The following is a 53970-nucleotide window of genomic DNA, read 5'->3' as shown; positions in this document are numbered from 1 at the left end:
GAGGCTATCGTCCAGCCCTTCCAGCGTCTGCCCGGCCTGGGCCTCGATGAAGCCGCGCCAGAGGTCCATCGCGTGCTGCGCGTCATCGGGCAGGTCGCGCCCGGTGGCCATGTGCCGGATCATGTAGCCGGCGGCGGCAGAAAGCGGCACATCGGCGGCCTCGGTGACCTGGGCATAGCCCTTGCGGGCGGCCTCGGCGCCGATCATCGCGTCGATATTTCCGGCCGTGCCGGGCATGGTGCGCGCGCCGATCGCCTCGCACCGGGCGGTTTCCATCGCCTCGTAAAGATCGCGCGCCATCGGGCCCGATGGCATGTAGCGGCTATGGGTGGCGCCATCGTGATACTTGTGGCGCAGGGCATAGGCATCGGCGGTGCCGCGGGCGATCAGCACTTCTTCGCGGCTCATCCGGCGGCTGATCTGGGGCAGGCGCATCGCATCGCCGGTCAGCCCAGGCGGGTCGACCGAATAGGAGATGCCGATCTCGGGATCGTCGGCGATCACCCGCGTGGCTTCGGCGAGCGCCTTCTTGAACGGGTCGGCGGGGTTGTCGGCGGGTTTGCTCATCGTGCCTTGCGCTGCGGGGGTGACGTTTGCGCAATCTAGGGCCATTGCCGAGGCTTGGCCAGTAGCCGGCGTTGAAATCCCGCTGGCGCTATTGCCCCAGAAGCAGCGTTGTGCAATCGGCGATGCGCGTATCCAGCGCCGCTTCGGCCCGGGCCACCCGGGCGCGGTCGAAGCTGTATTCCATATCGGCCAGCAGCACCGCGGTATCTGTCCAGCCCGCCGAGCGCCAGCGCAGGTGCTCGCCGCCGGGTACCCCGTTGGCCTGGGCCGCGGGCAGCGTGGCGTCGAGCAGCATGTCGAACATGTCACGCTGGCGCAGCGTGTCGGTCCAGTCGGGGTTTTCCATCGCCTTCTGACGCACGGCCAGCGCGGCAAGGCGGCCAGAGCATGTGGCAAAGACCTCTGCCCGTTTCCAGGGTGTGCCGGGCAGGGCGAGCGTGGCGGAGGCTGTCAGGACCACGCAGACCGCGCCACGCAGGGCGGTGGTGAAGAGCGCTGTCATGTAACAAGTTTACGACACACCTGCGACGTGTCAATAATGTATATACGTTTAATGTAATAATGCTGTCACTTTGATGTCATCCGACGCGGAGTGCCCAATGCCTCGGCGGGATGCGCGTCAATGCGCGGGCAGCCCGTTTTCGACGGCAAAGCGGCGGCAGATCTCGGCCCGGCGCAGGAATTGCTCGCGGCTGTCGCGCCACCCGTCGATGATGTAGCTGCGCAGCAAAAGCATCAGGTCGGGACGCATCGCGTTTATGCGCCGGTCCACGTCTGCCGCGTCGCCGCCGGCCAGGCCGATGGCGGCGGCGCGGAACGCCTCGGCCATCTCCCGCGCCTCGTCCGGCGGGGCGGCGTCGATGGCATAGCGCGCGCGGAAATCCGCCATGGCCGACCAGAGCGCGGCGCATTCGGTGGCGGGATAGGTCGGATCGGGCTGGGCCCCGGCGGCGCCGGTGAACAACAGGATGGCCAGCGCGGCGCGGATCACCCCAGGCTCAGGCTTGCGGCGCTTTCGGGCAGTTCCTCGTCGAACAGCCGCTGGTAGAACTCGGCCACGGTCTGCCGCTCCAGCTCATCGCATTTGTTGAGGAAGGTCACACGGAACGCATAACCGATGTCGCCGCGGAAGATCTCGGCGTTTTGTGCCCAGGCGATCACCGTCCGGGGGCTCATCACCGTCGACAGGTCGCCATTCATGAAGGCGGTGCGCGTCAGGTCGGCCACGGTCACCATATGGCCCACGCTCTTGCGCCCCTTCTCGGTGTTGTAATGCGGGCACTTGGCCAGCACGATCGCGGTTTCCGCATCGTGGGACAGGTAGTTGAGCGTGGCCACCAGGCTCCAACGGTCCATCTGGCCCTGGTTGATCTGCTGGGTGCCGTGATAAAGGCCGGTCGTGTCGCCGAGGCCCACGGTGTTGGCCGTGGCGAACAGGCGAAAGGACGGGTGCGGTGTGATCACCTCGTTCTGGTCGAGCAGCGTCAGCTTGCCGTCGACCTCCAGTACCCGCTGGATCACGAACATCACGTCGGCGCGGCCCGCATCGTATTCGTCGAACACGATGGCGCAAGGATTCCTGAGCGCCCAGGGCAGGATACCCTCCTGGAACTCGGTGACCTGCTTGCCGTCCTTCAGCTTGATCGCGTCCTTGCCGATCAGGTCGATCCGGCTGATATGGCTGTCGAGGTTGACCCGCACGCAGGGCCAGTTGAGCCGTGCCGCCACCTGTTCGATATGGGTCGACTTGCCGGTGCCGTGATAGCCTTGGATCATCACCCGCCGGTTATGGGCGAAACCCGCCAGAATCGCGAGCGTGGTGTCGGGATCGAACTTGTAGGTGGTGTCGATATCGGGCACCCGGTCGGACCGCTCTTCGAAGCCCTTGACCGTCATGTCGGTGTCGATTCCGAAGACCTCCCGCACCGAGACGTCTTCGGTGGGTTTCGCTGCGCTTGCCATCGTGTTGTCCGTCTTTTCGTGCTTCGTGCCGCGCGGCGTGGCGCGGGCCTAGTCTCGCCGTTAGTGGAACATATCGCGGGGGCGTGCAAGGGGAAGGGCCGATCGGGCGAGGCATCGACGCTCGCGCCCTTGTGCGCAGCCTTTCGGGGATTGTGAATAGGTTGCAGCGCGCGGTGCCACTACATTGATAAGTGGAGGTGCAAGATGAAACGACGCCTATTCCTGCAAAGCGCTGCCGCGCTCGCCCTCGCCACGCCGGTGCGCGCCGGCGAACGCTTCGAGGTGACGCGGACCGATGCCGAGTGGCGCGCGATGCTGAGCGATCTCGAATACCGCGTGATGCGCCGCGAGGGCACCGAGCGCGCCTTTACCAGCCCGCTGAACGACGAAGAGCGCAAGGGCGTGTTCCACTGCAAGGGGTGCGACCTGGCGCTTTACGCGTCCGAAACCAAGTACGACAGCGGCACCGGCTGGCCCAGCTTCTACGAGGCGCTGCCGGATGCCGTGGCGACGAGGCCCGACCGCAAGCTCCTGTTCGTGCGCACCGAGGTCCATTGCCGCCGTTGCGGCAGCCACCTGGGCCACATATTCGATGACGGACCGCCCCCCACCGGCAAACGGCATTGCATCAACGGGGTGAGCCTGGTGTTCAAGCCCGCCAACAGCGCCTGACGGCGTGATAATGGGCCCCGGTCCTGACAGGGCGGGACTCGTGAAACGCTCCGGGCGGGCCGGCCGGCCGGCCATGTGAACGCGATCCGGATACCTGCGCCAGCGGTTCGGCCCAGCCCGACATAACCCCCTAGACGGCCTTCCAAAGCCGCCCCGCCAAGCGCGTGCGATGGGCGGGCCGGCGGCGTGCCCTGCCTGCAAGGCCGCGAGAAACATGGAACCTCGCGCTCTGCCGAACGTTGAACCACCAACGCAAAACAAGCGCGCGGCGCCGCGTCGCGCGCTTCGGCAAGCAATTCGGTGGAGCCGTATCATGACACGAGCGAACAAGTGGAAAGTTGGCCTGGGGTTGGTCGTTGTTGTCGTATTGGCCGGGGTCTGGGTGCGTTGGGGCCCTGACTCGTGGGAGGTTCAGATCACCGGCACGACCGGCGATGGGCGCGACGTCCAGTACCGGATCGAGACGGTTTACGCTGGCACGTCCGACACGCTGATCTTCAAGAACATGGATGCGGGGTTTGTGCCGCCCTATTTCAAGTTCGACTCGGCCGACCTTCAGTCGGTTGCGAGCCGGGTCACGCGGGAATGCCCCGAGGTTGCCGTCACGGTGAACGGCTACGGGCTGCGTATCCCCTTCCTCAGCATGTTCCCGAACGCGACGTCGATCGACGCGCCGGAGCGGTGCCGCAGGGCGCCTTCCGATCAGGGCGAGGGGGAAGTGACCGGCAGCAGCTGACTGGCACTGCCGTGTCACACCCCCGCCGGGGCGCATGCCCGCGCGTCCCCGGATCGGGCGGCAGGCATTGCCTGCCGCCCGGTTACTTGAAGCTGCGGCTGTCCTTGATCTGATCCCAGGCCCAGACGACCTCTTGCAGCCGGTCCTCGTCGGCGCGGTTGCCGCCGTTCATGTCCGGGTGCAAATCCTTGACCAGCGACTTGTACTGCTTGCGGATTTCCGCCTTGGTCCAGTGATCGCGCGCCTCGAGGATTTCCAGCGCGCGGCGCTCGGTCGGGGGCAGGCGGCGGGTGGTGCCGTTGGTGCTGCGGCCAGGGTTGCGGGTGGCGTTTTCGCCCAGCACCTGGTGGGGGTCGTCCACGCCGAGGCGCGCCCAGGCGCGCTGTTCCTCTTCGCTGGCGAAGGGGCGGGTGGCACGGCCCCAGACCCGGTCCTTCTCGATCTGCGCGTCGAGCTCGTCCTCGGTGGCGCCGTTGAAGAAGTTCCATTTCAGATTGTACTCGCGCACATGGTCCTTGCAGAACCAGTAATACTCGTCGAGGTGATCGGGTGATTTCGGTGCGCGGTACTGGCCCAGCTCTTCGCAGCCGGGATGCTCGCACTTGCGGTTCGAGGTTTCGAAGGCGCCCGACATGCCACGACGGCCGCGGGTACGCTTTTTCTTGTCCGCTGAGACGGAGATATCGAATCCGAAGGGATCGCTCTTGGCCATGACCTGCCACCTGTTCGACTCGGACTGGAGAGTTTAGACTTTTGTGCAGAGGAATGAAGAGGGCGCGGACGAAAAATGAACATGAGCGAGGAAATCCGGACCCGGCTGCAACAGGCCTTCGCGCCCGAGCGGCTGGTGGTAACCGACGAAAGCGAGCGGCACCGGGGCCATGCGGGCTATCGCGAAGGCGGCGAGAGCCATTTCCGCGTCGAGATTGCCGCCCCGGCATTGGCCGGGCAGGGCAGGCTGGCACGCCACCGGGCGGTGCACGCGGCGCTGGGCCCTGAAATCATGGGGCGCATCCACGCGCTGGCGCTAAAGATCGAGGCCTAGTGGCGGCGTCTTGCACCAAGAGGTCTCCGGGAACCGGTGGCGAGATCCATTGAAGGAATTTTGCGCCTCGTCTTATTCGGCGGCCACATCCCGAGACGGCCGGGCGGGCGGATCCTGCGCATCGGCCGGGCCCAGCGCCGGGGACGGGCCGGCATTCGGGCGCGCCGTGAGGCTGGCCGCCGCGGCCGCGGCAATCTGATCGGGCGTCTGCGGCTGAGGCGGCGTCACCGACGGGGCGGCCACGGGCGCGCCCTGCCGTTGCTCGGACCTGGCGGCGGGGGCAGCGTGCCGCGGCTCGGCCCGGGCAGGCTCATCCTGCAGAGCCCGGCGGAAGACCAGCATGTTCTTAAAACTCGATGTCTTGCCCGTCAGCCCCTGCCGCTCTTCGCAGGGCAGCGTATCGGCGCGCAGGTATTCCCAGCCCGTGCGGGCCATCTCGTTCATCAGCGCGGTCAGGGCATGGGCAAAGCGTGCCTCAGTCCCCTTCACGCCGCGCGCGCGCGCCGCCTTCGATGGCGCCGGAACGACCTTGTATTCATAATGCGACATTAAAAATCCCCCGCAATTACCGCTACACCCTAGCGATTCGCGCCGGCGAAGTCCAAGCGCACGACCAGATTTTCGACGCGCCGGGCGGGCGGGCACGCTCAGGTGCCGTAGGCGCGGGGCTGGTCCTTGACGTCCTCGGCGGCGGCGATCAGCGCATCGGCGATGAAATCCAGCTCGGGCCGGGTCAGTCGCGCGGGCAGGCGCACGTCGCAGGCGCGCATCAGCATCGCCCGCGTTTTCGGCAGCTCGGGCAGATCGTCCAGGAACTGCCAGTTCCAATAGGCACGCGCGTTGTCCTGGCTCAGCCCGAATACCTGGACCGACACGCCACGGGCCTTGGCCGCGGCCTGAAAGGCATGCGCCTCGGCGTCAGCGCGAAAGCCCACGAGGTTGAACTGGATCGAGTCCGGCGCGCGGGTTTCGGGCGCCAGGGGCGGCGGCACGTCGAGCCAGGACGAGCCATTCAGCCGTTCGGCCACGTAATCATGGTTGGCCCGCCCGTCGCGCACCCGTCGCGCGACCTCGGCCAGTTGCGGGCGGATCACGGCGGCCGAGAGGTTCTGCATCCGTGTGTTGTAAAGCGGCAGCTTGTTCTGCCAGCGGGCAAAGCTGTTTTGCAGCCCGTGATGCTTTTTCCAGTTATGCTCGTAGGCGCCCGACATGATGACGGCGCGGGCGGCGAGGTCGGCGTCGTCGGTCACCAGGATGCCGCCTTCGCCGGCGTTCACCATCTTGTAGGACTGAAACGAGAAACAGCCGATCTTGCCCAGCGTGCCGATCTTGCGCCCGTGCCAGAGGGTGCCGAGCGAATGCGCGGCGTCCTCGATCACGGGGATGTCGCGGGTCCGCGCCAGCGCCATGATCGCGTCCATGTCCGAGGTATGTCCGCGCATGTGGCTGATCAGGATCGCGTCGACGCCGTCGAGCCTGGCCTCGAAATCGGCCATGTCGAGGCGGAAATTCGCGCCCACCTCGGCCAGCACGGGCACGCAGTCGGCATGGACAACGGCCGAGGGCACGGCGGCGAAGGTGAAGGCCGGGATCAGCACCCGTGCGCCCCGCGGCAGGTCCAGCGCCTTGAGCGACAGGAACAGCGCGGCCGAGCACGAGGCGACGGCCACCGCGTATGTCACGCCCATGAACTCGGCGAACTCGCGCTCTAAAAGCGCCACCGGCGCATCCGCCGGGGCGGTGTAGCGGAACAGGTCGCCCGATTGCAGCAGGCGGTCGATCTCGGCGCGGGCGGCTTCGGGGATCGGCTCGGCGTCGTAGACGTTGGGCGCCAGGGACATGTCTTCACCTTCTCTGAAAGTCGTTTTCAGAAAAGCTGTAAGTTGGCGGGCGCGTCAAGGCAAAGTGCGATCTGCTGTGGCGGCAGCGTTAGATGCCCAGCGTGTCGCGCAGGCCATACCAGCCCATGGCCAGCGCCAGCAGCGGCCGGCGCAGGCCGCCGGCGCCGGGAAAGGGCGGGCAGGGCAGGCGCGCCATCAGGTCGAAATCCTCGGCCTGGCCGGCGGTCGCCTCGCCCATCAGCCGCCCTGCAAGGGTGGCCAGCGCGACGCCGTGGCCCGAATAGCCAGAGGCCGACAGCACGTTGGGCGCCACACGGGCGAAATGCGGCAGGCGCGAGCGGGTGATCGCCAGCGTGCCGCCCCAGGCATAGTCGATCTTGACATCGGCCAGTTGCGGAAAGACCTCCTGCATCGGCTTGCGCACCTTGGATGCGATATCCTCGGGGAAGCGGTAGCCATAGCTTTCGCCGCCGCCGAAGATCAGCCGCCCATCCTCGGACAGGCGGAAATAGTTGACCACGAAGCGGCTGTCGGCCACCGCCACGGGCTTGGCCAGCACGGTGGCGGCGCGCTTGCCCAAGGGCTCGGTCGCAACCATGAAATTGTTGATCGGCATCACCCGGGCGGCCACGCGGTCGTCGAGCCCGCCCAGATAGCCGTTGCAGGCGAGGATGACGTGATCCGCCTCGACATGGCCCTTGTCGGTGCGCACGACCGCCCGGTCGCCATGCTGGACCTGGTGCACCGCAGACCCTTCGCACAGCCGCGCGCCCGCGCGCTCGGCCGCTTGGGCGAGCCCCAGCGCAAAGGCCAGCGGGTTGAGGTGCCCCGCGCCCCAGTCGACGCTGCCGCCCTGGTAAACGGGCGAGCCCACCAGCGTGCGGATTTCTTGCCGGGTCAGGGGCTCGATCAGGTCGTATTCGTAATCGCGCAGCAGCTTTTCGGCATAGGCATGGACATGGGGCACATGGCGCGCCTGCCATTCGGCGTGGACCACACCGGGGCGAAAGCCGCAATCCATGCCGTGCGTGGCGATCAGCTCGGCCACCAGCGCCTTGGCGTCTTCGGCCAGATGCCATAGCCGCGCGGCATCGCCGTCGCCCAGCATCCGTTCCAGTTGCGTCTGGTCCGCGCGCTGGCCCGAGCCCACCTGCCCGCCGTTGCGTCCCGAGGCGCCGAAACCCAGCCTTTGCGCCTCGAGCAAGACGACGTCATAGCCCCGCTGCGCCAGGTGCAGCGCCGCCGACAGCCCCGTATAGCCGCCGCCGATCACGCAGACATCTGCGCGCGCCGCGCCCTTCAGCGGCGGATGCTCGGGCAATAGCGGTGTGTTCGCGGTGTAATAGCTGGCCGGGTAGGCGCCGCGCTTGTCGTTGGCAAAGAGCAGGTTCATACGTTCAACAACAGATGCTCGCGTTCCCAGGGGCTGATGACCTGGAGGAACTCCTTGTATTCCAGCCGTTTCACGGCTGCGTAGACACGGCAGAACTCGGGGCCCAGCACCTCGTGCAGCGCCGGTGCCGCCTCGAAAAGGTCCAGCGCCTCGGCCACGTTGCGCGGGATGCCCTCGGCGCTGGCATAGGCGTCGCCCTTGAACTCGTCCTTTGGGTAGATGCCGTCCATCAGCCCCAGATATCCGCAGGCCAGCGACGCGGCGATGCCCAGGTAGGGGTTGCAGTCCATCCCCGCCAGCCGGTTCTCGGCGCGCCGGCTCTCGGGCTCGGACACCGGCACGCGCAGCCCCGTGGTGCGGTTGTCGCGTGCCCATTCGAGGTTGATAGGCGCGGCGAAATCGGGGACGTAGCGCCGATAGCTGTTGACGTAAGGCGCCAGGATCGCGGTGACCGCGGGGATATGCGTCTGAAGCCCGGCGATGAAGTGCAGGAACGCGCGGCTTTCGCTGCCGTCTGGTTCGGAAAAGATGTTGTGGCCGGTTTTGGCGTCGACCACCGAGTGGTGGATATGCATCGCCGATCCGGGCTCGTCCTCGATCGGCTTGGCCATGAAGGTCGCGTAGCAGTCGTGCCTGAGGGCCGCCTCGCGGATCAGCCGCTTGAAATAGAAGATCTCGTCGGCCAGCTTGACCGGGTCGCCGTGGCGCAGGTTCAACTCGACCTGCCCGGCGCCGCCCTCTTGCAGGATGCCGTCGATCTCCAGCCCCTGGGCCTCGGCGAAATCGTAGATGTCGTCGATCACGGGGCCGTATTCGTCGACCGCGCTCATCGAGTAGGCCTGCCGCGCGGCGGCGCGGCGGCCCGAGCGGCCCATCGGCGGCTCGACCGGATGGGCCGGGTCCACGTTGCGGGCAACGAGGAAGAACTCCATCTCCGGGGCTACGATCGGCACCCAGCCGCGGGCGTTGTAAAGCTCGACCACCCGTTTGAGAACGTTGCGCGGCGCGATGGGCACCGGCGCGCCGGTCTGGTCGGCGATCTCGTGGATCACCTGAAGCGTGTAGTCGCCGGTCCAGGGCGCGGCGCTGGCGGTGGTGAAATCCGGCGTCAGGATCATGTCGGGCTCGGTAAAGGCCTGGCCCTCGATATCGGCCCAGTCGCCGGTGATGGTCTGCAGGAAGATCGAGTTGGGCAGGTAGAAATGCGTCTGCTTGGCGAATTTCGCTGCCGGCATCGCCTTGCCGCGGGCCACGCCGGCCAGATCGGCGACGATGCATTCCACCTCGTCCAGCTTGCGCCCGTATAGGTATTGGCGCGCGGCCTCGGGCAGTTGCTCTGTCCAGTCGTTCATGGTGCCGGCTCCTCGCGGCGCAGAAAGGCGGCCATGCGCGCGGCCATGCGGGCCGAGGACGGGGCGGTCGACCGGTCCAGCACGGCGCGCGCGGCGGCCAGGCGGTCGGGCGGCACGACGCCCGGCGCGCGCACCTGCATCAGCCCCTCGATGAAGGCGGGGCCGTATTCCGGGTGGGGCTGCACCGAATAGGCGCGGTCGCCGTAGATCAGCGCCGCATGGGCGCAGCCCGGCGCGGTGCCCACGGTTTCGGCGCCGTCCGGGGGCGTGATCACCTGGTCCTGGTGCCAGGCCTGCAAGCGGTAGCTCTGCCCCTCGATCTCGTACTCGGTGGGCCCGACCTCCCAGCCGCCGGCGAATTTCTCGACGCGCCCGCCCAGCGCGCGGGCGATGATCTGGTGGCCGAAACAGATGCCGACGATCGGCACGTTTTCGGCGATGGCGGCGCGGACGAACTCTTCCAGCGGGGGGATGAAGGGCAGATCGTCGTAGACGCCGTGGCGCGACCCGGTGATGAGCCATCCTTCGGCGGCGTGGACGCTGTCGGGAAACGCCATCGCCTCGACGTTCCACGCCCGGAAGGAAAAGCCCTCGCCGCCCAGCATCCGCGCGATCATTTCGCTGTAGTCGCCATGCGCGGCCCGAAGCGCGTCGGGCGCGTGGCCGGTTTCCAGAATGCCGATCTGCATGGGGTCTCGCCAAGTTGTGGGAGCGACCGTAATCCCGCCCGCGAGTCTCGGCAAGGGCCGGCGTTTGCTACAATGCCGTCGAGGGCGTCCAAGGCGGACAGGAAAAGGAAGCCTTGGGTTCGTTAACGTTTTGTGGTCTAATTTTCTTGTTTTTGTCTTGGAGGGGCTGGAATTGCGCTCCGCCCGAGTTCGTCGATGCATTTACGAGTAAACTCGATTGGATGAGAAATTGGACAAGCGGTTGGACAGTGTCGACGGGGTGCGCGCGGTGGCAATCCTGTGGGTCGCATTATTTCACTTCGCGTTTTTCTGGTCTGCGGCCGGCAAAGGGCTCGATCTTCTTCCCTACGACGACATGCTGGCGTGGATTCCCCTGGCCGACGTGGGACATCTGGGCGTCAGCCTTTTCTTCATCGTCTCCGGTCTGGTCATCGCGCTCAGCCTGACGCGGTCGAAATCGGCGTCCCAATTCGGGCTGCGGCGGATGGCGCGGCTCTGGCCGACCTTCGCGGTCTGCGCGACGTTGACCTTCCTGACGACGACAGTACTCGGGCCCGAGGTGCTGCGCCGGTCGGTGCCGGAATACCTGATCTCGCTGAGCTTCGTACCACCCGCCCATGTGGGCCGCGCATTCGGCGTGCCCGGCATGGAATGGCTGGACGGCGCCTATTGGTCGATATGGGTTGAGGTGCGGTTCTACGCGCTGGCTGCGTTTCTTTATTTCGCGTTGCCGTGGTCCTTTATCCGGTGCTGGGCCGTGGTCGCCGCGGGGTGCGCCGCCGTCCACCTGCTGGGAATCGCCGGCGTCGGGCCGGCCGATGCGCTGTCGCGGCTGCTCTTCGCAGAGCACCAGCCGTTTTTCACCGCCGGCATCGCGCTGGCCTTCCTGATGCATGGGCAGGAACGGTGGCTGGCCCGCGCGCTGCTTACGGTGTCGGTGGCGCTGGCCCTGTTCTACGGCTGGGCCAAACTCGACTGGGCGACGGCGGGGACCGCTGTCCCGCTGGGCGCGGTACTGGCCTGTTTCGTCATCGCCGCGGTCTCCGTCCTGCGCGCGGGGGCGATCCCGCTACTGCGCTGGGCACCGATGACGGCATTGGGCCGGGCGAGCTATGTCTACTACCTGCTGCACCAGAATCTCGGGCTCGCGCTGCTCGCGGCCGTCCCACTCGCGGGACTGGCCTCGGTGATGGTGATGCTGGCGATCCAGGCGGGGCTGATTGCGCTTGCGATCTTCCTGCATCTGAACGTGGAGAAACCGGTGCTGCGCTGGTTGCGCAGGCGCATCGACGGGCCGCGCGTGGCCGCACCGCAACCGCCGCAGCCGGTTCGGTCGGCGGCGGCCGCGGGCAATCCGCACCCCTGAGGGGGGCGCTAGACCGTGTCCAGATAAAGCGCCCTCTGCTGCGCCTCGGTCATCGTGTCCAGGCGGGCCATTTCCTGCCGCTTGGTGCGCACGAGGTTCTCGACCAGCCCGGGCGGGAAGATACGGGCAACCAGTTCCCCGGCCTCGAAGGCGGAAATTGCACTGGCCCAGTCGGCGGGAAGTTGCGGCAGGTCCTGCGCATAGGCGTTGCCGGTGACGGGCGCGGGCGGGGTCAGTTCGGCCTCGATCCCTTCCAGCGCGGCCCCCAGTGTCGCGGCGACCGTCAGGTAGGGGTTCACGTCGCCGCCCGCCGTGCGCTGTTCGATGCGCCGGGCCTTCGGGTTGCCGCCGGGGATGCGGATCGCGGCGGTCCGGTTCTCGTAGGCCCAAGAAATCGCGGTGGGGGCGTGGGCGCCGGGCACGAGGCGGGCATAGCTGTTGGCATGGGGGGCGAGGATCAGCGCCATCTCGGGCAGCGCCTTGAGACACCCGGCGACCGCGTGGTGCAGCGCAGGCGTGCCGCGGGCGCCGCCATCGTCGAAGATGTTGTCGCCCGCCCCGTCCAGCACCGAGAAATGGATATGCAGCCCGTTGCCCGGATGATCCGGGTAGGGCTTGGCCATGAAACTGGCGGCAAAACCGTGCTGCCGGGCCATCCCCTTGACCAGCAGCTTGAAAAGCCAGGTGTCGTCGGCGGCTTTCATCGCCTCGGTGTGGCAGAGGTTGATCTCGAACTGGCCCATGCCCCCCTCGCTGATCAGCGCGTCGGCGGGAATGTCCATCGCCTCGCAGGCGTCGTAGAGGTCGTTGAAAAAGGCGTCGAAGGCATCGATCGTGCGCAGGCCCAGAATCTCGGCCCCCGCACGGCGCTTGCCCGAGCGGGGCGAGCGCGGCGGGGCGAGCGTGTCCTTGCTGTCGTCGATCAGGTAGAATTCCAGCTCGGTCGCCACCTGCGGGTGCCAGCCATGCGCGGCATAGCGCTCCAGCACGCGGGCCAGCGCATGGCGCGGGTCGCCCTCGAAGGGGCGGCCGTCTTCACGATACATCCACAGCGGCAACAGCGCCGAGGGCGCATCGAGCCACGGCATCGGCACGAAACCGCGGCCCGTGGGGTAGAGCACGCCGTCGGCATCGCCGGTCTCGAAGACCAGCGGGCTTTCGTCGATATCCTCGCCCCAGATGTCGAGATTGAGTACCGAAAGCGGAAAGCGCACGCCTTCCTCCTCGGCCTTGCCGGCAAACCGCGCGGGCACCCGCTTGCCACGGGCTTGGCCGTTGAGATCGCACGCGGCAACGCGGATCGAGCGCACCTCGGGATGCGCGGCCAGCCATTCGCTCACCTCAGCACCTGCGGGCGGAACCGGATCGGACGGCGCCGTTCTTGCGGCAGGTGACGGTTGAGCCGGCGGTTGATCAGCCCGAAAATCGTGATGATGACCAGCGTCAGCAAGATGAAATAGCCCGCCACGATCGGGTAGGGGATGAACGGGTTGAACGTCTTGTCGGCGAAGTAACTGGCGTAATAAAGCGCGTCGCCCTTCTGCTGCCAGGCCGGAAAGCCCGAGAAATAGACCAGCGTCGTGGCGTGAAACAGGAAGATCGCCTCGTTGGTGTAGGCCGGCCAGGCAAGCCGCAGCATCGTGGGCCAGACCACCCGGCGGAACTTGGCCAAGCCCGACAGGCCATAGGCGTCGGCGGCCTCCAGGTCGCCCTTGGGCACCGAGCGCAGCGCGCCATAAAAGATCTCGCCCGAATAGGCGGCGGTGTTGAGAAACAGCACGATCAGCGCGCCCGCCCAGGCCCGCGTCAGCCAGCGGGTATCGGCGGTGATCTCGGTGAAGATCAGGTTGATCTCGATCCCCGATTTCGGCAGCAGCACGAAGGCCTCGTAGGCCAGGAAGAACTGGATGAAGAGCGGCGAGCCGCGGAACAGGAAGATGAACCATTCCGCGGGTTTGCGCACCGCCCACAGGCGGCTCGACCGCGCCACGGCCACCCCGGTTGCGAGGAAAAAGCCGAAGAGCAGCGCGAAGGCGCCGAAGTAGATGTTCCAGATCAGGCCCGACCCGATCAGCGTGATCTGCTCGCACAGCGTGAAATCCGACCGCGGCAACAACCGTTCGCCGATGCCGACCGAGCGCAGCGCGTAATCGGCGATGGTCTGGACGCAGCTCATCGGGCCGCCTTCCGCTGTGCTTCGCCGGCCAGCGTCGCCTGCCCGTGGGACAGGCGCACGGTCACCCGGCCCAGCACGATTTCCGAAACCTTGGTGAGGCCGAGATAGAAAACCAGCAGCCCGAGGAAGTAGTAAAGCCGCCAGTCCGGGTGCGGATAGGCGTAGATCGAGGTCTTGGACCCGCCCAGTTCGCGCGCCCAGTAAACGATATCCTCAACCCCGAGAAGGAACAGCAAGGGCGTGGCCTTGATCAGGATCATCCAGAGGTTCGAAAGCCCCGGCAGGGCATAAACCCACATTTGCGGCACCAGGATGCGCCAGAAGGCCTGGCGCTGGGTCATCCCGTAGGCCTCGGCGGTTTCGATCTGCGCGCGCGGAACCGCGCGCATCGCGCCGAAAAGCACATTCGCCGCGAAGGCGCCGAAGACGATGGCGAAGGCCAGCACGGCGAGAAAAAAGCCGTAGGTCTCGTGCATCCATTGGGGGCTGGTCGAGAGCGGCAGCTTGGCCTGGGCGCAGACCACGAAATCGCTGCCCTGGCGCACCGGTTCCGACCAGTCGGGGCATTTCGCCTTGTGCCGCAGCCATTCGAACGCCTGGTCCAGCGCGATGGGCACGAAGAGAAAGAAGATGATGTCCGGCACGCCCCGGACCATCGCCGTGTAGGCCCGCCCGATCAGACGCACCGGCCACAGCCGCGCCCGCGCCGCCATCGCACCGCCAAAGCCGAAGGCCAGTGCCGCCGGCGCGGTGATCAGCAGCAACAGCATCACCGTCCCGAACGAGGCGTAGAACGCCATGTGCTTGCCGCTGGTCAGATAGCAGGCCAGCCAGGCGAACCCGTCAAGCGTGGAAGGATCGGAGCAAGAGGCGAACATTTCAAGCGCGCGCGGCGCGTGGGGGCGCCGCGCGCATGGGGCTCAAATCAGTACCCGCCGTCCATGCCGTCGAACCACTTGGCGATCAGCGTGTTCAGCGTGCCGTCTTCCTTGACCGAGGCGATGGCCGCGTCGAACTTGGCCTTCAGCTCGGCATCGGATTCGCGCACGCCGACGCCGATGCCGTCGCCCAGCATCACGTCGCCGCCCACGATCACGAGCTCGCCGCCGGATTCGTTGACGATGGGCTCGAGAAAGCCCTTGTCGGCCAGCACCACGTCGGCTTCGCCGTTGCGGACGGCGGCGATGGTCTCGTCGGGGGTGGCGAATTCCACCAGCGTGGCGCCGGTCGAGGCGACGTGGCTGGCCTGGATCGTGCCGGTCTGGGCGGCGACGACGGCCGAGTTCACGTCGATATCGTCACTCAGCGCGACATAGACCGACGGGTCGGGCGGAAAGTAGCTTTGGGTGAAGTCGATCACCTCGTCGCGCTCGTCGGTGATCGACATGCCCGCGATGATGGTGTCGTAGTTGCCCGACACCAGGTTGGGGATGATCGAATCCCACTCGTTGGTGACCCATTCGCAGGTCAGTTCGGCGCGCTTGCAAAGCTCGTCGCCCAGCTCGCGCTCGAACCCGTCGACCTCGCCGTTGTCGTTGATGAAGTTGTACGGAGGGTAAGCGCCCTCGGTGCCCATGCGCACCGTCATGGAATGGCTCGCGGCCAGGGCGATCCCGGCGGTCAGCGCAAGGGCGGCGGTGCCAAGGATAATCGGTCTCATCGTCTGCGAACTCCCGTTTGTGGTTGGTTGCCCGGCCCTGGGGTCAGGCCGCGGCGGTTGCACTCAAGAATTGCCTCAGCCGCTCGGACTTGGGCGAGCCGAACAGGCGGTCTGGCGGGCCCTCTTCCTCGATCAGGCCCTGATGGAGGAAGACGACGTGGTCGGACACATCGGCGGCAAGCCGCATGTCGTGGGTGACCAGCATCATCGTGCGCCCCTCTTCCGCAAGCGCCTTGATGACGCGCACCACCTCCTGCTCGAGTTCCGGGTCCAGGGCAGAGGTCGGTTCGTCGAACAGCAGCGCCCGGGGCTGCATCGCCAGCGCCCGCGCGATGGCCGCGCGCTGCTGCTGGCCGCCCGACAGCTGGGCGGGAAAGACATCGGCCTTGTCGCCGATACCGACCTTTGCCAGCAATTCGCGCGCGCGGGTCTCGACCGCGTCGCGCTGCTCTTTCAGCACGGTGACGGGGGCCTCCATCACGTTTTGCAGGATCGTCATATGCGCCCAGAGGTTGAACTGCTGGAACACCATCGACAGGTTGGTGCGGATGCGGATCACCTGGGCGCGGTCGGCGGGCTGGCGGTGCGGGCCCTGGCCGCGCCATGTGACCGGCTCGTCCTCGAAGATGATGTCGCCCTGCTGGCTGTCCTCCAGCAGGTTGGCACAGCGCAAGAGGGTGGACTTGCCCGATCCCGACGACCCGATCAGCGAGACCACGTCGCCCCGCCGTGCCGTCAGGCTGACGCCCTTGAGCACTTCGAGGGCACCATAGCTCTTGTGAAGATCGCGGATCTCCAGGACGGGCGGGTTAGTGTCGGTCACGCAGGCAGCGGCATCTTTGTTATCCCCAAGGCCGAAGTAGGGCGCAAATCCTGGTCGATTGCAACGGGGTTTTTGCTGCCTGCCGTTGCGTCTGCCCAAGATTTGGGCAGGTTGCGGCGGGGATGCCCGGCGGCGGCCCGGCAATAGACGCGGCCCTTGGTCACGCGCCGCTGTTCGCAGGGGTTTCGGGGCTCAGCCCGCGCGGCGCGCCTCGACCCGCTGGCGCGCGAGCGCGCTGTCGCGGTCGTTCACGCCCAGCAGCTTGGCCACGAGGCGCAACAGCCCGTCTTCCTCTTCGTCGCGGATGCCATCGGCCAGCACCACGTCCCAGAGCGCCTCGACCACGCCTTCGCGCTCTTCATAGGCCACGGCATCCTTGATCGCGCGGGTAAAGCGCACGGTGTCGGGCGCCTCGCCTTCCAGCGCCTCGGAGCGTCTGCGCAGGTCGGTCGCCTCGAAGGGCGACAGCCCGTAGCGCGCGGCGAGGATGCGCTCGATCCGTTCGGCCTCCTCATGGGCATATTCGCCGTCGGAATGGGCGATGCGCACCAGAAGCGCGCCAAGCGCCAGCCGCGCATCGGGGTCGGGCAGGAGGGCGGGGTCGGGCGCGGTCAGGCGTGAGAGGAAATCTGCGAACATGGGCCGAGATATAGTCCCGCTTTGCGCCCGGTCCAAGCCCCGGCGCGGCTCAGCCGGTCAGCGGCAGGCAGCCGAACCGGATATCGTCGAGCGCGATGCCCCCCGGGTCGAGATTGGTCACCAAAAGCCCCGCGATGGCGGGGGCGCCCGTCTCGGTGCGGAACCCGAAGCCCGAGATGCCGCCACCGGGCCGTCGCGCGAGGCGGGCCATAAGCCGGCCGTCGCGCCCGTAGAAGGCAAAGCTTACGTCGCCGCGATGGGCGGTATTGGTGCCCAGCGCATCCACGTATTCGGTGTGCAGGCGCAATGTCACCGCGCAGGCATCGCGGGTAAACAGAACCGCCGCCGACCCCTCGCCCCGCCCGTCCTCGGCGGGCCAGCCGACGGGGCCCAGCGGGTAGAGCGCGTTGGAGCCGAAGGCGCGGTGGAACGAGACCGACAGCCCCCGGCCGGGTGCGCCGGTTTCCAGCGCCAGCGGGGCGTCGGGCCGGCCTTCGGGCGCGTCGTGGCGGCCGTCTTCGGGGCCGGGCGCCTCGGCCAGCCGCTGGCCGGCAAAACGTTCGCCCAGCCGGGCGCCGATCACCGCCAGCCCGTGGTTCAGGTTGTGCCCGGGCTCGGGCAGGGCGGGCAGCTCTTCGAAATCTATCCGGCCGTCCAGAAGCGGCGCCAGCGCATCGTGGGGCGCCGCCTCGATGCCTTGTCCGGCCGCCGGGCCGGCGACGAGGGCGGCCAGCAGCCAGGCGGCCCCGGCGCGCACCCCTAGACCAGCCGCGAGATGTCCCGCGCGGCGCGCACGAAATCGGCGAATAGCGGGTGCGGCGCGAAGGGTTTGGATTTCAGCTCGGGGTGGAACTGAACGCCGATGAACCACGGGTGATCGGTCCATTCCACGATTTCCGGCAGCCGCCCGTCGGGGGACATGGCTGAAAACACCAGCCCGGTATCCTCAAGCTTGTCGCGATACTTGATGTCCACCTCGTAGCGGTGGCGGTGACGTTCCTCGATCCTGGTCGTGCCGTAGATCTGCGCGACCTTCGAGCCCTCTTTCAGATGCGCCGCGTAGGCGCCCAGCCGCATCGTGCCGCCCTTGTCATCGTCGACCTTGCGCTCGACCTTGTGGCTGCCCTGGACCCATTCCTTGAGGTGGTAGACCACGGGGGTAAAGCGTTTCTTGCCGGCCTCGTGGTCGAATTCCTCCGACCCTGCGTCGGGCAGATGCGCGACATTGCGCGCCGCCTCGATCACCGCCATCTGCATGCCGAGGCAGATGCCGAGATAGGGCACCTTGCGGGTGCGGGCGAATTCGGCCGCGCGGATCTTGCCCTCGGTCCCGCGCTCGCCGAAGCCGCCGGGCACCAGGATCGCGTGGAAACCCTCAAGGTAGGGCGAGGGGTCCTCGCGCTCGAAGATCTCGGCGTCGATCCACTCGGCCTTGACCTTCACCCGGTTGGCCATACCGCCATGGGTCAGCGCCTCGGCGATGGATTTGTAGGCGTCCTCAAGCTGGGTGTACTTGCCCACGATGGCCACGCGCACCTCGCCCTCGGCGTTGAAAATGCGGTCGGAGACGTCCTCCCATTTCGCCAGGTGCGGCTTGGGCGCGGGGCTGATCGCGAACGCGTCCAGCACCGCCTGGTCCAGCCCCTCGCGGTGATAGGCCAGCGGTGCCTCGTAGATCGATTGCAGGTCTTGCGCGGCGATCACCGCGTCGGGGCGCACGTTGCAAAAGAGCGCCAGCTTGTCGCGCTCCTTCTGCGGTATCGGCCCTTCGGAGCGGCAGACCAGCACGTCCGGCGCGATGCCGATCGAGCGCAGCTCTTTCACCGAGTGCTGCGTGGGCTTGGTCTTCAACTCGCCGCTGGCGCGGATATAGGGCAAGAGAGTGAGGTGCATGAACATGCACTGGCCGCGGGGCTTTTCCTGGCTGAACTGGCGGATCGCCTCGAAAAACGGAAGGCCCTCGATATCGCCGACCGTGCCGCCGATCTCGCACAGCATGAAATCGACCTCGTCCTCGCCGATCCGGATGAAATCCTTGATCTCGTCGGTGACGTGGGGGATCACCTGGATGGTCTTGCCAAGGTAATCGCCCCGGCGTTCCTTCTCGAGCACGTTCGAATAGATGCGCCCCGACGAGACGGAGTCGGTGCGCCGTGCGGCCACGCCCGTGAAGCGTTCGTAATGGCCGAGGTCGAGATCGGTCTCGGCGCCGTCGTCGGTGACGAAGACCTCGCCATGCTCGAACGGGCTCATCGTGCCGGGATCGACGTTGAGATAGGGGTCGAGCTTTCGCAGCCGCACGGTGAACCCGCGGGCCTGCAACAGCGCCCCCAGAGCCGCCGAAGCCAGCCCCTTGCCGAGCGAGGACACAACCCCGCCGGTGATAAAGATGAAACGCGCCATGACGCTGAAAACCCCCGTGATCCTCGTTCCTGGTCTGCCCGATTCGGCCCTTCAGGACCGCAGCATCACGGGATTTAACCTATAAGGGATTCGCGGCGATGCCGCAACATGACCGCAAGATGCTGGGGCTGATTGCCAGCCCGAATCAACGTTTTGTGGTCTTGTCTCAGTCGGCCCGGGGCGGCGCAAGGGGCGCATCGACCGGCGCAGGCGGCAAAAGGTCGGTGCCCAGGGCCGACTCGGTCGTGTCGTCCGTCTCGGTCTCTGCGGCTGCCGGCGGCTCGGCCCCCAGACGGTCGACGACCGAGGTGCCCTCGGCATTCTGCGCCGCGATCACCGTCAACAGCAGCGATGTGCAGATGAAGGCGATGGCGAAAAACCAGGTCACCCGGCCCAGCGCGCTGGCCGCGCCGCGCCCGGTCATGGCGCCGCCACCACCGCCGCCCATGCCCAGACCGCCGCCCTCCGAGCGCTGCAACAGGACCACGCCGATCAGGCAGAGCGCGAGGATCAGGTGGACGATCAGGATGACGTTTTGCATAAGGGCGGCCCTAATAGTGACTTGGTCGGCTACCTAAGCCCAACGGGCCGCCCCCGCAACCCCTCAGGCTCTGGCCTCTTCGCCTGCCGGCGGCCGCACCTTGCTGCGCGACTTGATCTTGCTCGGCCCGCGCCAACTGGACGCGCCGCCAAGGATCAGCGACAGGATGGCGATGACGCCCCAGATGTTGTTCGTGCTGAGTTCCAGCGCGATCACGCCCTTGTCGACCAGGATATATCCCAGAAGCGCGACGATCACCAAAAGCAGGAAGATCCCAACCGACCCGAGTGTTCGGATCGTGCTGAGCAGGAAGTAGAGCAGCGCGATGCCCAGGATGATGCCGAGGCCGATCACCAGCGGCTTTTGCGTGGCGTAATTGTCCTGCGCCCAGGTCACGTAGTTGAACTTTGTCGGGTTGTAGGTTGCGGCCAGCAGGATGAAGGCAATCACCGTGCGCAGCAGAAATCCGGACATTCTTGGTCCTCCTTGTTTGTGTCGATCCGACTCGGGGCCGAGTGTAACGCGACACGAACCCTGTGCGGCGAAAATTGCTTTGCCGCATCGTCGCAGGGCCTTGCCGGCGCTAGTGGGCGCGCTAGGCGACGCACCCTAGTCTTCGACGTCGTCCACATCGGCCTGACCCGACAGGCGGCGGCGGATGATGCTCCAGGACAGCCCGACGCCCAGAACGAGGCTGAGCGTGGCGATGCCGATCCAGGTGTTCAGGCCCGGATCGTCCAGTCGGATCACCTGCCAGTCGACGAGCACCCAGATCAGCGCGGCGACGATGGCCATCACCAGGATCATGCCGAAGGCGCCGATCGAGCGCAGCGTGGCGCGCAGGTAGATGACGTATCCGGTCAGCAGCAACAGTCCGGCCAGCACGATCTGCGGGGTATTTTCCTGCCAGCCATCCATCACCCAGCGTGTGTAGTTGTACGATGTCGGATTATAGGTCGCAGCCAACAGCACGAAGGCAATCAGCCACCGAAAGAGGATTCCGGCCATTCCAGACACTCCCTGAATCTTCTCGCGCGTCCGAGTCGATGCCTACCATAGCTTCCGCACCCGCGCGTTGCGGCGAAAATGGCCTTGCCTCATCGTCGCAGGGCTTTATACCGGCGCGGGTTTGCACGTCAGCATCTTAAGGAACTGTGCCATGGCCAATGTCGTCGTCGTGGGCGCCCAGTGGGGCGACGAGGGAAAGGGCAAGATCGTCGATTGGCTGTCCGAACGCGCCGATGTGATCGCGCGGTTTCAGGGCGGGCACAATGCCGGCCACACGCTGGTGATCGGCGGCGAGGTGTACAAGCTGCACGCGCTGCCCTCGGGCGTGGTGCGCGGCGGAAAGCTCAGCGTCATCGGCAACGGCGTGGTGCTGGACCCGTGGCACCTGATCCAGGAGATCGAGACGATCCGCGCGCAGGGGGTCGAAATCACGCCCCAGACGCTGATGATCGCCGAAAACACCCCGCTCATCATGCCCTTCCACGGCGAGCTTGACCGCGCGCGCGAAGGCCAGAACTCGGTTGCCAAGATCGGCACCACCGGCCGCGGCATCGGCCCGGCCTACGAGGACAAGGTCGGCCGCCGGGTGATCCGGGTGGCCGACCTGGCCGATGACGCCACGCTGGAGCTGCGGGTCGACCGCGCGCTGGTGCATCACAACGCCCTGCGCGCCGGGCTGGGGCTGGAGGCGGTCAACCGCGACGCGCTGCTGGCCGAGCTGCGCCGCGTCGCGCCGGAAATCCTGGCCTATGCCGGGCCCGTCTGGAAGGTGCTGAACGAGCAGCGCAAGGCGGGCCGCCGCATTCTCTTCGAAGGGGCGCAAGGCGCGCTCTTGGACATCGACTTCGGCACCTACCCTTATGTCACCTCGTCGAACACAATCGCCGGGCAGGCGGCCACGGGCACCGGCATCGGACCGGGGTCGATCGATTTCGTGCTCGGCATCGTAAAGGCCTATACAACGCGGGTGGGCGAGGGTCCGTTCCCGACCGAACTGGACGACGCCGACGGCCAGCGGCTGGGCGAGCGGGGCCACGAATTCGGCACCACCACGGGGCGCAAGCGCCGCTGCGGGTGGTTCGACGCGGTACTGGTGCGCCAGACCTGCGCGGTCAGCGGCGTGTCGGGCATCGCGCTGACCAAGCTCGACGTGCTCGACGGGTTCGAAGAGCTGAAAATCTGTACCGGCTATGATCTGGATGGCGAGATGCTGGATTATCTGCCCACGGCCGCCGACCTGCAGGCCCGCGTCACGCCCGTCTACGAGACGCTGCCGGGCTGGCAGGCCAGCACCGCCGGCGCGCGCAGTTGGGCCGACCTGCCCGCCGAGGCGATCAAGTATGTCCGCCGCGTGGAAGAGTTGATCCAGTGCCCGGTGGCGCTACTCTCTACCTCACCCGAACGCGACGACACCATCCTCGTAACAGACCCCTTCGCAGACTGATGCCCCTGTCTTACAAAGCCCGCCGCCGCTGGTCCCTGATCATCCTGTTGATCGGACTGCCGGCCTATATCGTGCTGGCCGTCACGGTGATGAGCTGGCTCGACCGTCCGCCCTTCCTGGTCGAGCTGGGGGTCTATCTGGTACTCGGCTTGGTCTGGGCGCTGCCGTTCCGCTTTGTGTTTCGCGGCGTCGGCCGGGCCGACCCGGGTGCGGCCGAGGACGAAAACCAAAAGGCGGAATGACGTCTCCGTCATCCCGCCGACACTCTTTACGAACCTCTGCGACGCGTTAACCGGCGCGCCGTTGTGCCTTGGCATCCACCAGCAGATGCGATTTCGGGTTGAGCGCGAATTCGCCGCGCTTGACCTTTTGCAGCACGCCCTGCCGCAGCAGGCTGCCGAACGCGCGCAGCGTGTCCTCGCGGCTGAACGCGGTGTCGGGGAAGGGGGCGGTCGCCACCTGCATCAGTTGCGGGCGGCTGAAGGTCTCCTGCCCCCCGACCCCCACCAGGTAGGCGGCGGCGGCCTCCATCACCTCGGCCAGTTCGGTCGCGCCGCTGACGGCGAGGAACTTGGCGAAGCTCGGGCTGGCCTCGGCCGCCTCGTCGATTTCGTCGTCTTCGAGCAGTGCGAGGTTGCCCGAACTCATGCGGCGCGGGCGGATCAGCTCGGGCTCGTCGTCGAGCGCGCCCTCGGGGTCGTCGATGCGCTGTTCCGAAACCAGCACCAGCGGGGCAAGGCCCTCGGTGTCCTTGGGGGCCGGCGCCGGACCCTCGCGCACGGCGCGGGCCAGGTCTTCGCGGTAGGGGTGGGTGTCGGCCTCGGGGCGCGCTGCGGCCTTGCCGCCGCGCATGGCGCGGTCGGCCACGGTGGCGGCGACGGCGGCCTTCAGGTGGGCGATGGCCGAGCGGCGGCGGCGCTGCTCGGCGCCGTCAAGCTTGGTATTGGTCTCTTCCAGCAGGCGCGACACGGCGATTTCCTCTTCGTCGGCATCGGCGGGCTGCAGCCGCGGACCCTTCGGGGGCGCAGACGGCATGTCACCTTTGAGCTCGGCCAGTTCGGCCATCAGGTCGGCCTCTTCCTCGGGCGAGAGATCGGCACCGGCCGGCGATTTCCCGTCCTCGTCCTCGGTCTCTGCGGACACCTCCTCGGCGGGCGCCTCCTCTGCCGGTTCCTCAACCGCCTTGGCCACCGGTTCCTCGGTCTCGGCGGGGGCGGCATTGTCCGGCGACGGGGCCTCGGCCTCGTCGGTTTCCGGCGCGGTCTCGGCATCCGGCGTATCGGGCGCGGCCTCCAGCGGCGTATCGGGCGCGGCCTCCAGCGGCGTGACGCGCTCGTCCTCGCCCAGCCGGCGCAGGGTCGAGCGCCCGCCCTCCAGATCGCTGCGCTTCACCTTCAGAACCCGGGCGCGGGCACGTGCCGCCATTTCGCGCGCGGCTTCGGGGTCGCGCGAGGCAACGCGTTCTGCGGCGGCCTCGGCCTCCGGTTCGTCCTGTGCGGCCTCGGCGGACGGCGCCTCCCCGGTTTCCGGCGCGGGCTGTTCGCCGGGCTTGGCCCCGCGCCCCGGTGCGGTCAGCGCGGCGAGGCGCTTGAGCAGCGAGTTGTCGTCGCCTCGCGGCGCCTCGGCTTCGGCCTCAACCACGGCCTCGTCCGGCGTCTCGGCAGGCGCCTCGTCCTCGTGCGGCGCTTCGGCAACCGCGTCTTGCGCGGCGGGCTCGGGGGACGTCTCTGTCGCGGCCGGTTCCATCGTCTCGTCGGGGGTCTCGGCAGGCGCCTCCTCGACAGCGTCGGCGTCTGCCATCTCTGCCGTCTCTGCGGCGACATTTTCCGCCTCGGGGGTCGTCTCTTGCAGCTCGGGCTCTGCCGCCGCGGCCGGGTCCATCGCCTCCTCGGCGGTTTCGGCGGGCATTTCGGCAGCCGCTTCCGACGGCTCAGTGGGTTCGACGGTGGCTTCCTCTGCCTCGGCGGTGGCCTCTTCCACGTCAGGCTCGGCAGGCTCGGCCCGGTCATCCGCCTCGGCGGGCGCTTCTGCAACCGCATCGGGCTCGGTCGGCTCCACGGCCTCGTCCCCCTCGGCGGGGGGGGCGACGAAGGGCGCAGGCGTGTCCTCGACCGTCTCGGGGGCGAAGGTTTCGGCCGGCTTCGGGGCTTCGGCGGCGGCGGGAGCGGCCTGGCCTGCGCGGGCCGTGTCGACCACGGCGCGGATGCGCGCCAGCTTGGCGGCGACAGAGCCCGGGTCGGCGACCGGGGCCGGGGCAGCGGCGTAAGGCGCGGCGGAGGGCGCCGGGGTGGCATCGGGTGCGCGACGGGGCGCCGGGGCGGGCCGGGGTGCGGGTGCCGGACGTTCGGCGCGCGGGGCGGGCGCCGGGGCGGCATCTTCTTCCTCGGTCTCGGCGCGCAGCACGATGCCGGTCTGTTCGACCCGTGCCTCGACGCGCCGGCGGACCTCGCGCTCGGCGATGCGCTGCAGCATCTCGGTATCGGGCGTCGGCGGCTCCGCGCCGAAGTAGCGATCTTCCGAAGCGAGATCCCGGAAATACTCGGCGATGGCCTTCATCGTCTCGAAGGAATCGTCGAACCCTTCGAGCGTGCACGAGAACGTGCCATAGGACACCGTGAGAATTTTACTTGCACCAACCATCAAAAACTCGCTTTCTGCCCCGCTCGTTGGTCAGTGGTTTACCATAGACCGGTTCTCAAAATTGAACAAAACTGGGATTTTTGGAGGATTTAATCTTGTTCAGATTGTGGAAAACCGCCCGATGGCGCAGATAGGCGCCATGGACGGGGTCTTGCTGGAAACATCCGAAAACGTGACGCTTTTGGGCGGCGGAGACATCGTGGCGGCCGATCTGGACCTCGCGCTGGCCCGCGCTCCGGTGGTGGCCGCCGCCGACGGCGGCGCCGACTTCGCGTTGTCGCATGGCCATGTACCGCAGGCGGTGATCGGCGATTTCGATTCGATCAGCGACCGGGCGCGGGCCGCGATCCCGCCAGAGCGCCAGCACCCGATCGCCGAACAGGACAGCACCGATTTCGACAAGTGCCTGCGGTCGATCCGGGCGCCGCTGATCCTGGGGTTGGGCTTTCTCGGCCCGCGGCTGGACCATCAACTCGCCGCGCTCAACACGCTGGGGCGCCGGGCCGGGGTTCGCTGCGTGCTGGTCGGGCCGCACGACATCTGCTTTCTCTGCCCGGTGCGGCTGGGCCTCGACCTGCCGGTAGGGACGCGGTTGTCGCTGTTCCCGCTGGGCGCGGTGACGGGCGAAAGCCGGGGCCTGCGCTGGGCCATCGACGGCATCCACTTCGCGCCCGGCGGGCGCGTGGGTACATCGAACCGGGTCGTCGCCACGCGGGTCGAACTGTCATTTGCCATGCCGAGGATGCTGGCGTTCTTGCCGCGGGACGCGCTCGACGCGGTGCTTCGCGGGCTCAGGGCGGCGGAAGCGGCGGACGGCTGAGATGCCGCTCGCGCACGAAGACGTAAAGCCCGGCGGCAACGATCACCGCGATCCCGGCGAAGGTCTGTGTATCGGGCAGGTCGCCGAAGACGGCATAACCCAGCGCGGTTGCGGCGACGATTTCCAGGTATTGCAGCGGCGCGACGGTGGCCGTCGGCGCAAGGCGGACCGCGCCGCTGATGAAAATATGCGACACCGTCGCCGCCAGGCCCACGCCGGCCAGGTAGACCCAGACGCGCCCCTCGGGCCAGACGGTCTGCAAGGGCGCGATCTCGGTGCCGCGGGCCAGCACCAGCACCGGGCCGATCAGCAGGCAGGCCGCCAGCGCCGTCCAGGCCTGCAACGCCACCGGCGTCATCCGCCGCGCGATGCGCCGGGTCAGCACCATGTAGCTGGCAAAGCAAAAGGCGGTGCAGACCGGCAGCAAGGCGACCGGTCCGAAGGCGGCAAAGCTGGGGCGGATCACCATCATTGCCCCGGCAAAGCCCACCACGCAGGCCGCGATGCGCCGCCACCCCACGGATTCGCCCAGAAAGAGCGCGCCCAGCAGGGTCAGCACGAAGGGCTCGATGAAGAAAACCGCGATCGCGTCGGCCAGCGGCATGTGGCGCAGCGCGGCAAAGAAAGCGGTGGTGGCCAGCAGGATCAGCGCGGCGCGGGCCAGGTGCAAAAGCGCGTCGCCGGGCGTGGGCCGCACCAGAACGCGCATCAACCCCGCCAAGGGGAACAGGATCGCCACCTGAATGGCAAAGCGCGCGGCGACGATCTGGCCCACCGGCACGAAATCTCCGGCCAGCTTGGCGAAGGTGTCCATCACCGGGGCGGTGACGGTAAAGCCGACCATCAGCAGGATGCCGGCGACGATGCGGTCGGTCGGAACGCTCATACTGGCGATGTGCCCCGGCGGCGCGCGCCCGTCCAGCCGGATTCCGACACGGGCCGCCGCACGCCGGGATTTTTCGAGGTTTCATCGCAAGATCCCGTAGAAGGGTTTTGGCGCCCTGCGCACAATTTCGCTAGGCTGGCAGGATGGGAGAGCCATTCGACCCCGAGGCCGTGCTGGGCCGGCCCCTGATCGCGACCCTTGCCACCGTTTGCCCCGAGGGGCCGCGGGCCGCGCCGGTATGGTATTTGTGGGAGGACGGGGCGCTCTGGATGCTGGGCTCGGCGGCGGGCAGTTCGGTGCGGCGGCTGACGGCCGACCCGCGCTGCGCCGTCGAGATCGTGGATTTCGACAACGCGGCGGGCATTCTGCTGCATCTGGGGCTGCGGGGCGAGGCCACGGTCGGGCCGATGGTGCCGGCCCGGTTTCGCCGGCTGCTGGCGAAATATCTCGGGCCCGATCCGTCCGGGTGGAACCCCTGGTTCGTCGACCGAATCGCGCGGATCGACGACCCCTACGGACGCCTGATCTGCCTGCGGCCCGCAAGCGTGTTTACCAACAACGTGTCGTTCTTTCGCACCGGCCCGGATTTCGCCTGGCCCTGACGGGTCAGCAGTTGGGCACATTGACCGCGAGCCCGCCCAGCGCGGTTTCCTTGTATTTCTCGCTCATGTCACGGCCGGTCTGGCGCATGGTCTCGATACAGGCATCCAGCGGCACGAAATGCTTGCCGTCGCCCCGGAGCGAGAGCGATGCCGCCGAGACCGCCTTGATCGCGCCCAGCCCGTTGCGCTCGATACAAGGCACCTGCACCAGCCCCCTGACCGGGTCGCAGGTCATCCCGAGATGGTGTTCCAGCGCGATTTCGGCGGCGTTTTCAACCTGTTCAGGCGAGCCGCCCAGCACCGCCGCCAGCCCCGCCGCCGCCATTGCCGAGGCCGAGCCCACCTCGGCCTGGCAGCCGCATTCGGCGCCCGAGATCGAGGCGTTGCGCTTGATCATGCCGCCGATCGCCGCCGCGGTCAGCAGGAACTCCCCGATGCGCGAGGGCTGGGCCGTGGGCACATGGTCGAGCCAATATCGGATCGTCGCCGGGATCACGCCCGCCGCGCCCATGGTCGGTGCGGTCACCACCTGTCCGCCGGCGGCGTTTTCTTCGTTCACCGCCATGGCGTAGACCGACATCCAGTCGTTGATGGTGTGGGGCGGGGTCAGGTTCATGCCGTGCTCGGCCTTCAGCGCCTGGTGGATGGTGTGCGCCCGGCGGCGCAGGTTCAGCCCGCCGGGCAGGGTGCCCTCGGCGGCCAGGCCACGCTCGATGCTGTCGTTCATCACCTGCCAGATGCGGGCCATCCCGCGGTCAAGCCGGCCGTTGTCGGTGAATGTCAGCTCGTTTGCACGCTTCATCGCGGCCACCGACTTGCCGCTTTCGGCGGCCATCGCCAGCATCTCGGCGGCGTTGTGAAACGGGTAGGGCACGCGCATCAGCCTGGCCTCGGCGGCATCCTCGCCCGCCGCCAGCTCGGCCTCGGTGCGCACGAAGCCGCCGCCGATGGAATAGTAGGTTTCCTGCAAGACCACGTCGCCCTGCGCGTCGGTGGCCATCAGGACCATGCCGTTCGGGTGGCCGGGCAGGGCATGGTCGTAGTCGAAGACCAGATCGCGGTCGGGGTCGAAGACGAGCACGCCGAGACCCTTGGGCTCTACAGTCTTGCGGGTCTTGATCCGGTCCAGCGTGGCCTGCGCCGCGCGGGCGTCGTAATCGTCGGGCGTAAAGCCCGCCAGCCCGAGGATCGTCGCGCGGTCGGTGGCGTGCCCGACACCGGTGAACGCGAGCGATCCGTGCAGCGAGGCACGCAGCCCGTGGGCCTGAAACGGCGAGCCGCGCAAGAAGTCCAGAAACCGCGCGCCGGCCACCATCGGCCCCATCGTGTGGGACGAGGACGGGCCGACGCCGACCTTGAATATCTCGAAAACCGACAGAAACATGGGCGCCTCCCTGCCGCCCACTCTGCCGGATGCGCCGCCCGCGGCATAGCCGGAAGCGACGCACGGGGCCCCGTTTGCAGCATCAGCCCCCGGCGCCGACGGGGCGGCGCAAGGCCAGCCCGTCGCGCATGTTGCGGGCCAGCAGCGTGATATTGACCGCGCCCACGGCCAGTTCCAGCAGTTGCACGGCGTAGAAGGCCGCGTCGATCTGGCCCGCGGCGGCGCGCTGGTCGAGGAAGATCGCCGAGGGCACCAGGATCAACAGCCCGTTGCCGGCGATCAGCCGCATCCGTCGCGCCTTGCGCTCCACCGTCGGGCCGCGCCGGGTGCGGGCCAGCCGGAACCCGCCGGCCCCGGCCAGCGCCACGGCGGGCACCAGCAGGGCCAGCCCGAAAAGGATGTTGCGCTTGACGGGGGCGATGGCCGCCGCCCCGCCCAGGGTTTCGGCCCAGAGGGTTGCGAGCCAGAACAACGCGATCAGGCCCAGCGCCAGCCCGCCCGCGGCGGCGTGAAGTTTCGGGTGCATGTCGATCTCCTTCGAATCGGATAGCATGCTATCTAATATGCGCTTGCATAGCCTGCTATTCAACCCTAACGCTCAGGATCATGCCGTTTTCCAAGGACACCTCGGCAGGCTATCTGGCCAACCATATGGCCCGGCTTTTCGCCAACGGGCTGGCCCGGCGCATCGCGCCGCTGGGGCTGGCGCCGGCACAGTTCATGACGCTGTTGGAGCTTTGGGCCGAGGACGGGCTGACCCAAGCCGCGCTGGTCGAGCGGCTGGACGTGGAGCAGGCGACCATGGCCAACACGCTGGCGCGGATGCAGCGCGACGGGCTGATCGAGCGCCGGGCCCACGAGACCGACCGCCGGGCGCGCTGCATCTTCCTGACCGACAAGGCGCGCCGTATCGAGGCGCCCGCCATTGCGGCGGCCGAGGCGCAGAACGCCGCGGCGCTGGCCGGGCTGAGCGCGGAGGAACAGGCAGACTTGATCGGGCTGATGCGCCAAGTCGTGGCGACGATGCGGCGCGAGGGCTAGATCGGCGGCCGCAAACGGGCCTGCCAATGGCCCGTGAAACCCGCGCAATTGCCCCTCGCAGCCCCGGCGCAACTTGCCTATAAGGGCGGTGACGGAGAGAGGAGACCAGCCCATGAGCGGAGAGCTTTCCCCCATCGATAAGGCCAAGTTCGCCGCCGCCAAGCGCGCGGTGGATTACGTCGAGGACGGTATGCGCGTGGGCCTCGGCACCGGCTCGACCGCGGCCTGGATGGTGCGTTGCCTGGGCGAGATGGTGCGCGAGGACGGGCTGAAGATCCGCGGCGTCCCGACCTCGACCCGCACCGCCGAGCTGGCGCGCCAGGTGGGCATCGAGGTGATCTCGCTCGACGAAGCAAAGTGGCTGGACCTGACCATCGACGGCGCCGACGAGTTCGACGCCGATCTGAACCTCATCAAGGGCGGCGGCGGCGCGCTGTTGCAGGAAAAGATCGTGGCCACGGCTTCGGATCAGATGATCGTGATCGCCGACGCGGCCAAGGAAGTGACGCAACTCGGCGCCTTCCCGCTGCCGGTCGAGGTAATCCCGTTCGGCTGGCAGACCACCAAGGCGCTGGTCGAAGAGGCGCTGGTCGGGCTCGACGTGATGGGCCGCGACGGCAGCCTGCGCATGAACGGCGAGGCGCCCTTTGTCACCGACGAGAGTAACTATATCGTCGATCTGCACCTCAACCGCATCAAGAACCCCCGCCAACTGGCGCTGGTGCTGAACCAGATACCGGGCGTGGTGGAAAACGGCCTCTTTATCGACATCTGCGATATCGCCGTTGTCGGCCACGGCGATGGCAAGGTCGAGGTGCGCGACATCAACGCCGGCACCGTCGAGGAAGAGAAGATCGACTTTCTCGACAACGAAAACCTGTTCATCGACCTTTAAGGACGCCATGAGTTTCGACTACGACCTTTTCGTCATCGGCGGTGGCTCGGGCGGTGTCCGCGCGGCGCGGCTGGCGGCGGCCGAGGCGGGCGCCCGCGTGGGCCTGGCCGAAGAATACCGCATGGGCGGTACATGCGTGATCCGCGGCTGCGTGCCGAAAAAGCTGATGGTCTTTGCCTCGGGCTACCCCCGCGCCTTCGACGACGCCCGCGCCTACGGATGGGCGGTCGAGGCCGGCGGATTCGACTGGACGGCGTTCCGCGCCAGGCTCGATGCCGAGCTCGACCGGCTGGAAAGCGTCTACCGCAGCAACCTGTCCAGGGCGGGGGTCGAGGTCTTCGACACCCGCGCGGCGCTGGAGGATGCGCATAAGGTACGCCTTTCGACCGGCGAGGTGAAAACGGCGAAGCATATCCTGATCGCCACCGGCGGGGCCCCCTTCGTGCCCGAGTTCGACGGCGCCGAGCATGTCATCACCTCGAACGAGGTGTTCAAGCTGGACGCGCTGCCGAAAAAGATGCTGATCGTCGGCGGCGGCTATATCGCCTGCGAATTCGCCTGCATCCTTAACGGGTTGGGCGTGGAAATGACCCAGTATTACCGCGGCGCGCAGATCCTGCGCGGGTTCGACGAAGAGGCGCGCGGGCATATCGCCGGCGCCATGCGCGACGATGGTATCGACCTGCGTGTGGGCACCACGGTACAGCGGATCGACCGGGTCGAGGACGGGCTTTGGGTGAAATCCACCGACGGGCACGACGCGATCTACGACAAAGTGATGTACGCCACCGGGCGCAAACCCAACACCGCCGGGCTGGGGCTGGAAGAGGCCGGCGTGCGTCTGGCCAGGTCCGGCGCGGTCGAGGTCGATGCCTATTCGCAGACCTCGGTACCCTCGATCTACGCGGTGGGCGACGTGACCGACCGGGTGAACCTCACGCCGGTGGCGATCCGCGAGGGCGCGGCCTTCGTCGAGACGGTGTTCAAGGCCAACCCCACGCGGCCCGACCATCGCCAGGTGCCCGGCGCCGTCTTTACCCAGCCCGAGCTGGGCGCGGTGGGCCTGACCGAGGAAGAGGCCCGCGCCCAGGGCGCGATCGAGGTCTACGCCACGGCCTTTCGCCCGATGCAGTCGGGCTTTGCCGGGCGCGAGGACAGGGTGTTGATGAAGCTGATCGTTTGCGCCGACACGCGCAAGGTGCTGGGTTGCCATATCGTGGCCGACCATGCCGGCGAGATGATCCAGCTGGCCGGCGTGGCGATCAAGATGGGCGCCACCAAAGAGGATTTCGACCGCACCGTAGCGGTGCACCCGACCATGGCAGAGGAACTGGTCACGATGAAAGCCCCGGCGCGGACGGGTTGAATTCCCCGCACGGGCGACCAGTTAGAGAGCACGGATAGCGACTGTATAGAAGACGAAGCGAACCAAGAGGTAAGAACCCATATGGCTGGCAATAGTGGTGGACCCTGGGGCAGCGGAGGGTCCAATCAGGGCGGCGGCGGCGGAAACCGTGGCGGCGGCGGCGGGCGTGGCCCGGGAAACGAACCCCCGCAGATCCCCGAAATCGACGAATTGATGAAGCGCGGGCAAGAGCAATTGCGCGTCCTTATGGGCGGTCGCGGTGGTCGTGGCGGCTTTCCGGGCGGCGGCGGCGGTCCGGCCTTTACCAAGGGCACGCTGGCGATTGGCGGCCTTTTGGCGCTGGCGCTGTGGCTCTTCCTCTCGTTCTATACCGTCAAACCCGAAGAACAGTCGGTCGAGCTGTTCCTCGGCAAATATTCCCAGACCGGCAATCCGGGCCTGAACTTCGCGCCCTGGCCCGTCGTCACCGCCGAGGTGATCCCGGTCACGCGAGAGCAGACCGAAAACATCGGTGTGGCCGGTTCACGCGGCAACGACAGCGGGCTGATGCTGACCACCGACGAGAACATCGTCGATCTCGACTTTCAGGTGGTGTGGAACATCAACGACCCGGCGCTGTTCCTGTTCAACCTGCGCGATCCGCAGGCGACGATCCGCGCCGTGTCGGAATCGGCAATGCGCGAGATCATCGCCGCCTCGGAACTGGCGCCCATCCTTAACCGCGACCGGGCTGTCATCGCCGACAGCGCCCAGACGCTGATCCAGCAGACGCTCGACAGCTACAACGCGGGCTTGAACGTCCTGCGCGTCAACCTCGACAAGGCGGACCCGCCGACCGCGGTCATCGACGCCTTCCGCGAGGTGCAGGCCGCCGAGCAAGAGCGTGACCGTCTGGAACGCCAGGCCGACGCCTATGCAAACCGTGTGCTCGCCGGCGCCCGAGGCGAGGCGGCCCAGATCCTCGAAGAGGCCGAAGGCTACCGCGCCCAGGTCGTCAACGAGGCCGAGGGTGAGGCCAGCCGCTTTTCCGCCGTGCTGACCGAGTACCGCAACGCCCCCGAGGTCACCCGCAAGCGTCTTTACATCGAGACTCTGGAACGCGTGCTGGGCGACGTGGACAAGATCATCCTCGACGAACCCGGGGGTGGATCGAGACAGGGCGTGGTGCCCTACCTGCCGCTGAACGAACTGCGCCGCGGCCAAAGCCAGGGGAGCAACTGACATGCGCAAGCTAACCTATCTCCTGCCCATTCTCTTCGTGGCGTTGATCGCGCTGCTGTCATCGATTTTCATCGTGGACGAGCGCGAAAAGGCCCTGGTGCTGCAATTCGGCCAGATCAAGTCGGTCAAGGAGGATCCGGGCCTGGCCTTCAAGATCCCGCTGATCCAGGAGGTCGTGCGCTATGACGACCGCATCCTGTCGCTCGACACGCCGCCCACCGAGGTGACGCCGTCCGACGACCGGCGCCTCGTGGTCGACGCGTTCGCCCGTTACCGCATCGCCGACGTGGTGCAGTTCCGCCAGGCGGTCGGCGTGGGCGGCCTGCGCGCCGCCGAGGATCGGCTGGAGGGCATCCTCAACGCCCAGATCCGCGCCGTTCTGGGCTCCGAGGGCGTGACCTCGAACACCATCCTGTCGTCCGACCGGTCGACCTTGATGTCGCGCATCACCGATCAGGCGCGCGCCCGTTCGTTGCCCCTGGGGCTCGACGTGATCGATGTGCGGCTCAAGCAGACCAACCTGCCGGCGCAGAACCTCGACGCCACGTTCGCCCGGATGCGCGCCGAGCGCGAGCGCGAGGCCGCAGACGAGATCGCCCGCGGCGAAGAGGCCGCCCAGCGCGTGCGCGCTCAGGCCGACCGGACCGTGGTCGAGCTGGTCTCGGAGGCCCGGCGCGAAAGCGAGATCACCCGCGGTGAGGCCGACGCCCTGCGCAACGCGATCTTCGCCGAGGCGTTTGGCGCGGACCCGGACTTTTTCGAGTTCTACCGCTCGCTCGCGGCTTACGAAAAATCGCTCAAGGGCGAGAACTCGACCATGGTGATCACGCCTGACAGCGAATTCTTCGAATTCCTGAAGGGCGACGGGCTGGACTGATGAGCTATGCCATCCTGGCCATAGGGCTGGTGTTGGTGGTGGAGGGGCTGGTGTTCGCACTGGCCCCTTCGCGTCTGGACGACGTGGTCGAGATGATCCGCCAGATCCCGCCCGAGACACGGCGGATGATCGGCCTGGGGGCGGTGGCGGTGGGTACGGCGCTGGTTTGGCTTGCCCGTAGCCTCGGCGCCTGAGACACTGGGTTCACACCCATGTGACGGCCCGCGACGGGCTTTGGGTTGCGGCGCCGGCGGTCAGGATACCATATCGACGTCAGAACCCCGGGCGCATTGGTCCGGGCGGCATCGACAGAAAACCAGGAGGATGCATTCCGTGAAACCTCAGGCCATTGCGATTCCCGCGCAGCAAAACGTGGCGCTGCGCGCCATCTGGGCGCTGATGCTCGGGCTGGCGCTGATCGTCGCGCAGGCCAGCCTGGCCTATGCCCGCGGCGCCCCCGAAAGCTTTGCCGATCTGGCCGAGACGGTCAGCCCATCGGTGGTCAACATCACTACGTCCACCACCATCGCGGGCCATACCGGGGCCAACCCGGTGGTCCCCGAAGGCTCGCCCTTTGAGGATTTCTTCCGCGATTTCATGAATCCCGAGGGCAATGACGGCGCCCGCCCGCCGCGGCGCAGCCAGGCGCTGGGCTCGGGCTTCGTGATCTCCGAGGACGGCTACATCGTCACCAACAACCATGTCATCGAAAAGGCCGACGAGATCGAGGTCGAGTTCTTCTCCGGCCAGACGCTGGATGCCACGGTGGTGGGTACCGACCCCAACACCGACATCGCGCTGCTCAAGGTCGAAAGCGAAACGCCGCTGCCCTTCGTGCCGTTCGGTGACAGCGACATGATGCGGGTCGGCGATTGGGTGATGGCCATGGGCAACCCGCTGGGCCAGGGCTTTTCGGTTTCCGCCGGCATCGTTTCGGCGCGCGGCCGGGCGCTTTCGGGGAGCTATGACGACTACATCCAGACCGACGCCGCAATCAACCGCGGCAACTCGGGCGGGCCGCTGTTCAACATGGATGGACAGGTGGTCGGTGTGAACACCGCGATCCTGTCGCCCAACGGCGGCTCGATCGGCATCGGCTTTGCGATGTCGTCGTCGGTGGTCAAGAACGTGGTCGCCCAGCTCAAGGAATTCGGCGAGACCCGGCGCGGCTGGCTCGGCGTGCGTATCCAGGAAGTGACCGGCGACATGGCCGAGGCGTTGGGCCTCGACGAGGCGCGCGGCGCGCTGGTGGCCGATGTGCCCGAGGGGCCGGCTGCCGAGGCGGGCATGCAGGCCGGCGACGTGATCGTTCAGTTCGACGGCCAGAAGGTCGCCGACAGCCGCGAGCTGGTGCGCCGGGTGGGCAACACCCAGGTCGGCAAGGCGGTGCGCGTGGTCGTGCTGCGCGACGGCAAGACCCAGACGATGATGGTCACGCTCGGCCGCCGCGAAACCGCCGAGGCCGCGGTGCCGGCCGCCGCCCAGCCCGAAAGCGCCGCACCCGAAGAGGCCGAGGTGCTGGGCCTGACCCTGACGCCGCTGACCGACGAGCTGCGCGAGCAGCTGCAGGTCGGCAAGGCGGTCGAGGGGCTGGTGGTCAAGGATATCAACGAATCCGCCGAGGCCTATGAAAAGGGCCTGCGCGCCGGCGACGTGATCACCGAGGCCGGCCAGCAGAAGGTGACCGAGATCGCCGATTTCGAAACGCGCATCGAAGAGGCGCGCGACGCGGGGCGCAAGTCGCTGCTGCTGCTGGTGCGCCGCCAGGGCGATCCGCGCTTCGTGGCGCTGTCGGTCGCGCAGTAACCTTCACCGCGCGATAACCGGAAAAAGGGGGGCGTCCGCAGGGCCGCCCCTCTTTTGTTGCGCAAAGACGTTTCGTAAGGGGAAACGCGGGGCCAGGCCCGCGCGCCGCTCAACCGCCCGGTGCAGTGTCATAGGCCACCAGCCCCAGCTGCCGCGCCGCGTCCATCGACAACACGTCGCTGTCGAGCCCCAGCCTTGCCTGGTAGCGGCGCAGGGCCGCCCGTGTGGCGCTGTCGGCGGTGCCGGTCACCGGCCCGCGATAGACGCCGCGCGCGGCCAGCGCGCGTTGCAGGCTGGCGACGAACGCGGCATCGACCGCCTCGGGGCATGGGGTTTCGAACCAAAGCTCCTGCCGGTCGCGCAGGATGCGCTGGCGGGTTTCGGTGCGGTAACGGTCGGCCCCCCGCCCATCCGGCGCGGGTTCGCGGAATTGTTCGGTTACCGTTTCGATCATCGCGGGCCGGGTATCGCGGGCCCAGCACGCGCCTGGCCTGGCCGAGGGCGGGTCGGCCAGATGCGCGCCGGTCAGCCCGCCGGGGGCGGGCGCCGTGATCGGGGCCGGGGCGGGCGCGCCGCAACCGGCCAGCCCCAGCGCTGCCAGAACGCACAGATATCTTGCCTTTGTCATCTGCCTGCCCGGCTGCCCTTGTTGGTCTGACGGCAGGATACCGGGGCGGGCAGGGCGGCGAAAGGCCCCTCAGGGCTGGTCGGCGGCGCGGGTGCCGTCAGGGTGCAACAAGGCGTCGAGCATGTGCGAGATGTCTTCGATGCTTTCGGCCACCACGTGCACAACGCCGCATTCGCGCTGCACCCGGCCGGTGACCCGCAGCAGGCGCCCGGCGATCACCGCGCGGCGGAACCGTTCGAACACCTTGGCCCAGACGACCACGTTGGCCACCCCCGTCTCGTCCTCCAGCGTGACGAAGATCACCCCCTTGGCGGTGCCCGGCCGCTGGCGCACCAGCACCAGCCCGGCCACGCAGACCCGCGCGCCGGCGGGCTGCCGGTCGAGCAGGGCATGGGGCAGGCAGGCCGGCGGGCGCGGCCAGTCCGCGGAGGCACGGGGCGGATCGTCCATGGGGAACATAAATAGAACATTCCGCACGGGGCGCAACCCTGCCGGCTTTCGCTGGAAAATCCCGGTGCCATGGCTTATGTGCCTCCCCGATCAGCATTGAACGGCGAGAGGCACGCATGGCGAAGATCACCTATATCGAGCACAACGGGACCGAGCATGTCGTCGAGGTGGCCAACGGGCTGACCGTGATGGAAGGCGCCCGTGACAACGGCATTCCCGGCATCGACGCCGATTGCGGCGGCGCCTGCGCCTGCTCGACCTGCCACGCCTATGTTCACCCCGACTGGGTCGACCGGCTGCCGGCCAAGGAAGAGATGGAAGAGGACATGCTCGACTTCGCCTACGAAACCGATCCGGCCCGGTCGCGTCTGACCTGCCAGCTGAAGGTCTCCGACGCGCTGGACGGGCTGGTCGTGAACCTGCCCGAACGGCAGATCTGATGGTCAGGGGCGCGCGGCCCAGCCCGTCGCGCCCGTGGCGCCGCCCCGCCCGCCGCGCGCTGCGCCCTGTGCGCCTGTGGTGGGCGGCCCTGACCCTCGCGGCGCTCTCCGCCCCCGGCGCGGCCGAAATTACCGCCGCCCAATTCGCCGAGCCGACGACGCGCTACGCCCACGGCGTGCTCGGCGACGCGGTCGAATACGGCGCCCTGCGGCTTGAGACCCGCGATGGCCGCAGCCTGCTGATACGCCTGCCCGAGAGCCGTGTTTTCGAAGACCTCGCGCCGCGGCTGGCCGATCTCGACGGCGACGCGTCGCCCGAAGTGGTCGTGGTGGAAAGCGATGCCGCCCGCGGCGCCCGGCTCTCGGTCTATGGCGAGGCTGGGCTGATCGACGCCACCCCCTTCATCGGCCAGCCCTTCCGATGGCTGGCGCCCGCCGGCATCGCCGATCTAGACGGCGACGGCGCGACCGAAATCGCCTATGTCGATCGCCCCCACCTTGCGCGCGTCTTGCGCATCTGGCGCTACGCGGGCGGCCGGCTCACCGAGATCGCCCGCGCCGACGGCTTGACCAACCACCGCATCGGCGACGATTTCATCTCGGGCGGCCTGCGCGATTGCGGAGACGGCCCCGAGATCTTGCTGGCCACCCCCGACTGGTCCGAAATCGTCGCCGCGCGTCTGGAGCGGGGGCGCATCGAGACGCGTGCGCTGGGGCGCCCGGCCAGCGAACGGGGCTTCGCCGCCGCGCGTGCCTGCACGCCCTGACACCGCCCCGGCGGGACGCGCGAGCGTGACATCCGCGCCCGTCACGGCGCACGAGCATCCGATCACGAGCGATGTCGGCAAAGCAGGCGCCCCAGATCGGCGTGTTCCAGTCATGTTCGATATGCGCCAGCCAGTTCGCCGCCTTCACGGGCGGCGGGCCCGCGCCGACCGTCGCATAGGCGATCTTGGTGTCGCCGCGCACCCGGCAGAACCCGATGCGCTGCTCGCGCAGATGCGCGCGCAGTTCAGCCGCGCCGATGGCCCGTGCCGGTCGGCTGTCGTCCTCGTCCTTCGGGGGTCTGGTCCGTGCCGGGGCCGCCCTGTTGCAGGACGCGCGCTCATTGCGCCGCGGCGCCCGAAACGGCCCGGCTCAGCCCCGCGTGCCGTCGCCAAGCGCCCGCCAGCCGATGTCGCGCCGGTAAAACCCGCCGGGCCAGTCGATCCGTTCGATCATTCCGTAGGCGCGGTCGCGCGCCTCGGCCAGCGTCGCGCCGCGGGCGGTGACGTTCAGCACCCGCCCGCCCGACGCCACCACGCGCCCATCCGCGCGCGCGGTCCCGGCATGGAACACCATATGCGCGCTGTCCTCGGGCAGGGCGTTCAGCCCGGCAATGGCCGAGCCCTTTTCGTAAGCGCCAGGATAGCCCTGCGCGGCCATCACAACGGTCATCGCGTGGTCGTCGGCCCAGTTCACCCGCGCCTCGCCCAGCCGGCCCTCGGCGCAGGCCAGCATCAGGTCCAGCGCCTGCCCGCCCAGCCGCATCATCAGCACCTGCGCCTCGGGGTCGCCGAAGCGGACGTTGTATTCCACCAGCCGCGGCTGGCCCGCCTCGATCATAAGCCCGGCATAGAGCACACCGCGATAGGGGGTGCCCCGGCGGGCCATCTCGGCGACGGTGGGTTTGACGATCTCTTCCAGCGCGCGGGTGCAGACCGCGTCGGTCATCACGGGGGCGGGCGAATAGGCGCCCATGCCGCCGGTATTCGGGCCGGTATCGCCCTCGCCCACGCGCTTGTGATCCTGCGCCGTGCCGATGGGCAGCACGTTCTCGCCATCGGACAGCACGAAGAACGAGGCTTCTTCGCCGGTCATGAATTCCTCGATGACCACCGCCGCGCCGGCGCCGCCGAAAACCCCCGCGAACATGTCGTCGACCGCGGCCTCGGCGTCTTGCACGGTCTCGGCCACGATCACGCCCTTGCCCGCGGCCAGACCGTCGGCCTTGACCACGATGGGCGCGCCCTGGGCGCGGATATGGTCCTTGGCCGGTCCTGCCTCGGTGAACCGCGCATAGCGGGCCGTGGGCGCGCCGCAGGCGGTGCAGACCTCCTTGGTGAAGCTTTTCGAGGCCTCCAGTTCGGCCGCTGCATGGAAGGGGCCGAAGCACAGGATGCCGGCCTCGTCCAGCCGGTCGGCCACGCCCGCGGCGAGCGGCGCCTCGGGGCCGATCACCACGAAATCGATGGCGTTCTCCTCGGCGAAGGTGGCGACCGCGCCGCCGTCCTCGGTATCGAGCGTGGCGCAATCGGCGATCTCGGCGATGCCGGCATTGCCCGGCGCCACGATCAGGCGGTCGCATTTCGGGTTTTGCAGGATCGCCCAGGCCAGCGCATGTTCGCGCCCGCCGCCGCCGAGAATGAGGATGTTCATCTGCGTTCCACCGCTTGGCCTCAGGTCCCGGGCGTTCTAGGCTCGCCACTGCCCCGTGACAAGCAAGAGCCCATGTCCGACCTGATCGAAGACGACGCCCCCGGAGGCAATTCGCCGGAATTCACCGTCTCGGAAATCTCGGGCGCGGTGAAGCGTGTCATCGAGGGCGAGTTCACCCATGTCCGCGTGCGCGGCGAGGTGGGCCGGGTCAGCCGGCCGCGTTCCGGCCATGTCTATCTCGACCTCAAGGACGAGCGTAACGTCCTGGCCGGCGTCATCTGGAAGGGCGTGGCCCAGCGCCTGTCGACCCAGCCCGAAGAGGGGATGGAGGTCGTCGCCACCGGGCGGCTGACCACCTTCGGCGGGCAGTCGCGCTATCAGATGGTGATCGAGGATATCGCGCCGGCGGGGCTGGGCGCGCTGATGGCGATGCTGGAAAAGCGCAAGGCGGCGCTGGCCGCCGAGGGTCTGTTCGCCGCGGAGCGCAAGAAAGCCTTGCCGTACCTTCCGCAGGTGATCGGGGTCGTGACCTCGCCTTCGGGCGCTGTGATCCGCGATATCCTGCACCGCCTGCGCGACCGGTTTCCCCGCAAGGTGCTGATCTGGCCGGTCGCGGTGCAGGGCGCGGCCTGCGCGCCCGAGGTGGCCCGCGCGATCGAGGGGTTCAACCGGCTGGCGCCGGGGGGCGCGCTGCCCCGGCCCGAGCTGATCATCGTCGCCCGCGGCGGTGGCAGCCTGGAAGATCTCTGGGGGTTCAACGAGGAAGTCGTGGTGCGCGCCGCGGCGGCCTCGGCCATCCCGCTGATCTCGGCGGTGGGGCACGAGACCGACACAACGCTGATCGACCATGCCGCCGACAGGCGCGCGCCCACCCCAACGGCAGCGGCGGAACTGGCGGTGCCGGTGCGCATGGAGCTGTTGGCCTGGGCCGACGCGCAGGGCGCGCGGTTGACCGGCGCGCTGAGCCGGGCGCTGGGCCAAAGCCGGCAGCGGCTGGCCGATCTGTCCCGCGCCTTGCCGCGGCCGGAGACGCTGGTGGCCCAGGCGCGCCAGCGGCTGGATTATTGGGACGAGCGCCTGCCAGGCGCGCTCAGGGCCAGCCTTCAGGCGCGGCGGCTGGCGCTGTCGGAGGCCGCCGCCGCGCTGCGCCCCGTGGTGCTGACCCGCCGGCTGGGCGAGGCGCGGCGCGGGCTCGACGGCTGGGCGGCGCGGCTGGCCCCTGCCGCGGCGCGGCTGAGACGCGACCGGGCCGAGGCGCTGCGCCGGGCCGCGGCGGGGCTGCGCCCGGCGACGCTGGCGCGCGAGACCGCGCGCAAGCGCGATGCCTGCAACGCGCTGTCGGCGCGCTTCGCCGCGGTGGCCGAAGGCCAGCTCGCGCGCTGGCAGGACCGGCTCGCCGCGCTGGAGCGGATGCGCCAGACGCTGGGCTATACCGAGACCCTGCGCCGGGGCTACGCGGTGGTGCGCGCGGGCGACGAGGTGGTCACGACACGGGCCGAGGCCGAGCGCGCCGGGCCGCTGGAGATCGAGTTTCAGGACGGGCGGTTCAGCCCCGGCGGCGGGGCCCCGAAAAAGCGGCCCTCGCCGAAGAAACCGCCCGAGCAGGGCAGCCTGTTCTGAGCCCCTCGGGACGCGGCGGCTGTACCGGGGCGCCATTGGGTATTTTCGCCAAGAAGAAGCGAGCGGTCGCGCGTCAGACGCCCACGTCGGGGCCGCTGCAGATCAGCGGCTCGCGGCTTTGGCGGACCTCGATGAGTTCGCGGTCGGCGGGGTCGTTTTCGTAGCGCGCGGTCAGGCCCAGGGGCGCGCGGTAAAAGCTCCAGCACTGGGGTGCCTGGGGCTCGTGGTCGTAACGAAAGCAGATCTGGCCGCCCGATTCGTACCACACGCCCTCGGCGCATTCTCCGTCGAGGAACGTCCAGACCACGCGGCGGCCGGGCAGGTATTGCTCGGCGCCGTAGGGGATGCCCTCGGCATTGTAGAAAAGCGTCTTGCCGGTGGCGTAGCGGTCGAACTCGTCGCCGGTCATCGCCTCCTGGCCGAGGGCGGGCGCGGCGAAGAGCAGGGCGAGGCTGAGGCTGGCGGCAAGGGTCTGCATGGGCGGGGTCCCGGGTCTGGTTGAGGGATCAGTTTGACAGAGCCCCGGCGCCGGTGCCAGAGGCGGGCCCGGCTTTCGGCAGCCATTGGCGCGCGCGGGCGTCCATCACCCGCCGCCAGGCCCGGGGGACCAGCGCGAGCGTGGCCATGGCGGGCAGGCTGAGGGGCAGGGTGGGGGCCTGGCCCTCGGGCTGTAGCCTGAGCGCGGGAAAGCGGCGCGCGGGGTGGGCGTGGTGGTCGGAATGGCGCGGGGCGTTGAGCATCATGTAGCTGGTGAACCAGTGCGGCGAATCCCAGGAATGGCGCGCGCCGAGGGGTTCGTACCGGCCGTCGGGACGCATGGCGCGCCGCAGCCCGTAATGCTGGACGTAATCGGCCAGAAGGAGTTGCGCCTGGGCGTGGGCGGCGAGCCCCAGATAGGCGGCCAGCCCGCCCGCGCCGAAGACCAGCGCCACGGCGATCAGGCAGGCCAGCCCGCCCAGGACATAGGCCAGGTAGGGATGGCGCCATCGGGGCGGCGGGGGGCTCTTGCAGGCCATCGCCCGCGTTTCCGCGGCAAGGCCTGCGCGGAACGAGCCGGCCCAGGCGCGCGGCGCGAAACGGTAATAGCTCATCCCCAGGGGGGCCGAGTTCGGATCCCTGGGGGTGGCGGCGTGGACGTGGTGCACTTGGCGGTGGGCCGATGTGTGATGGCCGAAGAGGAGCGAGATATAGACCCATTTGCCCAAGGCGAAGAGGCGTTTGTCGGTGCAGTGGATCAGCTCATGCGCATTGGGGATACTGATCTGGCCGAGGAAGAGACCGAAGCCGAGGAAGGCCGCGACCCGCTCGGCCGTGCCGAGGCCGCTGGACCCGCCGACGGCCCAGATGCCCAGGGGCAGCGCCGCGAAATGCGCCAGCGCGAGCGCGGCCGACAAGCGGTCGGCGGCGGGAAACCCGGTGCCCTCGGGGGCGTGGGGCGCGGCGACGTGGATCAGCTGGTCCAGCGTGAAGGTGACGAGGGTGAGATAGAGCAGCGCGGCCGCGGTCCAGACCCCGCCGAGCGCCGTGCCGAGCGCCAGCAGCGGCAGCGGCACAAGCGTGGCCATGGCGAATGGGATGACGGGGCGGAACATCGGCGGCCTCTGTCTGCGGCGGCGCGCGGCATGGCGCGCGCCGCGGTGCGGGCGCAGGATGGCGTGAAACGGCGCGGGCTTCCAGCCCCTTCCATATCGCCGGATTTGCGCATAGGTCAGGGCAGGATGCCCCGGAGGTGACATGGCATTTTTCTCGAAGCTCAGGCAAAGATTGAAACGCTCCTCGTCGAAGATCGAGGAGGGGCTGGAGGCGATCGTCGAGGACGGCGGGACCGAGGACGAGGTCGAGACGCCCGAACCGGAGGCGCAGCCGCAGCCTGAGGCCGCTGCCGAGCCGTTGGTCCTGTCGCGTGAACATGCCGTCGCGCCTGACCCTGCGCCCGCGCCACACACTGCCCCGGAACCGGACCCCGCGCCCGCGCCGGAACCGGACCCCGCGCCCGCGCCTGCGTCCGAGCCCGAGCCGCAGCCTGCGCCCGAGCCGTTGCCCGTGCCGCCGGCCCCCGCGCCCCTGCCCGAGCCGGAACCCGAACCGGTGCCAACCTCCGACGAGCCCGCGCCGGATCCCGAGCCCGTAGAGGTGCCTCCGGCGCCCGAGCCGGAGCCGCAGCCCGAGCCGGAACCCGAACCGGTGCCAACCCCCGACGAGCCCGCGCCGGAACCCGAGCCCGTAGAGGTGCCTCCGGCGCCCGAGCCGGAGCCAGAGCCCGAGCCGGAACCCGAACCGGTGCCGTCCCCCGAAGAGCCCGCGCCGGAACCCGAACCCGAAGAGGTGCCTCCGGCACCCGGGCCGGAGCCGCAGCCCGAGCCGGAACCCGAGCCCGACCCGCGGCCGGAACCAGAGCCGGTGGGTGTGCCGCCGGCGCCCGAGCCCGCGCCGACCCCGCCACCGGCCGAGGTGCCCGTCACGCCCGAGCCGATCGGCACGCCCGGGCCCCTCGAAATCCCGCCGTCGGAGGCCGAACCGGCCAGCCGGCCGGGCTTTTTCGGGCGGATGCTTGGCCGCGGCGAGAAGAAGGTCGTGGTCCGGCGCGAGCTGGACGACGACATGCTGGAAAGCCTCGAAGAGCTGCTGATTACTGCCGATATGGGCGTGGATACGGCGCTGCGCGTCACCGCAAACATGGCCGAGGGCCGGTTCGGCAAACGGCTGTCGGTGGACGAGATCAAGGGGCTGTTGTCGCACGAGATCACCCAGATCATGGAGCCCGTGGCGCGCCCCATGCCGCTTTACCCGAAAAAGCCGCAGGTGGTGCTGGTGGTGGGTGTCAACGGGTCGGGCAAGACCACGACCATCGGCAAGCTGGCCTCGCAGTTTCACGCCGCAGGCAAGTCGGTGATCATCGCCGCGGGCGACACGTTCCGCGCAGCCGCCGTCGAGCAGTTGCAGGTTTGGGGCGATCGCGCCGGGGTGCCGGTGATGACCGCGCCGCAGGGCGCCGACCCCGCGAGCCTGGCCTATGACGCGATGGCGCGCGCCGAGGCCGAGGGCACAGACCTTTTGATGATCGACACTGCCGGACGGCTGCAAAACCGGCAGGACCTTATGGAAGAGCTGGCCAAGATCGTCCGCGTGATCCGCAAGCGCGACGAGACGGCGCCGCATAACACGCTTTTGGTGCTGGACGCCACGACCGGGCAGAACGCGCTGTCACAGGTGGAGATATTCCAAAAGCTTGCCGATGTGACCGGGTTGGTGATGACCAAGCTCGATGGCACCGCCAAGGGCGGCGTTCTGGTGGCGCTGGCCGACAAGTTCGGCCTGCCGATCCACGCCATCGGCGTGGGCGAGCAGATCGACGACCTCGCCCCGTTCGAGCCCAAGGATTTCGCCGATGCGCTGGCGGGCGTGGAGGCGTGAGGGCGGCTGACTATTCCAACAGGCGCAGGAGCGCGAGCACGACGAGCGCGATGGCGGTGGCCAGCGCGGCTAGGGCAAGGCTGCCCGCCCCGCAGGCCAACCCGATCGCCCCGGCCAGCCACATGCCGGCACCGGTGGTCAGCCCCCTGACACCGCCCCGCCCGGTGATGATCGTGCCCGCGGCGAGGAAGGCGACACCGGCGGTCACCGCCTCGACCAGCCGCAGCGGATCGACCCGGAGCGCGGGGTTGTCGCCCTCAGTGGACTGCATCAGTTCGAAGGCCAGCAGCGTGAAGAGGCAGGCGGCCAGCGCGATCAGCATGTGGGTGCGCAGCCCGGCGGGTTTGTCCCGCGCCTCGCGCTCCCACCCGATAAGCCCGCCGAGGATCACCGCGGCGGACAGGCGCAGGCCGACGACGGCAAGCGGCAGCCCGCCGAACGGGTCGTCGAATTCCGAAAGGATGACGTCCAGCATCGCGCACCCCTCTTTCAGCGGTAGCGTCGTGACGGGCCGTTGTCGAGAGGGCCGCGCCGGATGAGTGAGTGGATCACCGGCATCGAGGGCACCGAGGCGGGCCATCGCCTGGCCCTCATACTCGCGCTTTCGGCGGCCTTCCTTCACGCGGTTTTCGGGGCGTTGCAGAAGGGGCGGCACGACCCCTGGCTCAGCCGCGGCGCGATCGATTTCTGCTACGGCATCATGGCCGCGCCGGTGGCGCTGTTCGTCGTGCCCTGGCCCGAGCCGCATATGTGGCCGATCTTCGGCTGGGTGTTCGTGATCCACCTCGGCTACAAGCTGGCGCAGGGCTATACCTACTCCAAGGGGGCCTACACGGTGGTCTACCCGGTGGTGCGCGGCACCGGGCCGCTCTTTGCCGTGATCGGGGCCTATTTCGTCTTCGGCGAGGTGTTCGGGCCGGTGCAATGGCTGGGCGTGGCGGTGCTGCTTGCCGGTATCTTCGGGCTGGCGGTCTACAACCTGATCCATTGGCAGATCGACCGCGAAACGTTGAAACCGGCGCTGGCGCTGGCGGTGCTGACGGGGGCCTTCGTCGCGCTTTACACCACCTACGACGCCTACGGTATCCGCGCCACGGCCGATCCCTTCACCTTCCTGGCCTGGTTTTTCTTCATCGACGGGCTGACGGTGATGCCGTGGGTCGCGGCGCTGCGCTGGGCGCGGCTGCCCGGCCGGCCGGCGCCGGGCCCGCTGATGCTGCGCGGGCTGACCGGCGCGGTGGTGGCCTATTTCAGCTTCGGCACGATCATGCTGGCGACGCGGCTCGACAAGGTGGGCGAGGCGGCCGTGCTGCGCGAGACCTCGACGGTCTTCGCGGCGCTGATCGGCTGGGTTCTGCTGGGCGAGAAGGTGGGGCCGCGCCGGCTGGGCCTGATGGCATTGATCGCGGGCGGCGCCGTGATAGTTGAGATGGGCGGATAAAGGGGGCTGTCGCATGGCCGAGAAGAAACCGATCAACCCGATCCTGAAATCGGCGCTCGAGCTGGGGCCGGTGGCGGCGTTCTTCGTCGCCTACCTCATGCTGCGCGAGCGGACCTTCGTGATCGGGGGAATGGAATACGAAGGCTTCATCCTGGTCACCGCGGGCTTCATCCCGCTGATCCTGGTCACCACCGGGGTGCTCTGGGCACTTTCGGGACATGTCTCGAAAATGCAGATCGCCACCGCCGTGCTGGTCGTGGTGTTCGGCGGGCTGACGGTCTGGCTGAACGATGACCGGTTCTTCAAGATGAAGCCCACGATCATCTATACGCTGTTCGCGGGCATCCTGGGGGTGGGGCTCTTGCGCGGGCAGTCTTACCTGCAGTTCGTGATGGAAGGGATGATGCCGCTGAAGCGCGAGGGCTGGATGGTCCTGACGCGGCGGCTGGCCGCCTTCTTCGCAGGGCTCGCCGTGTTGAACGAGGTGATCTGGCGCACGATGTCGACCGACATGTGGGTGAATTTCAAGACCTTCGGGCTGACCATCGCGATCTTCGTCTTTTTCATGACCCAAGGCGGGCTGTTCCAGAAATACAGCACCGACGAGAACAAGGACGGCTGAGCCTGTCCCAAGGATCTTGAACCAAGATCCTTGGCACCCGTCTTGCGTCAAGACCTTTGCGCGCCGCGCGGCTCAGGCCTGCTTGAACAGCGCCGCCTGCGCCGCGCGGTCCTTGCTGAAATCGCCGCGTTTCTCGGAATGAAGCGCGCGGCCCCGCTGCACGCCCGGCCGCGCGGCCATCTCTTCCAGCCAGCGCGCCATGTTGGGCTTGTCGTCCATGCTCTGCTCCTGACCCTTCCAGAGCGAGGCCCAGGGCCAGACCGCCATGTCGGCGATCGAATAGAAATCGCCCGCCACGTAGCGGTTGGCCGCCAACTGGCCGTCGAGCACCCGGTAAAGCCGCCCGGTTTCGGCCCGGTAGCGGTTCTTGGCGTAGGGCAGGTCGTGGGGCGGGTCCATCGCGGGGGCGTATTTCAGAAAGTGATGCGCCTGGCCGGCCATCGGGCCGACGCCGGCCATCTGCCACATCAGCCATTCTTCGACGGCGATCCGCTCGCGCTCGGTCCGCCCTTGAAAGAGGCCGGTCTTGCGGGACAGATACATCAGGATCGCGCCGGATTCGAAGATCGAAATCGGCGCGCCGCCCGGCCCGTCCGGGTCGATGATGGCCGGCATCCGGCCGTTGGGGTTGATCTTCTGATACGCGGGGTCGTACTGGTCGCCCGCGCCGATATCGACCAGCCGCACGGTGTAGGGCAGCCCCATTTCCTCCAGTGCTATGGCGATCTTCCAGCCGTTCGGCGTCGGCCAGTAGTAAAGCTCGATCTCGTTTGACATGCTGATCCCCTTTTTTGCGGGCTCAGGATGCGGCGTTTCCGAAAAACGGCAAGGGGCGCACGGGTCGCGGCGGTGCAAGAAGCCGTGACCAGCGCCGGCTCTTGGCCTCGGGCAGGGCCGCGCGCAGCATCTCGAAGGGCAGGGCGCCGCGAATGAGCGCGGCGTAGAGGTCGAACATGCCCGGGCGGATATAGGGGCTCCAGTGACAGACCCGGCGCGCCGGCTGCGCGATGTCGAAACCCAGGCGGCGCAGTGCGGCCAGCGTTTCGGCATGGTCGATCTGGATGTCCACCCAGCCCGGGCGCGACCCGGCCAACCCGTGGCCAAGGGTATGGTCGCGCGGGCGCTGCGGGGCCACCAGGCTTTCCAGCAGGAAATCGTAGAGGTCGTTCTCTCGGCTGGTGACGTTCAGGACCTGCGCCGCGCGGGCGGCGGGGGTGTCGAGCGCCGCCTCGGCGCGGCTGGCGAATTCGGCGGGCGTCATCAGGACGATACGCCCGAGCGCCCCCTCGGCCAGGTGCGGCATGGCCGACAGCGCCACGCGCGCGCCCAGCGAATGGGCCAGGATATGCACGGGCCGGCCGGGGCGGCGGGCGCGGATCTCGTCCACCAGTGCGGCCAGCGCGCGGCCCGCGCGCGCGGCCTCGCCATAGGCCTGCCAGATCGTGCCGCGCGCTTCCCACCCGAAGGCCAGGCACAGCCCCTCGCCGCTGGGCGCGCCGGAAAAACCCAGCGCGCGGGGCCAGGACACGGCCTTCCAGCAGTCGCGCTCGGGGGTGAGCGACAGGATGTGGCTGTGCGGGCTGTGGTCGGGGTCGCTGGGCGAGAACCTGTAGCCATGCAGCAGCACCACCGCCGGGGCGTGGTCGGGCAGGCCGGCCAACGCGGCGTCCAGCGCGCCGGCCAGCGTCGTCGCCGCGGCTGCGGGCGAGACGGTCGTTCCGGCGGCATTCACCTGCAGAAGGGGCATTGGGCTGCTTCCAGCGGATTCCACTAGATGTTGTGGAAGCGAATAGGGGGTGCATACGACAGATGCGTGAAACCCGTGTTACAGGTGCGTGACGCGGCTTGACGGCCACAGGGCGCCGCGGCTATTGCTGCCGCCATCGTGGCGATTTGTTCACCGGATTGCGGGCCACGTTAAACATGCCGCTAAAGAGGTCAGGGCGATGAAACCCCCGGCGTCTGGTGGACGGGCGGGGGTTTTTCTTTGCGCGAAACCAGGGGGCGCATGGCATGAGCGAGAACTGGAAGAGCCGGACCCGGATGGTCCATGCCGGCACCCGCCGCAGCGGCTATGGCGAGATGTCCGAGGCGCTTTTCCTCACTCAAGGCTTTGCCTACGAAAGCGCCGAGGCGGCCGAGGCGCGATTTGTCGAAGCCGGCGAGGACGAGTTCGTCTATGCCCGCTACGGCAACCCGACAGTGGCGATGTTCGAAGACCGGCTTGCCGCGCTCGAGGGCACCGAGGCGGGATTTGCCACCGCCTCGGGCATGGCGGCGGTCAACGGGGCGCTGATGGCGTTTCTCAAGGCGGGCGACCGCGTGGTCGCGGCCCGCGCCCTTTTCGGCTCGTGCCTCTACATTCTCGAAGACGTGCTGCCGCGGTTCGGCGTCGAGGTCGTCTTCGTCGATGGCACCGACCTGTCTCAGTGGGAACGGGCCGTCACCGCCGGGACGCGGGCGGTGTTCTACGAGACCGTCTCGAACCCGACGCTCGAGGTGATCGACACCGCCGCCGTCGCCCGCATCGCCCATGCCGCGGGCGCGCTGGTGATCGTCGACAACGTCTTTGCGACACCGGTTTACTCGCAGGCGGTCGCGCAGGGGGCCGATCTGGTGGTCTACTCGGCCACCAAGCATATCGACGGGCAGGGGCGATGTCTGGGCGGGGCGATCCTTGGCCCGCGCGAGGCGATCCGCGGCCCGGTCGAGACCTACATGAAGCATACCGGCGGCGCCATGAGCCCATTCAATGCCTGGGTCATGCTGAAAGGGCTGGAGACGATCGATCTGCGCGTGAGGGCGCAGGCCGCCTCGGCGCAGGCTATTTCCGAGGGGCTCGACGGGGACGCGCGGCTCGCGCGGGTGATCTATCCCGGCCTGCCGGCGCACCCCCAGCACGGGCTCATGCCGGAGGGCGGCACGATGGTGGCGATCGACGTGGCGGCCGGCAAGGATGCCGCTTTCCGCCTGCTCGACGCGCTGCGCATCTGGACGATTTCCAACAATCTGGGCGACGCGAAAAGCATAGCCACGCATCCCGCGACGACCACCCACCAGCGCCTGACGCCCGAACGGCGCGCAGCGCTGGGGATCACCGACGGGCTGATCCGGCTGAGCGTCGGGTTAGAGGATTCCGGCGACCTTCTGGACGACCTGACCCGCGCGTTGGAAATGATCTGACGGCGCGCCGCCGCGCGAGCGCAAGGCGAAAAAGTTGGACAAGTCCCGCCGCGCCCCCATTTATTACTCCGGTGAAAGCACGCGGAGGGGAAACCCGATGAACATCCATAACCGGGATATCGAACGTCAGCCGACCCGCGAGGAGGCCGAGCGCGCCCTGTCGCTGCTGCGCAACTGGGCCGGCAGCGTGACACCAGCCGAACTGGCGACGCTCGACCCTGCGGTGGCGCGCCTGCTGCCCGGGCAGGAGGTGTCGAACTATCCAGCGCTCAGCCGCACCTACCCGCATGATTTCGAGGCTGACGCGGCCTACAAGGCGTCGATGCCCGACCTGCAGAACGGCCCGGCCAGCCTGATCCGCGGCGCCAGGCGGGCAATCCAGCATGTGGGCATTTCCAACTTTCGCCTGCCGATCCGCTTCCATACCCGCGACAACGGCGATTTGACGCTGGAAACCTCGGTTACCGGCACGGTCAGCCTGGAGGCCGAGAAGAAGGGCATCAACATGTCGCGCATCATGCGCAGCTTCTATGCCCATGCCGAACGGACCTTCAGCTTCGAGGTGGTCGAGGCGGCGCTGGAAAGCTACAAGTCCGATCTCGAAAGCTTCGACGCGCGGATCATGATGCGGTTTTCCTTCCCGATGAAGATGCGCGCGCTGCGCTCGGGGCTGGACGGATTCCAGTACTACGATTTCGCGCTGGAGCTGGTCGAACAGGCCGGCGTGGCCAAGAAGATCATGCATCTCGACTATGTCTACTCCTCGACCTGCCCCTGCTCGCTGGAACTGTCGGAACACGCCCGGCAGGTGCGCGGCCAACTGGCCACGCCGCATTCGCAGCGCTCGGTCGCACGCATTTCCGTGGTGCAAGAGCCGGGCGCCGGCTGCCTGTGGTTCGAGGATCTGATCGACATCTGCCGCGCGGCGGTGCCGACCGAGACCCAGGTGATGGTCAAGCGCGAGGACGAACAGGCCTTTGCCGAGCTCAACGCCGCCAATCCGATCTTCGTGGAAGACGCCGCGCGGCTGTTTTCCGAGGGGCTGCAGCGCGACCCGCGGATCGGCGATTACCGCGTGATCGCCAGCCACCAGGAAAGCCTGCACAGCCACGACGCGGTCAGCGTGTTGACCGAAGGCGAGACGTTTGCGGCCGATAGCCTCGACCCCAAGCTTTTCTCGACGCTGGTCCACCCCGGCTGAGGCCGCTTGACAGCCCCGCTCGGCCCGGCCAAGCCTTGCGCCCATGTTCGACCTGCGCCCCGTGGGATATGTCATCGGCCTTTTGGTCGCCGTGTTGGGCGCGACGATGTTGCTGCCCATGGCGCTCGATATCTATCAGGGCAATGGCCATTGGGACGTCTTCTTCCAGTCCGCGGTGATCTCGACGCTTTCGGGCGGGCTGATCGCGCTGGCCTGCGCCAACGGGGTCGAGGACCGGCTGTCGATCCAGCAAACCTTCGTGCTGACCACGGGCGTCTGGCTGGCGCTGCCGGTCTTCGCCGCGCTGCCCTTCGTGCTCGGCGCGACCGAGGCGCGCTATGTCGATGCCTTCTTCGAGGCGATGTCGGGGCTGACAACCACCGGGGCGACGGTGTTTTCGGGGCTCGACAGCCTGCCGCAGGGGCTTTTGCTGTGGCGCTCGATGCTGCAATGGTTCGGCGGGGTCGGCATCATCGTCGTGGCGATGGTGTTCCTGCCCGAGCTGCGCGTGGGCGGGATGCAGATCTTCCGGTCCGAGGCGTTCGACACCGGCGGCAAGGTGCTGCCAAGGGCTGTCGAAATCGCCTCGCATATCTCGTGGATCTACCTCGTCCTCACGGTGATCTGCGCGCTTAGCTACAACGCGGTGGGCTTGCCGCCATTCGATGCTTTGAACCATGCGCTGACGACGATCGCCACGGGGGGCTTTTCGACCCATGACGCGTCTTTCGGGCTCTACCAGGGCGTGCCGGAATATGTCGCCGCGGTGTTCATGATTCTGGCGAGCCTGCCTTTCGTGCGCTACGTGCAGCTTCTGGCCGGACAGGCGCGCCCGATGCTGCGCGACAGTCAGGTCCATATCTACCTTGCCACCATTGCCGTCTTCGTGCTGGTGATCGCCGCGTTCCGGGTGATCGCCAATGGCGACCAATACGAGCGCGCCTTCCGCGAGGGCATCTTCAACGTGACCTCGATCATCTCGGGCACCGGCTATTCCAGCGTCGATTACCAGCTATGGGGCAATTTCCCGGTGGTGCTGTTCTTCTTCATCGGGCTGATCGGCGGCTGCGCCGGCTCGACCTCCTGCTCGATCAAGATCTTTCGGTACCAGCTGCTGTTCTCTGCGATCCTTGTGCAGATCAAGAAGATCTACGCCCCCCACGGGTTTTTCCAGCCGCGCTACCAGGGCCGGCCGGTGGATGACGAGGTGCTGTCCTCGGTGATGTCCTTCTTCGTCTATTTCGTGGTGACGCTGGGCACGATCACCGTGCTTTTGGGCGCGACCGGGCTCGATGCCACAACGGCGCTGTCGGGGGCGGCGGCGACGCTGGCCAATATCGGCCCGGGGCTGGGCGACCAGATCGGCCCGTCGGGCAATTTCGCCGGGCTGAACGACACCGCGAAATGGATCATGAGCGCGGCGATGCTGATCGGCCGGCTGGAGCTGATGGCCGTCTACGTGATGCTCACGCTGCAGTTCTGGCGGGTGTGACGGCGCGACCGCGGGACGCTGGGGCGCGGCCGGGGCGGCGGCCCCGCCCGGCCGTCAGCAGATGCGCGGCAACTGCTCGCCCACCAGCATATCCACGATGCGGCTGCCGCCAAAGGCCGTGCGCATGCGCACCTGGCCGGGATGCGTGTCGAGTGCGCGGCCGATGATCGCCGCGCCGCTGCCCTCGGGGCGCGCGCGCATGGCGGCAAGCGCCGCCTCGGCCTGATCCTCGGGAACGAACACGACAAGCGTGCCCTCGTTGGCCAGGTAAAGCGGGTCGAGGCCGAGGATCTCGCACATGCCCGTGACCTCGGTGCGCAGCGGCAGCGCGGTTTCGTCGATCTCGATGCCCAGCCCGGCGGCCTCGGCCATCTCGTTCAAAGCCGAGGCCAGCCCGCCGCGTGTCGCGTCGCGGGCCGCGCGAGTATCCGGCGCAGCGGCGATTACCGCCTCCATCAGGTGGCCCAGCCCCTGGCAATCCGACCGCAGGTCGGTCGAGAGTGCCAGATCGCCCCGCGCGGCGAGGATTGTTGCCCCGTGATCGCCCAGCACGCCGTTGACGATCGCCACGTCGCCGGGCCGGATATGGACCGCCCCGATATTGCGGCCGGGCGGGATCACGCCCACGCCCGTCGTGGTGACGAACAGACCGTCGGCCGCGCCCCGTCCCACCACCTTGGTATCGCCGGTGACGATGCGCACGCCGGCCAGGCGTGCCTCTTGGTCCATCGAGGCGACGACCCGGCGCAGCAGCGCGACCTCGGTGCCTTCCTCGATGATGAAGGCCGCCGACAGCCACAGCGGCCGCGCGCCGCCGACGGCAAGGTCGTTGACCGTGCCGCAGACCGCCAGCTTGCCGATATCGCCGCCGGGAAACTCCAGCGGCGTGACGACGAAACTGTCCGTGGTCATGGCCAGCCGCGCGCCGGGCTCGGCCAGCGCGGCATCGTGCAGCCGCGCCTGGTCCTCCATTGCGTCGGGGCGGAAGGTACAGGTAAAGACCTCGTCGATCAGATCGCGCATCGCGCGGCCGCCGCCGCCATGGGACAGCGTCACGCGGGTGTCGCGCAGGCGGGCGGGGCGGGTCATGTCGTTCACTCCGCCGCCTCCGTCGCGCGGGCGCCGCCATATTGCCAATAGGCCGCGCAGGCGCCTTCGGAGCTCACCATCAACGCGCCCAGCGGCATCTCGGGCGTGCAGCCGCGG

59 protein-coding genes and 1 riboswitch (2 of these 60 only partly in view) are annotated in these 53970 nt (G+C 68.1%); of the genes, 24 read left to right on the top strand and 35 right to left on the bottom strand.

Translation table 11 applies throughout. The annotated features are described in order from the left end of the window. From cobT to cobS, 4 genes are all read right to left on the bottom strand, one after another. A protein-coding gene (gene cobT / locus Ga0609869_RS01895; protein WP_125403520.1) for a cobaltochelatase subunit CobT crosses the window boundary here: on the bottom strand, positions 1-567 show its start. 1308 nt of this gene lie to the left of the window's left edge; only the first 567 of its 1875 coding nucleotides appear in the window; the start codon lies at positions 565-567; the stop codon falls past the left edge of the window. An 88-nt stretch (positions 568-655) separates the two neighbouring features. Beyond that, entirely contained in the window at positions 656-1069 is a 414-nt protein-coding gene (locus Ga0609869_RS01890) for a hypothetical protein (RefSeq protein ID WP_125403519.1), read from the bottom strand. A gap of 117 nt (positions 1070-1186) precedes the next feature. Beyond that, a complete protein-coding gene (locus Ga0609869_RS01885) occupies positions 1187-1558 on the bottom strand; it encodes a hypothetical protein (RefSeq protein WP_125403518.1) in 372 nt (123 codons plus the stop codon). Then, positions 1555-2529 (bottom strand): cobaltochelatase subunit CobS, encoded by a 975-nt coding sequence (gene cobS, locus Ga0609869_RS01880; protein ID WP_125403517.1) that lies wholly within the window; start codon positions 2527-2529, stop codon positions 1555-1557. The genes Ga0609869_RS01885 and cobS overlap by 4 nt, the downstream gene beginning before the upstream one ends. Before the next feature lie 204 nt (positions 2530-2733). On the opposite strand from cobS, the gene msrB reads away from it, so the two are divergent. Both msrB and Ga0609869_RS01870 read left to right on the top strand, forming a co-directional pair. Continuing rightward, positions 2734-3201, top strand: coding sequence for a peptide-methionine (R)-S-oxide reductase MsrB (gene msrB / locus Ga0609869_RS01875; RefSeq protein WP_125403516.1), 468 nt, complete (start codon positions 2734-2736; stop codon positions 3199-3201). A gap of 313 nt (positions 3202-3514) precedes the next feature. Further along, positions 3515-3937: a DUF1523 family protein gene (locus tag Ga0609869_RS01870; protein WP_125403515.1), complete on the top strand. Its 423-nt coding sequence runs from the start codon at positions 3515-3517 to the stop codon at positions 3935-3937. Positions 3938-4019: 82 nt separating this feature from the next. Here the strand turns inward: Ga0609869_RS01870 and Ga0609869_RS01865 are convergent, their stop codons facing one another. After that, entirely contained in the window at positions 4020-4649 is a 630-nt protein-coding gene (locus Ga0609869_RS01865; protein WP_125403514.1) for a J domain-containing protein, read from the bottom strand. A gap of 75 nt (positions 4650-4724) precedes the next feature. On the opposite strand from Ga0609869_RS01865, the gene Ga0609869_RS01860 reads away from it, so the two are divergent. Then, positions 4725-4982 carry a BolA family protein gene (locus Ga0609869_RS01860; protein WP_125403513.1) on the top strand — a complete coding sequence of 86 codons (258 nt, stop codon included), beginning with the start codon at positions 4725-4727 and terminating at the stop codon, positions 4980-4982. A gap of 72 nt (positions 4983-5054) precedes the next feature. Here Ga0609869_RS01860 and Ga0609869_RS01855 read toward each other — a convergent pair whose 3' ends face one another. From Ga0609869_RS01855 to Ga0609869_RS01835, 5 genes are all read right to left on the bottom strand, one after another. Further along, positions 5055-5531, bottom strand: a complete 477-nt coding sequence (locus Ga0609869_RS01855) for a DUF4177 domain-containing protein (protein WP_125403512.1) — start codon at positions 5529-5531, stop codon at positions 5055-5057. Between the two features lie 98 nt (positions 5532-5629). Continuing rightward, positions 5630-6823: a DegT/DnrJ/EryC1/StrS family aminotransferase gene (locus Ga0609869_RS01850; RefSeq protein ID WP_125403511.1), complete on the bottom strand. Its 1194-nt coding sequence runs from the start codon at positions 6821-6823 to the stop codon at positions 5630-5632. An 88-nt stretch (positions 6824-6911) separates the two neighbouring features. Continuing rightward, positions 6912-8216: an NAD(P)/FAD-dependent oxidoreductase gene (locus Ga0609869_RS01845; protein ID WP_125403510.1), complete on the bottom strand. Its 1305-nt coding sequence runs from the start codon at positions 8214-8216 to the stop codon at positions 6912-6914. Continuing rightward, a complete protein-coding gene (locus Ga0609869_RS01840; protein WP_125403509.1) occupies positions 8213-9568 on the bottom strand; it encodes a glutamine synthetase family protein in 1356 nt (451 codons plus the stop codon). The genes Ga0609869_RS01845 and Ga0609869_RS01840 overlap by 4 nt, the downstream gene beginning before the upstream one ends. Beyond that, complete coding sequence (locus tag Ga0609869_RS01835; protein ID WP_125403508.1) at positions 9565-10257, bottom strand: type 1 glutamine amidotransferase; 693 nt, start codon at positions 10255-10257, stop codon at positions 9565-9567. Before Ga0609869_RS01835 ends, Ga0609869_RS01840 begins: the two co-directional genes overlap by 4 nt. 217 nt (positions 10258-10474) lie before the next feature. On the opposite strand from Ga0609869_RS01835, the gene Ga0609869_RS01830 reads away from it, so the two are divergent. Next, positions 10475-11623, top strand: coding sequence for an acyltransferase family protein (locus Ga0609869_RS01830; RefSeq protein WP_125403507.1), 1149 nt, complete (start codon positions 10475-10477; stop codon positions 11621-11623). An 8-nt stretch (positions 11624-11631) separates the two neighbouring features. Here the strand turns inward: Ga0609869_RS01830 and Ga0609869_RS01825 are convergent, their stop codons facing one another. The 11 genes from Ga0609869_RS01825 to Ga0609869_RS01775 all read right to left on the bottom strand — a co-directional run bounded on the left by Ga0609869_RS01825 (position 11632) and on the right by Ga0609869_RS01775 (position 20873). Then, a complete protein-coding gene (locus tag Ga0609869_RS01825) occupies positions 11632-12963 on the bottom strand; it encodes a glutamine synthetase family protein (RefSeq protein WP_125403506.1) in 1332 nt (443 codons plus the stop codon). Next, entirely contained in the window at positions 12960-13799 is an 840-nt protein-coding gene (locus tag Ga0609869_RS01820; protein ID WP_125403505.1) for an ABC transporter permease, read from the bottom strand. The genes Ga0609869_RS01825 and Ga0609869_RS01820 overlap by 4 nt, the downstream gene beginning before the upstream one ends. Continuing rightward, positions 13796-14677 carry an ABC transporter permease gene (locus Ga0609869_RS01815; protein WP_125403504.1) on the bottom strand — a complete coding sequence of 294 codons (882 nt, stop codon included), beginning with the start codon at positions 14675-14677 and terminating at the stop codon, positions 13796-13798. The genes Ga0609869_RS01820 and Ga0609869_RS01815 overlap by 4 nt, the downstream gene beginning before the upstream one ends. Before the next feature lie 47 nt (positions 14678-14724). Continuing rightward, the gene (locus Ga0609869_RS01810) at positions 14725-15459 is read right to left on the bottom strand and encodes a transporter substrate-binding domain-containing protein (RefSeq protein WP_125403503.1); all 735 of its coding nucleotides are present in this window, start codon (positions 15457-15459) and stop codon (positions 14725-14727) included. A 43-nt stretch (positions 15460-15502) separates the two neighbouring features. Further along, positions 15503-16282, bottom strand: a complete 780-nt coding sequence (locus tag Ga0609869_RS01805; protein ID WP_125403502.1) for an ABC transporter ATP-binding protein — start codon at positions 16280-16282, stop codon at positions 15503-15505. Positions 16283-16474: 192 nt separating this feature from the next. Continuing rightward, positions 16475-16921: a tellurite resistance TerB family protein gene (locus tag Ga0609869_RS01800; protein ID WP_125403501.1), complete on the bottom strand. Its 447-nt coding sequence runs from the start codon at positions 16919-16921 to the stop codon at positions 16475-16477. Positions 16922-16970: 49 nt separating this feature from the next. Beyond that, complete coding sequence (locus Ga0609869_RS01795) at positions 16971-17678, bottom strand: hypothetical protein (protein ID WP_125403500.1); 708 nt, start codon at positions 17676-17678, stop codon at positions 16971-16973. Positions 17679-17680: 2 nt separating this feature from the next. Further along, the gene (pyrG, locus tag Ga0609869_RS01790) at positions 17681-19324 is read right to left on the bottom strand and encodes a CTP synthase (RefSeq protein ID WP_125403499.1); all 1644 of its coding nucleotides are present in this window, start codon (positions 19322-19324) and stop codon (positions 17681-17683) included. Positions 19325-19490: 166 nt separating this feature from the next. Further along, the gene (secG, locus tag Ga0609869_RS01785) at positions 19491-19865 is read right to left on the bottom strand and encodes a preprotein translocase subunit SecG (protein ID WP_125403498.1); all 375 of its coding nucleotides are present in this window, start codon (positions 19863-19865) and stop codon (positions 19491-19493) included. A 63-nt stretch (positions 19866-19928) separates the two neighbouring features. Further along, positions 19929-20339, bottom strand: coding sequence for a DUF6524 family protein (locus tag Ga0609869_RS01780; RefSeq protein ID WP_125403497.1), 411 nt, complete (start codon positions 20337-20339; stop codon positions 19929-19931). 135 nt (positions 20340-20474) lie between these two features. Continuing rightward, positions 20475-20873 carry a DUF6524 family protein gene (locus Ga0609869_RS01775; protein WP_125403496.1) on the bottom strand — a complete coding sequence of 133 codons (399 nt, stop codon included), beginning with the start codon at positions 20871-20873 and terminating at the stop codon, positions 20475-20477. Positions 20874-21024: 151 nt separating this feature from the next. Here Ga0609869_RS01775 and Ga0609869_RS01770 point away from each other — a divergent pair, with 151 nt between their 5' ends. Next, positions 21025-22317, top strand: coding sequence for an adenylosuccinate synthase (locus tag Ga0609869_RS01770; protein ID WP_125403495.1), 1293 nt, complete (start codon positions 21025-21027; stop codon positions 22315-22317). Further along, complete coding sequence (locus tag Ga0609869_RS01765; RefSeq protein WP_125403494.1) at positions 22317-22559, top strand: DUF2842 domain-containing protein; 243 nt, start codon at positions 22317-22319, stop codon at positions 22557-22559. The genes Ga0609869_RS01770 and Ga0609869_RS01765 overlap by 1 nt, the downstream gene beginning before the upstream one ends. Positions 22560-22605: 46 nt before the next feature. Here Ga0609869_RS01765 and Ga0609869_RS01760 read toward each other — a convergent pair whose 3' ends face one another. Continuing rightward, positions 22606-24957, bottom strand: coding sequence for a hypothetical protein (locus Ga0609869_RS01760; RefSeq protein ID WP_170168755.1), 2352 nt, complete (start codon positions 24955-24957; stop codon positions 22606-22608). 139 nt (positions 24958-25096) lie between these two features. On the opposite strand from Ga0609869_RS01760, the gene Ga0609869_RS01755 reads away from it, so the two are divergent. Next, positions 25097-25777 (top strand): thiamine diphosphokinase, encoded by a 681-nt coding sequence (locus tag Ga0609869_RS01755; protein WP_125403576.1) that lies wholly within the window; start codon positions 25097-25099, stop codon positions 25775-25777. Here the strand turns inward: Ga0609869_RS01755 and Ga0609869_RS01750 are convergent. Beyond that, entirely contained in the window at positions 25749-26663 is a 915-nt protein-coding gene (locus Ga0609869_RS01750; protein ID WP_245972113.1) for a DMT family transporter, read from the bottom strand. The two genes, Ga0609869_RS01755 and Ga0609869_RS01750, sit on opposite strands and share 29 nt — an antisense overlap. A 143-nt stretch (positions 26664-26806) precedes the next feature. Between Ga0609869_RS01750 and Ga0609869_RS01745 the strand changes: the two genes are divergently transcribed. Continuing rightward, positions 26807-27265: a pyridoxamine 5'-phosphate oxidase family protein gene (locus Ga0609869_RS01745; protein ID WP_125403493.1), complete on the top strand. Its 459-nt coding sequence runs from the start codon at positions 26807-26809 to the stop codon at positions 27263-27265. 4 nt (positions 27266-27269) lie between these two features. On the opposite strand, the gene Ga0609869_RS01740 is transcribed toward Ga0609869_RS01745, so the two are convergent. Then, positions 27270-28649 (bottom strand): L-serine ammonia-lyase, encoded by a 1380-nt coding sequence (locus tag Ga0609869_RS01740; protein ID WP_125403492.1) that lies wholly within the window; start codon positions 28647-28649, stop codon positions 27270-27272. Positions 28650-28731: 82 nt separating this feature from the next. After that, on the bottom strand, positions 28732-29175 hold the full coding sequence (locus tag Ga0609869_RS01735) for a hypothetical protein (protein WP_125403491.1): 444 nt from the start codon (positions 29173-29175) through the stop codon (positions 28732-28734). Between the two features lie 80 nt (positions 29176-29255). On the opposite strand from Ga0609869_RS01735, the gene Ga0609869_RS01730 reads away from it, so the two are divergent. The 7 genes from Ga0609869_RS01730 to Ga0609869_RS01700 all read left to right on the top strand — a co-directional run bounded on the left by Ga0609869_RS01730 (position 29256) and on the right by Ga0609869_RS01700 (position 35855). Continuing rightward, positions 29256-29690: a MarR family winged helix-turn-helix transcriptional regulator gene (locus Ga0609869_RS01730; protein WP_125403490.1), complete on the top strand. Its 435-nt coding sequence runs from the start codon at positions 29256-29258 to the stop codon at positions 29688-29690. 112 nt (positions 29691-29802) lie between these two features. Continuing rightward, positions 29803-30585 (top strand): ribose-5-phosphate isomerase RpiA, encoded by a 783-nt coding sequence (gene rpiA / locus Ga0609869_RS01725; protein WP_125403489.1) that lies wholly within the window; start codon positions 29803-29805, stop codon positions 30583-30585. Positions 30586-30592: 7 nt separating this feature from the next. After that, positions 30593-31951 (top strand): glutathione-disulfide reductase, encoded by a 1359-nt coding sequence (gene gor / locus Ga0609869_RS01720; RefSeq protein ID WP_125403488.1) that lies wholly within the window; start codon positions 30593-30595, stop codon positions 31949-31951. Between the two features lie 81 nt (positions 31952-32032). Further along, the gene (gene hflK / locus Ga0609869_RS01715; protein ID WP_125403487.1) at positions 32033-33172 is read left to right on the top strand and encodes an FtsH protease activity modulator HflK; all 1140 of its coding nucleotides are present in this window, start codon (positions 32033-32035) and stop codon (positions 33170-33172) included. Position 33173: 1 nt separating this feature from the next. Continuing rightward, positions 33174-34049, top strand: a complete 876-nt coding sequence (gene hflC / locus Ga0609869_RS01710) for a protease modulator HflC (RefSeq protein ID WP_125403486.1) — start codon at positions 33174-33176, stop codon at positions 34047-34049. After that, positions 34049-34243 (top strand): DUF2065 domain-containing protein, encoded by a 195-nt coding sequence (locus Ga0609869_RS01705; protein ID WP_125403485.1) that lies wholly within the window; start codon positions 34049-34051, stop codon positions 34241-34243. The genes hflC and Ga0609869_RS01705 overlap by 1 nt, the downstream gene beginning before the upstream one ends. A gap of 130 nt (positions 34244-34373) precedes the next feature. Then, positions 34374-35855, top strand: a complete 1482-nt coding sequence (locus tag Ga0609869_RS01700) for a DegQ family serine endoprotease (RefSeq protein WP_125403484.1) — start codon at positions 34374-34376, stop codon at positions 35853-35855. Between the two features lie 109 nt (positions 35856-35964). Here Ga0609869_RS01700 and Ga0609869_RS01695 read toward each other — a convergent pair whose 3' ends face one another. Both Ga0609869_RS01695 and Ga0609869_RS01690 read right to left on the bottom strand, forming a co-directional pair. Next, complete coding sequence (locus tag Ga0609869_RS01695) at positions 35965-36483, bottom strand: peptidoglycan-binding domain-containing protein (RefSeq protein WP_125403483.1); 519 nt, start codon at positions 36481-36483, stop codon at positions 35965-35967. A 69-nt stretch (positions 36484-36552) separates the two neighbouring features. Further along, on the bottom strand, positions 36553-36933 hold the full coding sequence (locus Ga0609869_RS01690; RefSeq protein WP_245972112.1) for an OB-fold nucleic acid binding domain-containing protein: 381 nt from the start codon (positions 36931-36933) through the stop codon (positions 36553-36555). A 116-nt stretch (positions 36934-37049) separates the two neighbouring features. Here Ga0609869_RS01690 and Ga0609869_RS01685 point away from each other — a divergent pair, with 116 nt between their 5' ends. Further along, positions 37050-37373, top strand: coding sequence for a 2Fe-2S iron-sulfur cluster-binding protein (locus tag Ga0609869_RS01685; protein WP_125403481.1), 324 nt, complete (start codon positions 37050-37052; stop codon positions 37371-37373). Next, positions 37373-38140, top strand: a complete 768-nt coding sequence (locus tag Ga0609869_RS01680; protein ID WP_125403480.1) for an FG-GAP repeat domain-containing protein — start codon at positions 37373-37375, stop codon at positions 38138-38140. Before Ga0609869_RS01685 ends, Ga0609869_RS01680 begins: the two co-directional genes overlap by 1 nt. Positions 38141-38510: 370 nt before the next feature. On the opposite strand, the gene purD is transcribed toward Ga0609869_RS01680, so the two are convergent. Continuing rightward, a complete protein-coding gene (gene purD / locus Ga0609869_RS01675; RefSeq protein WP_125403479.1) occupies positions 38511-39791 on the bottom strand; it encodes a phosphoribosylamine--glycine ligase in 1281 nt (426 codons plus the stop codon). Positions 39792-39863: 72 nt separating this feature from the next. Between purD and xseA the strand changes: the two genes are divergently transcribed. Further along, complete coding sequence (gene xseA / locus Ga0609869_RS01670) at positions 39864-41411, top strand: exodeoxyribonuclease VII large subunit (protein WP_369022827.1); 1548 nt, start codon at positions 39864-39866, stop codon at positions 41409-41411. Between the two features lie 73 nt (positions 41412-41484). Here xseA and Ga0609869_RS01665 read toward each other — a convergent pair whose 3' ends face one another. Continuing rightward, on the bottom strand, positions 41485-41889 hold the full coding sequence (locus Ga0609869_RS01665) for a hypothetical protein (protein WP_125404460.1): 405 nt from the start codon (positions 41887-41889) through the stop codon (positions 41485-41487). Positions 41890-41917: 28 nt separating this feature from the next. Then, the gene (locus Ga0609869_RS01660; RefSeq protein ID WP_125404458.1) at positions 41918-43003 is read right to left on the bottom strand and encodes an alkane 1-monooxygenase; all 1086 of its coding nucleotides are present in this window, start codon (positions 43001-43003) and stop codon (positions 41918-41920) included. A gap of 142 nt (positions 43004-43145) precedes the next feature. On the opposite strand from Ga0609869_RS01660, the gene ftsY reads away from it, so the two are divergent. After that, complete coding sequence (gene ftsY, locus Ga0609869_RS01655; protein ID WP_125404457.1) at positions 43146-44825, top strand: signal recognition particle-docking protein FtsY; 1680 nt, start codon at positions 43146-43148, stop codon at positions 44823-44825. A 10-nt stretch (positions 44826-44835) separates the two neighbouring features. On the opposite strand, the gene Ga0609869_RS01650 is transcribed toward ftsY, so the two are convergent. Further along, positions 44836-45300, bottom strand: a complete 465-nt coding sequence (locus Ga0609869_RS01650) for an MgtC/SapB family protein (RefSeq protein ID WP_125404455.1) — start codon at positions 45298-45300, stop codon at positions 44836-44838. Between the two features lie 60 nt (positions 45301-45360). Between Ga0609869_RS01650 and Ga0609869_RS01645 the strand changes: the two genes are divergently transcribed. Further along, positions 45361-46266: an EamA family transporter gene (locus tag Ga0609869_RS01645; protein WP_125404453.1), complete on the top strand. Its 906-nt coding sequence runs from the start codon at positions 45361-45363 to the stop codon at positions 46264-46266. 13 nt (positions 46267-46279) lie between these two features. Continuing rightward, on the top strand, positions 46280-46888 hold the full coding sequence (locus Ga0609869_RS01640; protein ID WP_125404451.1) for an inner membrane-spanning protein YciB: 609 nt from the start codon (positions 46280-46282) through the stop codon (positions 46886-46888). Positions 46889-46960: 72 nt separating this feature from the next. Here the strand turns inward: Ga0609869_RS01640 and Ga0609869_RS01635 are convergent, their stop codons facing one another. Both Ga0609869_RS01635 and Ga0609869_RS01630 read right to left on the bottom strand, forming a co-directional pair. Next, positions 46961-47665 carry a glutathione S-transferase N-terminal domain-containing protein gene (locus Ga0609869_RS01635; RefSeq protein ID WP_125404449.1) on the bottom strand — a complete coding sequence of 235 codons (705 nt, stop codon included), beginning with the start codon at positions 47663-47665 and terminating at the stop codon, positions 46961-46963. 22 nt (positions 47666-47687) lie between these two features. Next, complete coding sequence (locus Ga0609869_RS01630) at positions 47688-48635, bottom strand: alpha/beta hydrolase (RefSeq protein ID WP_125404447.1); 948 nt, start codon at positions 48633-48635, stop codon at positions 47688-47690. A 128-nt stretch (positions 48636-48763) separates the two neighbouring features. Further along, positions 48764-48842: riboswitch (SAM riboswitch) on the top strand. A gap of 59 nt (positions 48843-48901) precedes the next feature. On the opposite strand from Ga0609869_RS01630, the gene metZ reads away from it, so the two are divergent. The 3 genes from metZ to Ga0609869_RS01615 all read left to right on the top strand — a co-directional run bounded on the left by metZ (position 48902) and on the right by Ga0609869_RS01615 (position 52764). Further along, on the top strand, positions 48902-50071 hold the full coding sequence (gene metZ / locus Ga0609869_RS01625) for an O-succinylhomoserine sulfhydrylase (protein WP_125404445.1): 1170 nt from the start codon (positions 48902-48904) through the stop codon (positions 50069-50071). Between the two features lie 97 nt (positions 50072-50168). Next, positions 50169-51272 carry a GTP cyclohydrolase FolE2 gene (gene folE2, locus Ga0609869_RS01620; RefSeq protein WP_125404443.1) on the top strand — a complete coding sequence of 368 codons (1104 nt, stop codon included), beginning with the start codon at positions 50169-50171 and terminating at the stop codon, positions 51270-51272. A 43-nt stretch (positions 51273-51315) separates the two neighbouring features. Next, positions 51316-52764, top strand: coding sequence for a TrkH family potassium uptake protein (locus Ga0609869_RS01615; RefSeq protein WP_125404441.1), 1449 nt, complete (start codon positions 51316-51318; stop codon positions 52762-52764). A 54-nt stretch (positions 52765-52818) separates the two neighbouring features. Here Ga0609869_RS01615 and hypE read toward each other — a convergent pair whose 3' ends face one another. Further along, a complete protein-coding gene (gene hypE, locus Ga0609869_RS01610) occupies positions 52819-53853 on the bottom strand; it encodes a hydrogenase expression/formation protein HypE (RefSeq protein ID WP_125404439.1) in 1035 nt (344 codons plus the stop codon). A gap of 5 nt (positions 53854-53858) precedes the next feature. Further along, a protein-coding gene (hypD, locus tag Ga0609869_RS01605) for a hydrogenase formation protein HypD (protein WP_125404437.1) crosses the window boundary here: on the bottom strand, positions 53859-53970 show its final stretch. 1031 nt of this gene lie beyond the right edge of the window; only the last 112 of its 1143 coding nucleotides appear in the window; its start codon lies off the right edge, out of view; its stop codon occupies positions 53859-53861.

This window comes from Rhodovulum iodosum, assembly GCF_041020385.1.
GTDB lineage: Bacteria > Pseudomonadota > Alphaproteobacteria > Rhodobacterales > Rhodobacteraceae > Rhodovulum > Rhodovulum iodosum.
Note: the sequence above shows the minus strand (reverse complement) of the source record. Positions and strands in the feature narration are given on the sequence as shown.

Excerpts from the sequence above, each read along its gene's own strand:
- Ga0609869_RS01780 (WP_125403497.1), bottom strand. The coding sequence starts at position 20,339 with ATGTCCGGATTTCTGCTGCGCACGGTGATTGCCTTCATCCTGCTGGCC.
- cobS (WP_125403517.1), bottom strand. The coding sequence starts at position 2,529 with ATGGCAAGCGCAGCGAAACCCACCGAAGACGTCTCGGTGCGGGAGGTC.
- Ga0609869_RS01850 (WP_125403511.1), bottom strand. The coding sequence starts at position 6,823 with ATGTCCCTGGCGCCCAACGTCTACGACGCCGAGCCGATCCCCGAAGCC.
- Ga0609869_RS01865 (WP_125403514.1), bottom strand. The coding sequence starts at position 4,649 with ATGGCCAAGAGCGATCCCTTCGGATTCGATATCTCCGTCTCAGCGGAC.
- Ga0609869_RS01760 (WP_170168755.1), bottom strand. The coding sequence starts at position 24,957 with ATGGTTGGTGCAAGTAAAATTCTCACGGTGTCCTATGGCACGTTCTCG.
- Ga0609869_RS01810 (WP_125403503.1), bottom strand. The coding sequence starts at position 15,459 with ATGAGACCGATTATCCTTGGCACCGCCGCCCTTGCGCTGACCGCCGGG.
- Ga0609869_RS01740 (WP_125403492.1), bottom strand. The coding sequence starts at position 28,649 with ATGTTTCTGTCGGTTTTCGAGATATTCAAGGTCGGCGTCGGCCCGTCC.
- Ga0609869_RS01745 (WP_125403493.1), top strand. The coding sequence starts at position 26,807 with ATGGGAGAGCCATTCGACCCCGAGGCCGTGCTGGGCCGGCCCCTGATC.
- Ga0609869_RS01730 (WP_125403490.1), top strand. The coding sequence starts at position 29,256 with ATGCCGTTTTCCAAGGACACCTCGGCAGGCTATCTGGCCAACCATATG.
- Ga0609869_RS01645 (WP_125404453.1), top strand. The coding sequence starts at position 45,361 with ATGAGTGAGTGGATCACCGGCATCGAGGGCACCGAGGCGGGCCATCGC.
- Ga0609869_RS01755 (WP_125403576.1), top strand. The coding sequence starts at position 25,097 with ATGGACGGGGTCTTGCTGGAAACATCCGAAAACGTGACGCTTTTGGGC.
- msrB (WP_125403516.1), top strand. The coding sequence starts at position 2,734 with ATGAAACGACGCCTATTCCTGCAAAGCGCTGCCGCGCTCGCCCTCGCC.
- hypE (WP_125404439.1), bottom strand. The coding sequence starts at position 53,853 with ATGACCCGCCCCGCCCGCCTGCGCGACACCCGCGTGACGCTGTCCCAT.
- hflC (WP_125403486.1), top strand. The coding sequence starts at position 33,174 with ATGCGCAAGCTAACCTATCTCCTGCCCATTCTCTTCGTGGCGTTGATC.
- metZ (WP_125404445.1), top strand. The coding sequence starts at position 48,902 with ATGAGCGAGAACTGGAAGAGCCGGACCCGGATGGTCCATGCCGGCACC.
- Ga0609869_RS01635 (WP_125404449.1), bottom strand. The coding sequence starts at position 47,665 with ATGTCAAACGAGATCGAGCTTTACTACTGGCCGACGCCGAACGGCTGG.
- Ga0609869_RS01765 (WP_125403494.1), top strand. The coding sequence starts at position 22,317 with ATGCCCCTGTCTTACAAAGCCCGCCGCCGCTGGTCCCTGATCATCCTG.
- Ga0609869_RS01775 (WP_125403496.1), bottom strand. The coding sequence starts at position 20,873 with ATGGCCGGAATCCTCTTTCGGTGGCTGATTGCCTTCGTGCTGTTGGCT.
- Ga0609869_RS01800 (WP_125403501.1), bottom strand. The coding sequence starts at position 16,921 with ATGTTCGCAGATTTCCTCTCACGCCTGACCGCGCCCGACCCCGCCCTC.
- Ga0609869_RS01870 (WP_125403515.1), top strand. The coding sequence starts at position 3,515 with ATGACACGAGCGAACAAGTGGAAAGTTGGCCTGGGGTTGGTCGTTGTT.
- Ga0609869_RS01640 (WP_125404451.1), top strand. The coding sequence starts at position 46,280 with ATGGCCGAGAAGAAACCGATCAACCCGATCCTGAAATCGGCGCTCGAG.
- Ga0609869_RS01735 (WP_125403491.1), bottom strand. The coding sequence starts at position 29,175 with ATGCACCCGAAACTTCACGCCGCCGCGGGCGGGCTGGCGCTGGGCCTG.
- Ga0609869_RS01705 (WP_125403485.1), top strand. The coding sequence starts at position 34,049 with ATGAGCTATGCCATCCTGGCCATAGGGCTGGTGTTGGTGGTGGAGGGG.
- Ga0609869_RS01855 (WP_125403512.1), bottom strand. The coding sequence starts at position 5,531 with ATGTCGCATTATGAATACAAGGTCGTTCCGGCGCCATCGAAGGCGGCG.
- ftsY (WP_125404457.1), top strand. The coding sequence starts at position 43,146 with ATGGCATTTTTCTCGAAGCTCAGGCAAAGATTGAAACGCTCCTCGTCG.
- Ga0609869_RS01845 (WP_125403510.1), bottom strand. The coding sequence starts at position 8,216 with ATGAACCTGCTCTTTGCCAACGACAAGCGCGGCGCCTACCCGGCCAGC.
- Ga0609869_RS01840 (WP_125403509.1), bottom strand. The coding sequence starts at position 9,568 with ATGAACGACTGGACAGAGCAACTGCCCGAGGCCGCGCGCCAATACCTA.
- rpiA (WP_125403489.1), top strand. The coding sequence starts at position 29,803 with ATGAGCGGAGAGCTTTCCCCCATCGATAAGGCCAAGTTCGCCGCCGCC.
- Ga0609869_RS01835 (WP_125403508.1), bottom strand. The coding sequence starts at position 10,257 with ATGCAGATCGGCATTCTGGAAACCGGCCACGCGCCCGACGCGCTTCGG.
- secG (WP_125403498.1), bottom strand. The coding sequence starts at position 19,865 with ATGCAAAACGTCATCCTGATCGTCCACCTGATCCTCGCGCTCTGCCTG.
- xseA (WP_369022827.1), top strand. The coding sequence starts at position 39,864 with ATGTCCGACCTGATCGAAGACGACGCCCCCGGAGGCAATTCGCCGGAA.
- Ga0609869_RS01890 (WP_125403519.1), bottom strand. The coding sequence starts at position 1,069 with ATGACAGCGCTCTTCACCACCGCCCTGCGTGGCGCGGTCTGCGTGGTC.
- pyrG (WP_125403499.1), bottom strand. The coding sequence starts at position 19,324 with ATGGCGCGTTTCATCTTTATCACCGGCGGGGTTGTGTCCTCGCTCGGC.
- folE2 (WP_125404443.1), top strand. The coding sequence starts at position 50,169 with ATGAACATCCATAACCGGGATATCGAACGTCAGCCGACCCGCGAGGAG.
- Ga0609869_RS01770 (WP_125403495.1), top strand. The coding sequence starts at position 21,025 with ATGGCCAATGTCGTCGTCGTGGGCGCCCAGTGGGGCGACGAGGGAAAG.
- hflK (WP_125403487.1), top strand. The coding sequence starts at position 32,033 with ATGGCTGGCAATAGTGGTGGACCCTGGGGCAGCGGAGGGTCCAATCAG.
- Ga0609869_RS01665 (WP_125404460.1), bottom strand. The coding sequence starts at position 41,889 with ATGCAGACCCTTGCCGCCAGCCTCAGCCTCGCCCTGCTCTTCGCCGCG.
- gor (WP_125403488.1), top strand. The coding sequence starts at position 30,593 with ATGAGTTTCGACTACGACCTTTTCGTCATCGGCGGTGGCTCGGGCGGT.
- Ga0609869_RS01820 (WP_125403505.1), bottom strand. The coding sequence starts at position 13,799 with ATGAGCTGCGTCCAGACCATCGCCGATTACGCGCTGCGCTCGGTCGGC.
- Ga0609869_RS01685 (WP_125403481.1), top strand. The coding sequence starts at position 37,050 with ATGGCGAAGATCACCTATATCGAGCACAACGGGACCGAGCATGTCGTC.
- purD (WP_125403479.1), bottom strand. The coding sequence starts at position 39,791 with ATGAACATCCTCATTCTCGGCGGCGGCGGGCGCGAACATGCGCTGGCC.
- Ga0609869_RS01860 (WP_125403513.1), top strand. The coding sequence starts at position 4,725 with ATGAACATGAGCGAGGAAATCCGGACCCGGCTGCAACAGGCCTTCGCG.
- Ga0609869_RS01630 (WP_125404447.1), bottom strand. The coding sequence starts at position 48,635 with ATGCCCCTTCTGCAGGTGAATGCCGCCGGAACGACCGTCTCGCCCGCA.
- Ga0609869_RS01615 (WP_125404441.1), top strand. The coding sequence starts at position 51,316 with ATGTTCGACCTGCGCCCCGTGGGATATGTCATCGGCCTTTTGGTCGCC.
- Ga0609869_RS01695 (WP_125403483.1), bottom strand. The coding sequence starts at position 36,483 with ATGACAAAGGCAAGATATCTGTGCGTTCTGGCAGCGCTGGGGCTGGCC.
- Ga0609869_RS01750 (WP_245972113.1), bottom strand. The coding sequence starts at position 26,663 with ATGAGCGTTCCGACCGACCGCATCGTCGCCGGCATCCTGCTGATGGTC.
- Ga0609869_RS01650 (WP_125404455.1), bottom strand. The coding sequence starts at position 45,300 with ATGCTGGACGTCATCCTTTCGGAATTCGACGACCCGTTCGGCGGGCTG.
- Ga0609869_RS01660 (WP_125404458.1), bottom strand. The coding sequence starts at position 43,003 with ATGTTCCGCCCCGTCATCCCATTCGCCATGGCCACGCTTGTGCCGCTG.
- Ga0609869_RS01680 (WP_125403480.1), top strand. The coding sequence starts at position 37,373 with ATGGTCAGGGGCGCGCGGCCCAGCCCGTCGCGCCCGTGGCGCCGCCCC.
- Ga0609869_RS01815 (WP_125403504.1), bottom strand. The coding sequence starts at position 14,677 with ATGTTCGCCTCTTGCTCCGATCCTTCCACGCTTGACGGGTTCGCCTGG.
- Ga0609869_RS01700 (WP_125403484.1), top strand. The coding sequence starts at position 34,374 with ATGCATTCCGTGAAACCTCAGGCCATTGCGATTCCCGCGCAGCAAAAC.
- Ga0609869_RS01690 (WP_245972112.1), bottom strand. The coding sequence starts at position 36,933 with ATGGACGATCCGCCCCGTGCCTCCGCGGACTGGCCGCGCCCGCCGGCC.